This window comes from Myxococcus sp. AB036A, assembly GCF_006547355.1.
Classification (GTDB): domain Bacteria; phylum Myxococcota; class Myxococcia; order Myxococcales; family Myxococcaceae; genus Myxococcus; species Myxococcus virescens.
The window spans coordinates 1-43,434 of record NZ_VHLC01000076.1 but is presented as its reverse complement, the minus strand read 5'-3'; the positions used below and the strand labels follow the sequence as shown (position 1 = coordinate 43,434).

General features: G+C 69.0%; 40 protein-coding genes and 1 other RNA gene. 23 read left to right on the top strand and 18 right to left on the bottom strand.

All coding sequences use genetic code 11. From position 1 onward, the window contains the following. From FL344_RS26770 to FL344_RS26700, 15 genes are all read left to right on the top strand, one after another. Positions 1–1,160, top strand: a 1,160-nt coding sequence (locus FL344_RS26770) for a phage major capsid protein (RefSeq protein ID WP_141620515.1), incomplete at its 5' end; no start/stop codon positions are given. Positions 1,161–1,224: 64 nt separating this feature from the next. After that, on the top strand, positions 1,225–1,659 hold the full coding sequence (locus FL344_RS26765; RefSeq protein WP_141620514.1) for a hypothetical protein: 435 nt from the start codon (positions 1,225–1,227) through the stop codon (positions 1,657–1,659). An 11-nt stretch (positions 1,660–1,670) separates the two neighbouring features. Next, complete coding sequence (locus tag FL344_RS26760) at positions 1,671–2,321, top strand: hypothetical protein (RefSeq protein ID WP_141620513.1); 651 nt, start codon at positions 1,671–1,673, stop codon at positions 2,319–2,321. After that, a complete protein-coding gene (locus FL344_RS26755) occupies positions 2,321–2,644 on the top strand; it encodes a hypothetical protein (protein WP_141620512.1) in 324 nt (107 codons plus the stop codon). The genes FL344_RS26760 and FL344_RS26755 overlap by 1 nt, the downstream gene beginning before the upstream one ends. Then, the gene (locus FL344_RS26750; protein WP_141620511.1) at positions 2,641–3,045 is read left to right on the top strand and encodes a hypothetical protein; all 405 of its coding nucleotides are present in this window, start codon (positions 2,641–2,643) and stop codon (positions 3,043–3,045) included. The genes FL344_RS26755 and FL344_RS26750 overlap by 4 nt, the downstream gene beginning before the upstream one ends. 83 nt (positions 3,046–3,128) lie before the next feature. Then, positions 3,129–3,521: a hypothetical protein gene (locus tag FL344_RS26745; RefSeq protein WP_228565393.1), complete on the top strand. Its 393-nt coding sequence runs from the start codon at positions 3,129–3,131 to the stop codon at positions 3,519–3,521. A 12-nt stretch (positions 3,522–3,533) separates the two neighbouring features. Further along, positions 3,534–3,962 carry a phage tail tube protein gene (locus FL344_RS26740; protein ID WP_141620509.1) on the top strand — a complete coding sequence of 143 codons (429 nt, stop codon included), beginning with the start codon at positions 3,534–3,536 and terminating at the stop codon, positions 3,960–3,962. A 38-nt stretch (positions 3,963–4,000) separates the two neighbouring features. Then, complete coding sequence (locus FL344_RS26735) at positions 4,001–4,384, top strand: phage tail protein (RefSeq protein ID WP_141620508.1); 384 nt, start codon at positions 4,001–4,003, stop codon at positions 4,382–4,384. Positions 4,385–4,392: 8 nt separating this feature from the next. Then, positions 4,393–4,605 carry a hypothetical protein gene (locus FL344_RS26730; protein ID WP_141620507.1) on the top strand — a complete coding sequence of 71 codons (213 nt, stop codon included), beginning with the start codon at positions 4,393–4,395 and terminating at the stop codon, positions 4,603–4,605. Positions 4,606–4,609: 4 nt separating this feature from the next. Continuing rightward, entirely contained in the window at positions 4,610–7,378 is a 2,769-nt protein-coding gene (locus tag FL344_RS26725) for a hypothetical protein (RefSeq protein WP_141620506.1), read from the top strand. Positions 7,379–7,385: 7 nt separating this feature from the next. Then, complete coding sequence (locus FL344_RS26720; protein WP_194863265.1) at positions 7,386–8,702, top strand: hypothetical protein; 1,317 nt, start codon at positions 7,386–7,388, stop codon at positions 8,700–8,702. Next, positions 8,699–11,125: a phage tail protein gene (locus tag FL344_RS26715; RefSeq protein ID WP_228565392.1), complete on the top strand. Its 2,427-nt coding sequence runs from the start codon at positions 8,699–8,701 to the stop codon at positions 11,123–11,125. The genes FL344_RS26720 and FL344_RS26715 overlap by 4 nt, the downstream gene beginning before the upstream one ends. A 121-nt stretch (positions 11,126–11,246) precedes the next feature. After that, positions 11,247–12,440 (top strand): hypothetical protein, encoded by a 1,194-nt coding sequence (locus FL344_RS26710; protein WP_141620505.1) that lies wholly within the window; start codon positions 11,247–11,249, stop codon positions 12,438–12,440. Between the two features lie 185 nt (positions 12,441–12,625). Continuing rightward, the gene (locus FL344_RS26705; protein WP_141620504.1) at positions 12,626–13,507 is read left to right on the top strand and encodes a hypothetical protein; all 882 of its coding nucleotides are present in this window, start codon (positions 12,626–12,628) and stop codon (positions 13,505–13,507) included. Positions 13,508–14,139: 632 nt separating this feature from the next. Beyond that, positions 14,140–14,370, top strand: coding sequence for a helix-turn-helix domain-containing protein (locus FL344_RS26700; RefSeq protein WP_141620503.1), 231 nt, complete (start codon positions 14,140–14,142; stop codon positions 14,368–14,370). Positions 14,371–14,572: 202 nt separating this feature from the next. On the opposite strand, the gene FL344_RS26695 is transcribed toward FL344_RS26700, so the two are convergent. Both FL344_RS26695 and ssrA read right to left on the bottom strand, forming a co-directional pair. Then, positions 14,573–14,776, bottom strand: coding sequence for a hypothetical protein (locus FL344_RS26695; RefSeq protein ID WP_141620502.1), 204 nt, complete (start codon positions 14,774–14,776; stop codon positions 14,573–14,575). A gap of 839 nt (positions 14,777–15,615) precedes the next feature. Continuing rightward, positions 15,616–15,981: a transfer-messenger RNA gene (ssrA, locus tag FL344_RS26690) on the bottom strand. A gap of 219 nt (positions 15,982–16,200) precedes the next feature. On the opposite strand from ssrA, the gene FL344_RS26685 reads away from it, so the two are divergent. The 3 genes from FL344_RS26685 to FL344_RS26675 all read left to right on the top strand — a co-directional run bounded on the left by FL344_RS26685 (position 16,201) and on the right by FL344_RS26675 (position 21,174). Continuing rightward, complete coding sequence (locus FL344_RS26685) at positions 16,201–17,562, top strand: pitrilysin family protein (RefSeq protein WP_141620501.1); 1,362 nt, start codon at positions 16,201–16,203, stop codon at positions 17,560–17,562. Continuing rightward, a complete protein-coding gene (locus tag FL344_RS26680; protein WP_141620500.1) occupies positions 17,562–19,175 on the top strand; it encodes a pitrilysin family protein in 1,614 nt (537 codons plus the stop codon). Before FL344_RS26685 ends, FL344_RS26680 begins: the two co-directional genes overlap by 1 nt. A 79-nt stretch (positions 19,176–19,254) precedes the next feature. Beyond that, positions 19,255–21,174: an OmpA family protein gene (locus tag FL344_RS26675; protein WP_141620499.1), complete on the top strand. Its 1,920-nt coding sequence runs from the start codon at positions 19,255–19,257 to the stop codon at positions 21,172–21,174. A gap of 44 nt (positions 21,175–21,218) precedes the next feature. Here the strand turns inward: FL344_RS26675 and FL344_RS26670 are convergent, their stop codons facing one another. From FL344_RS26670 to FL344_RS26660, 3 genes are read right to left on the bottom strand one after another with little or no spacing between them, the layout of a single operon-like run. Next, the gene (locus FL344_RS26670; RefSeq protein ID WP_141620498.1) at positions 21,219–22,088 is read right to left on the bottom strand and encodes a tetratricopeptide repeat protein; all 870 of its coding nucleotides are present in this window, start codon (positions 22,086–22,088) and stop codon (positions 21,219–21,221) included. A gap of 25 nt (positions 22,089–22,113) precedes the next feature. Next, on the bottom strand, positions 22,114–22,692 hold the full coding sequence (locus FL344_RS26665) for a TlpA disulfide reductase family protein (protein ID WP_141593258.1): 579 nt from the start codon (positions 22,690–22,692) through the stop codon (positions 22,114–22,116). Continuing rightward, entirely contained in the window at positions 22,689–23,765 is a 1,077-nt protein-coding gene (locus tag FL344_RS26660; RefSeq protein ID WP_090492027.1) for a CFI-box-CTERM domain-containing protein, read from the bottom strand. The genes FL344_RS26665 and FL344_RS26660 overlap by 4 nt, the downstream gene beginning before the upstream one ends. A 95-nt stretch (positions 23,766–23,860) precedes the next feature. Between FL344_RS26660 and FL344_RS26655 the strand changes: the two genes are divergently transcribed. The 3 genes from FL344_RS26655 to FL344_RS26645 all read left to right on the top strand — a co-directional run bounded on the left by FL344_RS26655 (position 23,861) and on the right by FL344_RS26645 (position 25,911). Beyond that, positions 23,861–24,148, top strand: coding sequence for a hypothetical protein (locus tag FL344_RS26655; RefSeq protein WP_141593257.1), 288 nt, complete (start codon positions 23,861–23,863; stop codon positions 24,146–24,148). A gap of 82 nt (positions 24,149–24,230) precedes the next feature. After that, on the top strand, positions 24,231–25,490 hold the full coding sequence (locus FL344_RS26650; RefSeq protein ID WP_141620497.1) for a S1C family serine protease: 1,260 nt from the start codon (positions 24,231–24,233) through the stop codon (positions 25,488–25,490). A gap of 154 nt (positions 25,491–25,644) precedes the next feature. Continuing rightward, positions 25,645–25,911: a vegetative protein gene (locus FL344_RS26645; RefSeq protein WP_090492024.1), complete on the top strand. Its 267-nt coding sequence runs from the start codon at positions 25,645–25,647 to the stop codon at positions 25,909–25,911. Positions 25,912–25,948: 37 nt separating this feature from the next. Here the strand turns inward: FL344_RS26645 and FL344_RS26640 are convergent, their stop codons facing one another. Further along, the gene (locus FL344_RS26640) at positions 25,949–26,680 is read right to left on the bottom strand and encodes an RNA methyltransferase (RefSeq protein ID WP_141620496.1); all 732 of its coding nucleotides are present in this window, start codon (positions 26,678–26,680) and stop codon (positions 25,949–25,951) included. 51 nt (positions 26,681–26,731) lie between these two features. Here FL344_RS26640 and FL344_RS26635 point away from each other — a divergent pair, with 51 nt between their 5' ends. Together FL344_RS26635 and FL344_RS26630 are read left to right on the top strand one after the other, a co-directional pair. Beyond that, a complete protein-coding gene (locus FL344_RS26635; RefSeq protein WP_043613242.1) occupies positions 26,732–27,319 on the top strand; it encodes a hypothetical protein in 588 nt (195 codons plus the stop codon). A gap of 71 nt (positions 27,320–27,390) precedes the next feature. Beyond that, positions 27,391–28,350 carry a phosphoribosylaminoimidazolesuccinocarboxamide synthase gene (locus FL344_RS26630; protein ID WP_141620495.1) on the top strand — a complete coding sequence of 320 codons (960 nt, stop codon included), beginning with the start codon at positions 27,391–27,393 and terminating at the stop codon, positions 28,348–28,350. A 27-nt stretch (positions 28,351–28,377) separates the two neighbouring features. Here FL344_RS26630 and purB read toward each other — a convergent pair whose 3' ends face one another. From purB to infB, 12 genes are all read right to left on the bottom strand, one after another. Then, positions 28,378–29,691 (bottom strand): adenylosuccinate lyase, encoded by a 1,314-nt coding sequence (gene purB, locus FL344_RS26625; RefSeq protein WP_141620494.1) that lies wholly within the window; start codon positions 29,689–29,691, stop codon positions 28,378–28,380. After that, entirely contained in the window at positions 29,688–30,632 is a 945-nt protein-coding gene (locus tag FL344_RS26620) for an ABC transporter substrate-binding protein (RefSeq protein WP_186818009.1), read from the bottom strand. Before FL344_RS26620 ends, purB begins: the two co-directional genes overlap by 4 nt. Beyond that, positions 30,629–33,154, bottom strand: coding sequence for a bifunctional serine/threonine-protein kinase/formylglycine-generating enzyme family protein (locus tag FL344_RS26615; RefSeq protein ID WP_141620492.1), 2,526 nt, complete (start codon positions 33,152–33,154; stop codon positions 30,629–30,631). The genes FL344_RS26620 and FL344_RS26615 overlap by 4 nt, the downstream gene beginning before the upstream one ends. A gap of 109 nt (positions 33,155–33,263) precedes the next feature. Continuing rightward, positions 33,264–33,719: a dUTP diphosphatase gene (gene dut, locus FL344_RS26610; protein WP_090492018.1), complete on the bottom strand. Its 456-nt coding sequence runs from the start codon at positions 33,717–33,719 to the stop codon at positions 33,264–33,266. A gap of 68 nt (positions 33,720–33,787) precedes the next feature. Further along, the gene (locus FL344_RS26605) at positions 33,788–34,798 is read right to left on the bottom strand and encodes a M23 family metallopeptidase (RefSeq protein WP_194863264.1); all 1,011 of its coding nucleotides are present in this window, start codon (positions 34,796–34,798) and stop codon (positions 33,788–33,790) included. A 6-nt stretch (positions 34,799–34,804) separates the two neighbouring features. Further along, on the bottom strand, positions 34,805–35,602 hold the full coding sequence (locus FL344_RS26600) for a hypothetical protein (RefSeq protein WP_141593250.1): 798 nt from the start codon (positions 35,600–35,602) through the stop codon (positions 34,805–34,807). A gap of 163 nt (positions 35,603–35,765) precedes the next feature. Next, the gene (gene pnp, locus FL344_RS26595) at positions 35,766–37,934 is read right to left on the bottom strand and encodes a polyribonucleotide nucleotidyltransferase (protein WP_141620490.1); all 2,169 of its coding nucleotides are present in this window, start codon (positions 37,932–37,934) and stop codon (positions 35,766–35,768) included. Between the two features lie 384 nt (positions 37,935–38,318). Continuing rightward, positions 38,319–38,588, bottom strand: a complete 270-nt coding sequence (gene rpsO / locus FL344_RS26590) for a 30S ribosomal protein S15 (protein WP_011552156.1) — start codon at positions 38,586–38,588, stop codon at positions 38,319–38,321. 209 nt (positions 38,589–38,797) lie between these two features. Then, positions 38,798–39,667: a tRNA pseudouridine(55) synthase TruB gene (gene truB / locus FL344_RS26585; protein ID WP_141256319.1), complete on the bottom strand. Its 870-nt coding sequence runs from the start codon at positions 39,665–39,667 to the stop codon at positions 38,798–38,800. A 32-nt stretch (positions 39,668–39,699) separates the two neighbouring features. Continuing rightward, positions 39,700–40,059, bottom strand: a complete 360-nt coding sequence (rbfA, locus tag FL344_RS26580; protein ID WP_011552154.1) for a 30S ribosome-binding factor RbfA — start codon at positions 40,057–40,059, stop codon at positions 39,700–39,702. Further along, a complete protein-coding gene (locus FL344_RS26575; RefSeq protein WP_141620489.1) occupies positions 40,056–40,664 on the bottom strand; it encodes a DUF503 domain-containing protein in 609 nt (202 codons plus the stop codon). The genes rbfA and FL344_RS26575 overlap by 4 nt, the downstream gene beginning before the upstream one ends. 117 nt (positions 40,665–40,781) lie before the next feature. Next, positions 40,782–43,434, bottom strand: a 2,653-nt coding sequence (gene infB / locus FL344_RS26570; protein ID WP_141620488.1) for a translation initiation factor IF-2, incomplete at its 5' end; no start/stop codon positions are given.

Below are 43,434 nucleotides of genomic sequence, written 5' to 3'. Positions count from 1 at the left end.
CCCCCGCGCCGTCCCCCCTTCCGCCGGTGATGGAGAAGGCCATCAACCAGGCCGTCACCATTGAGGTCGCTTCGCAGTTGGCGGCCCGTCCGACGCCCAGCCAGGGGCACACGCCCATCACTGGCAAGGACATGCAGTTCGACCTGTCCGGCCCCACCCGCCAGAAGATGATGTACGCCCGGCTGGGACTGCGGATGAAGAAGGAGTACCTCGCCCGCGCGAAGGCCGTGCACGCCCATACCTCCCCCAGCTTCCAGGGACTGGACTCGTTCCTGGAGCGCACGAAGTCCATCGGGCACTTCGCGAGTGTCTTTGACCAGGGCGGCGTATTCACCGCGGAGACGGTCTCCACGGAGCTGGTCGAGCTGACCCGCCCGAACAGCATCCTGCTGCGAGCTGGCGTCCGGACCATCAGTGGGTACGGCGCCCGTCTCCGGATGGGAACGCTGGATGAAGGCGTCACCGTCTACTGGGTGGCCGAAGGTGAGCCGCCTCCCATGAGCGGCATGAAGACGGGTGCCCTCGTCCTGACGGCGCACAAGCTGATGGGCCTTGCCAAAATCAGCAACGACCTGCTGCGACTCGGGACGGTCGACGCGGCGGCCATCATCGGCCAGGACATGGCGGCGGCGCTCGCCCTGGAAATCGATACGACGGGCCTGAAGGGAGTGGGCCCGAAACGCCCCAACGGTGTGCGGTCGCAGATGGCCGACAGCCAGCGGACGCCGACGGCGGGGACCACCACGACGCAGAAGATCGACGACGTCGATGGGCTCATGCAGGCCGTGGAAAAGGCCCACATTCCCGGTGGGCTCACCGCGAACAACGGCTTCTACTACTCCTCGACGGACACGTACTACTCACTCCGTCGCCTGCGGGACAGCGCCGGATGGTTGTTCCCGGAGATGCGCGACGCGCAGAACCCCACGCTCAATGGATTCCCCTTCCTGCGCACGGAAGCGCTGGCGGGCGATGAAGTCTTCGGGTTCGGCCTCGCGTCCCAGTTCATCTTCGGCGAGGCCCTCCCCCTGGAGTTGGCCATGGGCGAAGCGGGCAACGACTTCAACGCCGACATGGTGACCATGCGCGGCATCACCGAGGTCGACTGGCTGCTGCGTTACTCCAAGGCGTTCGCCGAGAAGACGGACGTCAAGTACTGAGCCCCGGGCCGGCCCCTACAGGAGCCGGCCTGCTCCATCCCACTCTCACCATCGGAGCAGTCACATGCACCCTATCAACACGCACGTCGGCCACCTCTACAACGCCGCGAACCAGGCGCTGGCTCCTGCCAGCCAGGTCGAGGGCATCCGCGAAGGGGCCGCAATCGACGTCAGCAAATACCAGTCGGGCACGCTCGTGGCCAACGTGGGCTCCATCAGCGGGGGCCCCACTGCCACCGTCATCACCTACTCCCTCCAGTCGAGCGCGACCGGCACCGATGGGTGGACCGCGCTCAGGGACCTTGATGACACCGAGGCGGAGTTGACCATCACCAGCGCGAACACCTGCTCCGAGCTCGACTTCGCGCTCCAGCACGTCCCGCAGGACCACCGGTTCCTCCGCGTCGTGGAGATGGTCGAGTTCACGGATGGCACCACGCCGGCGGTTGTGGCCGGCGCGACGCTCGTCCTCGGCGGCGGCCAGCGCCTGCCCCTGTGAGGTGAACGCCCGTGCCCGCACCTCAAGACCTCGTGACGCCCGAGCTGCTTCCCCCCACCGCGCGCACCGCGGTGGAGTCGGCGCGGCTCGGGCTCTTCGTGACCGCCGTCTCCGATGCGCTCGCGGCCTACGTGGGCTATCCCCTGCACCAGCGGCTGGGGGTGGTGGAGACGGTGGCGGGCACGGGCGCGGCCCACCTCTGGCTGCGCGGCGGTGCCGTGCGCCGGGTGGTGCGCGTGGAGGTGCGCGGCGTGGAGCTGGAGCCGGATGCCTACGCGCTCGAGTCGGCCCTGATGGGGCGGCTGGTGGCGCGCAGGCACCGCTGGCCTTTCACCGGCACCTGGTCCCCGGGCGTTTCGTCCACGCCGATCGAGGCCCAGGACACGGGCGAGGTGGTGGTGACCTACGACGCGGGCTGGGTGACGCCGGGCCAGCGCGCGTTGAACCCCAGCCTGGAGGTGGACCTGCCCGCCGCCATCCAGTTCGCGGCCTTGGAGGCCGTGACCGCGGCCGTCTCCCGCGACGGCAAGCCTGGGGACGTCGCCTCCGAATCCATCGGCGGAACGTCGATGAGCTACTTCGCCGGCCCGGACGGCGGGCGCACGGCCATCCCCACCACGGCGCTCCAGATGCTGGCGCCCTACCGCAAGGGGAAGCGCTGATGGCACTCATGGGCCATGCCTTCCGGCAGGTGTTCCACTTGGCGCGGCTGGTGCGCACCACCGCCCGGGGCGAGCACGAGTACTCCGAGCCCGAGCCGTACCCCTGCCGCTACGAAGGGACGATGAAACGCGTCGTCACCACCGACGGCGACGAGCGCCTGTCCGAGGGGCTCATGCGCTGCTCCGTGGAGGTGCGCCCCGAGGACAGGGTGTTCCCCCCGGGCGTGAGCCCGGACGACGAGGACGGCGCCAAGCAGCCCCTCCACATCGCGCCGCAACTCAACCTCATGGGCACCGTCGACCATTACGAGGTGTACCTATGACCCCCCGGGACGTTGAGCTCGAGCTGGCCGCGTTTCTGGAGGCGGCGGGGCTGGACCTGTCCACCACCAGCAACCCGCCCACCCTGTACCCCGGGCCCTTCCCCACCAGCGCACCGCAGCGGTTCGTTTGCGTGCGCCACACGGGCGGAGAGACAGGCCTCTACCTGGGCACTAGGCGTGGCGTGCTGTCGGCGGAGGTCCAGTTGGTGGTGCGCGGGCCCAAGGCCAGCTACACGACCACGCGTGAGTTGGCGGCGCGGTGCTGGACGGCGCTGCACCTGGCGCGCGTGCCCGGCTACGTGGACGTGCGCTGCGAGGGCGCGGGCCCCCACTACATGGGCCCGGACGGCGAGGGATCCCCCCGCTTCGTCTTCAACCTCGCCGCGCGATACAGCGCGTAGCGGCGCCCCTTCTACGGGGCATGCCCGTTCGCGTTCGGCTTGATGCCAACCGCATAGCAGCCCTACGGCGTAACGCCCGCCACGTGCTGCGCAAGCTGGACGCGCCCCTCCATGCGGCGGCGCGGCAGACGCTCGACTTCTCCTCGTTCCTCGTGCCGCGCAGTCCTCTCTGGGAGCGCGTGATGGAGGAAGAGGCTGCGCGGGACGCGGGCAAGGAGTTGCCGCCGCCGCTCGCCGAGACCGGCTTCGTTTCGGGCCCTGAATACAACCTCGGCCACTGGCTCTCCACGTCGTGGACGGCGGGCTACGAACACCCCTCCGCGGGCCCCATTCATGAGGGCTTCCATTGGGGCAGGGACATCGTCAACCCGCCGCCCCATTTCTTGAAGAAAGCCTTCCGCCGCTCGCGAAGCGTCGCCCGCAAGGGCGTCGCGCAGACGCTGGCGGCCTACCTCAAGCAGCACTTCCCCCGATGAAAGGAGCACCCCGTGCCCGAACCCTCTGCCGCCTACGTTGATGCCCTCCACCTCGCGGCCACCGCCGACGCGGTGCCCTCCGAAGCGAACAAACTGGATGGCATCAACGAAGCCACCGTCTCCTTCAGCGCCGACCAGGTAGACACCAACTACTTCGGGAGCGACGGCTTCAAGCGCCGCAAAAAGACGCTGAAGGACTTCACCATTCCCCTGTCCGGACACCTGCACAAGGGGAGCGCGCCGCACGTGCTGCTGCGCACCTCTTTCATGACGGACACCGTCGTCTACCTCCTCGTCATCGAGGACGAGACCGCCACCGAGGGCAGCCGCGGCTGGCGCTACCCGGTGACGGTGGACTCCTACGAGGAAGGCAAGAGCGTGGCCGACCTCATCACCCTCTCCGTCACCCTCAACGGTGCCGGCGCCCCCGTCGCGTACTGACGCAATCCCTCTCACCCACCCCACAGGAGACACCCGCAATGACTGCCACCCCTACGTACCGCAAGCCCATCGGCATGCCGCGCAAGGAGCACAAGCGCATCCGCCTGGGCGACGACGAGTACGCCATCTGTGAGCCCACCCAGGGCGATAAAATCTCCATGCTCGACAAGGCCCAGAAGGCCGGCGAGGTGAACGAGAAGGGCCAGCCAGTGGACGGCCTCGCCGCGTATGGGTTCATCGCCCGCGTCGCCGTCACCTGCCTCTACTTCCCCGGCGGCGCGCGCCGCGTCTTCACCGACGAGGACCTGGAGGCCGTGCGTCTTGAGGGGTGGCTCCAGGAGTACCAGGCCGACTTCATCCAGGCCTTCGGTGGCCCCTCCGTGGAGGAGGCCAAGGGAAACTCCGAAACCACCCCCACTTAAACGCCCTCATGGCGGTGGTGAAGTTGACGGGGCAATCCCCGGATGAGGTGCGCAGGTGGGCGGCGAGTGACGTCGTCCACCTGCTGGCCCATGCGGCGCTCGAGGCCGACGAGGTGAGAGGGGCGGCGCGGGGAGGTCCGCGCGGTGCCGGGGCCCCCGCCCGCGGAAGCAGTGAAGCAAAGACTCTCACCTACCGCGTGCGCCAGCGCGCGAAGGAGTAGCACCGTGTCCAGCGCAGCCGGAGGCGGACTCAAGGTCGGCGACCTCTACGTCATCGTCACCGCCTCCATTGGCCAGGCCCTCAAGTCCATGGGGCAACTGGTCAAGGCGACGGAGGAGATGGCAAAGCAGGTGAAGGAGGCAGCCGAACCAATCGGCAACCTCGGCGCCGTCGTCGCGGCAGGCATCGGCGCGGCCGTCGCGGCGGCGGCCGCCTCCAACTACGAGCTCCGGAGGGAGCTGAAGCACCTGACGGACCTGCTCTACACGCTCGCCGCGGAAATCGGAGACCTCTTCGGGCCCACGGTGAAGAGGTTGACGGCCTTCATCGACAAGCTGGTGGCCACCTACCAGCGATTGAGCCCCACGCAGAAGCGTGCGGCGGCGGACATGGCCGTATGGGTCGCGGGTGGCGGGCTTGCCATCGGCACCGTGGGCAAGCTCGCAGGCGTCGTCGAAGGCCTCGCGAAGTCCAGCGGCATCCTCATCGGCATGTTGGGGAAGCTGGACAAGTCCGTAGGGCTCGCGGGCATCACCGCTGGCGTCAACAAGCTGAGCGGCTCCATGCGCACTGCGCTGAACGGCAACAAGGCCGCTGCCGTTGCGGCTGGTGCCGCCGCTGCAAAGGCCGGGAAGGAGGCTGCGAAGGCTGCGACGGACGCCGCCGCAGCCACCAAGGGCGTTGGAGAAGCTGCCGGGAAGACCGGTAAGGAGGTCGCGAAGGCCTCGAAGGAGGCTGGTGCTGCCGCGGCCAAGGCAGGGAAGGACGCTGCCGCCGCCACGGGCTCCATCGGCCCCTTTATCCGCAGCCTGGGCGGGCTGATGCTGCCCCTCATCGCCCTCGCGGCGGCGATTGCGGGCATCGTGCTCGCGGCCGGCGCCATCTACGGCTACTGGAAAGTGGCCGGAGACGGAATCAAGGAGTCCGTCGCCAAAATTCTCGGCTCCATCGGCAGCTTCGCTAGCAAGGTATGGGACACCATCACCACGGGTGTCCAAGCCGTCGCCGCTGGCATTGAGTTCGTCGTCCGCAGCTCGCTCTCCACGCTCGCATGGATGATTCGCGAAGGGGCGAAACTGCTAAGCCCGATGGTGAAGGCCCTCCCGAAGAACCTGCAAATGGGCCGTCTCAACGCCGCGCTCGACGTCGCACAGACAGTCACCGGGGATGACTTGGTGAAAGCTGTCAGCGGCGAAGTCGCGAAGGCGAAGGCCGTTGCTGAAGCGACTGCGGGCGTCGCCAAAGCAGCCGTCGCGTCGATGGTCACCGGCGCCGCGGAGATGGGCAAGGAGGTCGCGGCGGCCGCGACCTTCGGCGTCATGGACTCGCTGAAGAACGCCAAGGAGTTCGCCGAAGTGCTGGGGCTGAACTCGCTGGTGGAAGCCCTCTCGAAGCTCATGGAGTCGCCACTCTCCAACGAGAAGGCCAAGGTCCGCATGGCCGATGACGACGAGCGGATGATTGCCGCCATGGGCCTCGACAAGGTGGCGGCCCCCGTCATTGAGGCCAACGAGCAGCTGGCCGCATCCATCAAGGACTTGGCCAAGCACGGGGGCACGGGTGCGCGGGCTTACTTCAAGGCCATCGACGACAAAGCCCGCCGACTCTCCGCAGAGTTGGTACAGGCGATTGAAGACGCGCGCGCCTCCATCGTCTCGAAGGTGCGCGGCGCCTTCGGGCGCGTCAATGACCTGGTCAACAGCTTCGCGGAGGGCTTCCTCGCGGGCGGGATGAATCCCCTCGCTGGCGTCGGCGCCGTCATCGGAGACCTGCTCGCGCAGTCCGAGGGCTTCCAGGTGCTGATGGAAATGGTGAGCAACGTCATCCAGCACGTTGCGGATGCGCTCGGCGCCGTGCTCGTGCCCCTCCAGCCGCTCATCGGGGCCATCTTCTTGGTCATCGACGCGGTGGTGGGTGCGCTCACGCCCGTCTTCGAGACGCTGGGCCACGTCCTCGACCCGCTGGTGCCGCCGCTGGTGCTGGTGGGCGCCATCTTCGAGACGCTCGCGCCCATCCTCACCGCGGTGGCGCAGGCTGTCCTCATGGTGATGACGCCGCTCCAGCTCATCGCGGGGCCTGTCCTCGAAGCGCTCTTCAAGGTACTCAAGGTCATCGCCACGGTCATCCTCACCGTGGCGCAGGGACTCGCCCATGTGTGGAACGGCATCGTCGGCGCCGTTCAGGCCGTCATCAGGGGCATCAGCAAGGCGGTGGAGTGGCTCGGAATCGACTCGTTGAAGAAGTTCGCGAACAGCCTGGACCGCGTCAGGGTGGACACGAACGCCATGGGCGAGTCCCTCCAGGCGTTGAACGACCTCACCTGGGAGACGGCGGAGGCGAAGGCCCGCGAGACGGCCGAGGTGCTGCGCAACACGGAGGCGCTCCAGAAGGCCACTGACGCCCTCTCCAACGTGCCGAACGCGTGGAAGGTCGCGCTGCGCCGCTACCAGTCCCAGGACACGCAGGACGGCCCCAGCCGCGAGCCCACGCCACAGCCGCCGCCCGCACCGTCCGGAGGTGGCGCGCGCCCACCGCAGCCCGCCGGCGACGGCATCCTGCGCAACCGCGGAGGGGAGGAGCTGCCGGACTGGAAGCAACCCAACGACCCGCGCAACCGCTACTCAAAGACGGGAGCCGCAATGGCAGACGCACCCGCCATCGTCGTGAACAACTACATCACTGGCTACGACATCGACGAGGCGCTGGAGGAGGGTGCGCGCAGCGTGCAGCGCGCCCTTGAGCGCCTCTCCCAGCGCTTCTCCTTCCGCATCTGAGCCTCGCATGCCCTTGCCCTACCTCGCCCTCTCCGGCATCCCCGTGCCCGTCTCGAAGTCCAGCGGCTTGCGCTACTCACCGGTGCTGCTGGGCGAGAAGGTGCGCACCTTCAACGGCTTCCCGCGCAGCAGCGTGCGGCGCAAGCTCATGACTTACGAGGGAGGCACCGGGCCGCTGCCCCTCGCCGACGCCGCGGCGCTGCGCGCGCTCATCGACGGAGAGGGGGACTCCTGGTCCTTCGCCGGCGACATGCTGTCGAGCCGCGGCCTGTGGCCCACCGCCGTCGGGACGCCGTGGGTACAGCCGGGACTCGGGCGGTACGAGGCTGGTGCGTTGACGGTGGCCGCCGGCGACTCCATCACCTGGGCCACGCAACTCGGCGAGGACTGGACGGTGGGCTACTGGGCCCGCGTCTGGGGCGTGGACGGAGTGCAGTGGCACCACTACGTGCAACGCTCGGATGGCACGGTGTGCGTGGATGCGGCGGCGCCTGGGCCACAACTGGGCCACACCTGGTCTTTCGACTCCGACTTCGAGTCCAACTGGGGCCTTCAGCCGAGCGATGTGGACGCGAGTGTCGGCGAGCCCGGACGGTACGGCAATTGCGCGACGTTCGGCGAGTGGACCTCCGCGACATGGCCGACGCAACTCGGCACCCAGTGGACGGTGGCGTATTGGGCGCGGCTCTCCACAGACAGCACCTGGCACCTCTACTGCCACCGGGCAGGCTTGCCCCTGAGTCGTGACGGTGTGGTGGGCAGCAATGCCCCGTCCGCTGGTGCCCTCATCGCGACCAATGGCAACTACACGCAGTTGCCCGGTGGCGCTGTGTATCTGCTCAACCGCCGTGGAACCACAGGGCCCGGCATCCCCAACGTGAGCGGAGTCCCGCTCCTCATCGACGACCTGGTCGTCCTGCCCTACACGGTGCCCGACTCATGGGTGGCGCCGTGGTTCGCAGCCACCGCGCCGTTTCGGCTGCCCGGCACCACGGGCCTGGCCGAGGTGGACGACAACGGCGCGCTCACCGTGCGCCACCGTGCCGGCGTGGCCGGTGGCGTCATCAACCCCTTCAACGACTCCCTGTTGGTGAGCGACCTGGTGTCACTGCCCTACCGCGTCCCCGACGCGTGGCTGGCGCAGTGGCGTGACTCCGGCGCCCCTTTTGGCCCTCTGCCGTACCACCGCGCCACTGGCGCCGGCCTGCACCGGCCCGCCCTCGTGCAGGGCGACGCCGGCCAGGGCGAGGCCATGGAGTGGTGGGAGGGCGCCCAGCGCGTGCAGGGCGAGGACTTCGCCTTCACGCTTCAGGAGGCACCTTGAGGACATTGACGAACCAGGAGCGGGCCACGCTGCTCGCTGGCAACTACGGCACCCACCTGCGCGTGGTGGTGGTGCGCCCTGACAACTCCGAGGTGGACCTGAGCACCCTGCTCGGCCGCGACTGGGTGATGGGCGCGCAGTGGTCGGAGACGCAGGACGCGACGGTGTGCGTGGCCACGGTGTCCGTGCGCCGCAGCGGTGCCAGGGGCGTCGTCAGCCTGTCTCCCATGGTGGACTCGAGCGTGGCCAACCGCGGGCCCGGTGGACTCCTCATGCCGCTGTTGAAGGAGGGCCGGCGCTTCCGGATTGAGGTGCAGACGACGAGCTCTGGACGCGCCAAGCCGGACGCCTGGCGGCAGGTGTTCTTCGGCCGCATCGACGAGGTGGACGCCGGGCCGGAGGAGCTCTCCTTCAACGGCCGGGACTTCGCCGGCGTGTTTCAAGACTGGTTCATCGAGACGGAGCGCGACTACGGCAACGACACCGTGGGCGTGGCCGTCCAGGAGGTAATGGCCCAAATCATCGGGCACAACGTGCCCACCGGCACCGGGCCGGGCCTGTATGTGCCCGTGGACCCAATGTGGCAGCTCGGCAAGTACACGCAGCAGCGCGAGCCCGTCTGGGACGCAGTGCGCGCCCTGGCTGAACAGCTCGGCTGGGAGGTGCGCCTGCGCTGGCGCGAGGGCCACGGCTGGGCCTTCACCCTCCAGTGTCCGGAGCGCCTGGCGGGCGAGCCCGTCTGGACGTTCGGCCCCGAGAACTACGATGCCCTCAAGCAGGCCAAGAGGCAGCTGCGCGACATCCGCAACGTCGTGGAGGTCCTCTACACCGACAAGGACGACCGGGACGCGCTGGGCAATGAGAAGCGCAAGACGGTGACGGCCACCAACCTCGCCAGCATCGCTGAGCACGGGCGCCGGTACATGCAGGTGGCGGAGGCCTCGGCCTCCAACATCAACACGCAGGCCGAGGCCCAGAGGCTGGCCGACGCGGCAATTGCCGACCTGTCCGACTCGTCGCTCACGCTCGAATTCGAGGTGCCCTACTTCTGGGCGCTGGAGGTCAACGACCTGGTGCGCGTCCTCCCGGACGGCGTCACCCTGGGCGCCCCCGTGGAACTGGCTGTCGTCAACCTCGACCACTCCTTCGCGGGCGGCATCGCCAAGACGAAGCTGCAACTGCGCGGCCGGCCCGCTACCTCCGTGCTGGAGTGGCGCGCGCGAGACGCGGCGCCGCTGGCCACGCACAACGCGGCGATGAAGAGCATCGACGTCACCACGAAGCTCAAGGGCCCCGACGCGCCCATGGAGCTGGAGCCCACGCCTACCGTCAACGGCTTCGCGTTGTCCTTCCGGCCCGCCACCTCCGGCCCGGCGTGGGACACCTACGAGCTGCACGTCAGCACCTCGGCCGGTTTCACACCCAGCTCCGCGACGCTCAAGGCCGCGGCGAGCGCCACGCGCTTCGAGGTGGCCGACCTCCAGCCCGGCACGACGCACTATGCGGTGGTCCGCGGCAGGGATGCGCACGGAAACGTCGGGCCTTCGTCCGCGCAGGTGGCGCTGTCGCCGCGGTACGTGGCACCGAACGACTTGGCTCCGCTCGTCATCTTCTCCAGCCTGACCCCGAACCCCTCCTTCGAGGCGTGGACGCGAGGCGGGAGCGAGCCACCGGACGGCTGGCAGATGGCGTCTGGTACGTTTGGCGTCGATGCAGTCCGAACGACGGAAGCGGACACAGCCACCTATGCAGTGTCGTTTCCGGCGACGACGGCGGGCTCAAAGCTGCTCGTGTCCCAATATTTCGCCGTTATGCCTGGGCAGACGTATGTGGCGCGGCTTCGCTACCTGAAGCCGACAGGGACACCAGGGACGGGCGGAGCGCGACTGGAGTTGAGGTGGTACGACGCAACGTTCACCGAAATCACCACGGGAGCCGCGTTGAGCCAAGGCACCTCTGTTGGTTCGTGGACCCCCCTGGTGAACCATGCGGTTGCCCCGGCTAGGGCTCGGTACGCCCGGCTATTTGCAGGCAGGGCGAGCGACACGGTAGCGGTGAACATCGACAATGCTTCCGTCGATCCCTACACCACACCTCAACAGGCCCCCAGGTCGGTCGTAGTCTTCGCAAATGGATGGGGCCCATACGCGGCCAATGGCCGCGCGGCGCCAACGTTCTTCCGTGACAGCACGGGCCGCGTGCGACTTCAGGGCGCGATGGCCGGCACCACTGTCAACACCGTTGCGTTTACCCTTCCCGAGCAATACCGCCCGCTGTCGGTCGTGGACCATCCAGTGGTGTGCGGCAGCGGAGTGGTAGCGGTGGGGGCGCTCGTCATCGGAACGGACGGGACTGTGACGTTAACCGCAGGAAGCGTGTCGTTCGTGAGCCTCGACGGTGTGTCGTTCAGGGGCGTCGAGTGAGGGGCACCGGGAGCCCTAGCGGGGCAACGGGGGTCGAGCCAAACCCGCCCATAGGGAGGGACTGCCCCATTGTTCTTCGCGATTCTCCGATGTACGTCCCCGTCATCAAAGGGGGACGTACATGACGATGCAGTCGAGCGGTCAGTCACAGCAGAACTCGCTTGGGCCCAAGAAGAAGACCAGCATGGGCGTCCAAGTTCTCGCGTATCTCATCGGCTCATGCTTCGGCCTCGGCATCATCACGGCCATTGGAATGACCGGCACTCCCGGAATCATCCTGGGGGTGCTGGCAGTCGCAGGCAGCATCATCGCCATTGTCAAAGTGCCGCGCCTGCGCGTGCTCGCGAGCTTTGGCGCCATCGGGGGAGTAGTGCTTACGCTGCTCGGTCTCGGCGCAGTCGGCGCAGAAGAGGCCGCCCAATCGCGCGCCCAAACCAACATGGACGAGGCGAAGAAGAGGCGTCTTGAGGCTGAAGCCAGGGCGACTGAACTCGCATCGAAGTTCGAGGACCTTGCCGCCAGCAGCAAGAGTGAAGACGTGCTGGCGTTGTGCGAGCAAGCAGTGTCAGTGGGTGGAATTCCAGCCAACCACAAGGAGCGCTGCGGAACCCTGCTCTATGCTCAAGGGCAAGCGCGGCTCAGCAAGGAGCGTAGTGAGGGACTCAGGTACTTGGCGCTCGCCGGGCAGATTGAATCGTCGAAACGCGCCGACGCAGTGGCGCTTGCAGCCAAGACCGAAAGGGATGCACTGCGTGACGACACAAACGCAGCGATAAAGGATGCCCAGGCCAAACTGGCCGCCAAGGACATAACGAGCGCCCGCGCAACCCTAAATGCAGCCCACAAGCGCATCGCCACTGCGCTTCAATCCGAGCCCAATGACAAGCCACTGGCTGCACTACGGCAACGGCTTGAAGACCTCAGTCAAAAGGTCGAGAAGGAAGAGGAGAATCAGGCTAGCGCCAAACGGCGTGCGGACTACATCAAGGAGTCTTGCGCGCAGGTCTCAAGAACATTTGGACCTAGCTCGAAGCTCTCGGACATCCAGAAAGACGAACTCTGGAAGTCATACAAAGGCAAAGGGTTTGCCTGGAACCTGGAGGTCGTAGAGGTGAGCGAAGGCATGTTGGGCGGGTACACAGTCCAATTCAAGTGCGGCCGCAACTCCCCATCGCTCATCCAGGACATCCAGATGTCCTTCTCGAAGCACGCCCGAGCCACCGTAATGGAGCTTCAGAAGGGAGCAGTCTACGAAGTGGAAGGGAAGCTCACCAGCACGAGCACCCTCTTTGGACTCGGTGCGGAACCACTGTAGACCCCCGCGAATCCCGAGCGCGCCCGGAAGGGTCCACAGGCGGCGTGGCCCCTTCGATGCGGCTCTGCCCTCCTCGGTACCGCGAGGGCCGGACCGCAAAGTAGCGCACGCGAGCTGGCGAGGCCGTAACATCCTGGCCCGGTGCTGGGATGCCCTCCGGGCGACCGAGCGGGAGCGAACGGAACGTGAGAGAGGCCGAGAATATCTGGCGCGGTGGCACGTCGGACAGGGCGCGCGCAGTGACGCGCAGCAACGCCAGGAGGCTCCGCCAGCAGCTGGACATCATCATCCGCAGGTACAGGGGCTCCCTGCTGGGGCGCCTGTACCAGGTGCGGCACGCAACGTCAGGTGAGCCGTCCCTGGACCTGGAGCTGACCGAGAGGCAGCAGCAGTTCCACCCGGACGTCGGGCTGGAGCTATACATCAGCGCCCACCCGGCTTCGACGTTGGCGCCACCGCGCTTCAGCCTGCGAGTCCATGCCCCTGACGGCGCCTCCGACGCGGACGTAGCGCGCAACCTGGAGGGCACCTTGGCGCTGACGAAGGCGATGGTACAGACGGCATGCGCGCGCAGCTCGCTCGCGGACACCATGGCGCACCTGCGGGCGCCGCCTCGGCGACGTGGCCCCGTGCTGCGCTCGCGCCGCTGGCTGCGCCGGGTGCGTCGCGCAGCTCGCCGGACGTGGCGCAGCGCAGGCTCGGCCACCACCGTCGCCCTCGCGCTCGTCGCTGCGGCCCTGGTGGGCGTCTACATGGTGCCGCCGCCCCCATCTCCGCCCCCCCAGCCCGAGCGCAGCGACTGGAGCGGAGGGAAGCCCCCTGGCTGGATGGTGCCCGTCGCCACCCTGGACACGCTTGCCCTGGCGCGTGACCTCCCGCCCCGGCCCTTCGAGGGCCAAAAGACGAAGGATTGCGACAAGGAAGTGGCAGAAGTCTTCATCAACGGAGGCTGCTGGGTCGAAACGTCGAAGAAGGCCCCCTGCGGCGACAAGATGTACGACCACAAGGGTAAGTGCTACCGCCCGGTCGGAAAGCCAGACGAGCCCCTGCGGTCGATTTCGCGGTAAGGGGCTTGCGCTCCCACCCACGGAGTGCTACCCATTTCCACAGTTTTCGCAGTTGAAGTCCCCAACGACTCGCTGAAGCAGTGACCTTAACCAGCGCGTCGCACCCCACAGAGAGAGCTTTGGTCCAATCGCTATGGCGAAAGGACCACCAGAAAAGGCCTGTGCACCCAGGTAGCGCTGGGACACGCGCCCTCCGGCGCTCCGTCGGCGTTTGTTAAGGTCCGCCGACGGAGCGCCTCTACCCTTCTGGGGGCCTCGTGGAGACCACTTCGTCGAGCCAGCGCAACTCCCAAGCCTTTACGGTGCGTGCGTTCGGTCCGCGAGACACCGCATCCACCGCATGGCACGCCCCTAGTCCGCACCGAGAGCCGACGCCTCGCGTGGGCGCCACGGCACACACCTTGCTCTACATCCAAGCGGCCGCTGCTTGCGCCAGCCAGCAGCGGCCTCGGGCAGCCGGGTGACTCAATACGCAGTCACCACGTGTCGCACCTAGGGAGTTGTTCACCTTGTCCGAGTGGGGGAAGTCGAAGATGGATGCAGCGACTCTGGCAGCCTTTGAAGGAGTGGTCCGGCGAGTCATTCGCGAGGAGATAGGCGCGAGCGCGAGCGTGCCCGGCAGAGATGTGGACATGCTCACGCTGGTAGAGGCCGCGGCCGTCGCGCGCACCAGCAGCGCCGCCATCCAGGCGTGGCTCAAGAGCGGGCAGCTCACACGGTACGGCACGGTGCGGCGGATTCTCGTGAGCCGCCGGCAGTTGCTGGAGGTGCTGCGCCACCAGCCCCCAGCGCTGGCTGACGACGCCGAAGTGCCCGACGACGCCATCGAGGCCCGTGCCGCGCAGTACGCGAGGGGTGGGTGATGGGCACCGTCTACCTGCGCGGAGACTCGAAGTTCTACTGGATTGGCTGGACGGGCCTGGACGGCAAGCAGAAGTGCAAGTCCGCCAAGACGACGCACAAGGCGAGCGCCGAGAAACTGCTGGCGTCCATCGAGCGGAAGGTGGCGGCCGAGCGGGAGAGCGGGCTCGCCGCGCCGGACCTCGGCCCTATCACCGTTGGGCGCTACACCCAGCACTGGCTGAAGGAGCGGCGGGCACGCGGCATCGCCTCCATCAACGATGACGAGGTGCGCATCAGCCACGCCATGCCGTACCTGAAGGACCTGGTGCTGGCCGACGTGCGGCCGCGCCACATCCTCGCCGCCGTCCGCGCGCTCCAGGCGCTGAAGGACGAGGGTGGCGGGGTGTACTTCGCGCCGCGCTCCATCCTACACATCTACGGGGTGCTGCGCGTCATGTTCGCGGACGCGCTGCGGGAGGAGTTGGTGAGCGCGACGCCGTGCGTCCTCACCGCTCGCCGCGGCGAGTTGCCCAAGAAGCGGGACAAGGACTTGGCCTGGCGCCACACCGCCATTTTCACCCGCGAGGAGGCTGTGCAGCTCATCACCACCCGGCACATCCCGGAAAACCGCAGGGTGCTCTACGCCCTCCTCTTCCTGGGGGGCATGCGCATCAACGAGGCGACACCCCGGCGCTTCAGCCACCACCAGCCCCGCCTGCTACCCCTGGGCAAGCTGCTCATCGCGAGCAGCTATGACGTCAAGAAGAAGCTCCTGAAGTCGGCCACGAAGACGGGGGTGGTGCGCGAGGTGCCCGTCCACCCGGTGCTCGCGCGCATCCTCCAGGACTGGCAGGCGGAGGGCTGGGCGCAGTGTTACGGCCGCCAGCCGACGCCGGAGGACTTCATCGTGCCGGCGGCGGACACCGGCATCCTCAATTCGACCTCGGCCTACAAGCGGCTCCTTGAGGACCTGGAGCAGCTCGGCCTGCGCCCCCGGCGTCAGCACGACGCCCGGCGCACCTTCATCACCTGCGCGTTGGAAGACGGGGCCCGGAAGGAGCTGCTGCGCTGGGTGACTCACGGCCCCGAAGGAGACATCGTGGACACCTACACTTCGCCGTCCTGGCCAGTACTCTGCGAGCAGGTGGCCCTGCTCAAGCTGCCCTTCCCCGAAGCCCCTCCGTCCACTGGCGAGGGCTCCGAAAAGGGCGAGTCACTACGGGGTTACTACACCCCCAGCAACCCGTCGGGATTGCTGGGGATTTCAGTGGAGGCGGCGGGAATCGAACCCGCGTCCGAAAGCCGTCCGTTCTTCGACCCTACGTGCGTAGTCCGCGATTTGCTACGTCCCTGAGGCTCCCACGGACGGGATACTCAGAGCCGGTCCTGGAAAGGTCTCGCCACCTCGGGTCCAGGCACCCTCGGCAGCCAGCCTGCATTATGACGGTCTGTCCCAACCCCACAGGCCGAGGGCGGGGGGACCGCGCACTATGGGCTGTTTTTAGGCAGCCAGCGCGAGCTCAACGTTGTCGTTGGCTTTTGTGTCTTTGCCGGGTTGAATTTACGAGCTACCTGACAAGCTCGGCACGCGTCTCGAACTTCAATGCCCCCGTCGAAACCAGGTCGCCCCCGGTAGGTTCACTGCACGTCACGCGGCCACTCACTGCGCCGCGTCTTCCTCAGATTAACCGCTGACGGGGGCGCGTCAATCCTCCTGAATGGCCGCGGGCACATCTGGGCGCACGGCCTTTGACACTCCGCGCACAAGCCCCTCCCCCACCGAGCCAGCCGTCGTAGGGTCGCCTACCCGCCGGGTCCCGCTTCTTCCGCCCCGGCCACGAGGCACCTGAATGAGACGACTGCTCCCCCTCCTTCTGCTCCTGCTGGGCACCGCCCTGCCGGCCGCCGCCGCGCCCACCCCGGCGTCGGACGCGTTCCCGTACACCCTCCACACGGACACCCTGCCCAACGGCCTCACCGTGGTCCGCGTGCCCTACCCGTCGCGCGGCATCATCGCCTACGTCACCGTGGTCCGCGTGGGCTCGCGCAACGAGGTGGAACCCGGCCGCACCGGCTTCGCCCACTTCTTCGAGCACATGATGTTCAAGGGCACGAAGACGCACCCGGAAGGCGACCGCGAGCGCATCCTCGGGAACTTCGGCTACGACGACAACGCCTTCACCACCGACGACATCACCCTCTACTACTCCTACGGCCCCACCGCCGGCCTGCCCCAGCTCATCGAAATCGAGGCGGACCGCTTCCGGAACCTGGAGTACAGCCAGCCGTCCTTCCAGACGGAGGCGCTCGCCGTGCTCGGCGAGTACCACAAGAACGCCGCCGCCCCCTTCCTCAAGATGGAGGAGGAGCTCAACGCCGCGGCCTTCACCCGCCACACGTACCAACACACCACCATGGGCTTCTACAAGGACATCCAGGCGATGCCCCAGGCCTATGACTACAGCCGCACCTTCTTCGAGCGCTGGTACACGCCCGACAACACCCTGCTCTTCATCATCGGCGACTTCGACGACGCCAAGGTCATGGAGCTCGTGCGCCAGCACTACGGCCCCTGGGACCGCAAGGCCGCCCAGGTCTCCGTCCCCGCCGAGCCGCCCCAGAAGGGCCCTCGCACCGCCCACATCGACTGGCCTCAGCCCACGCAGCCCCGGCAGGTGATTGCGTGGCGCACGCCCGGCGCCGGCACCAGCCCGACCGACGCCGCCATCCAGACGCTCCTCGTGGACTACCTCGCCGGCCCCACCAGCCCCGCCTACAAGACGCTGGTCCTGGACAAGCAGCTCGTGGAGTCCATTGGCAGCGACTACTCCGAGCACCGCGCCCCGCACCTCTTCACCCTCACCGCCACCCTCAAGGACGAGCGCCACCGCGACACCGTCCGCAAGACGCTGCTCCAGGAGGTCAGCCGGCTCGCCGCTGGCCGCGTGGACGCCGCGCGGCTCAAGGCCATCCAGGACCACGCCCGCTACGGCGCGCTCATGGCCCTGGAGACTCCGCGAGACGTGGGCATCCAGCTCGGCTGGTACGCCGGCGTCACGGGCTCGCCCGACGGCTTCCAGCGCCACCTGCAGAGCCTGCCCAAGGTGACGCCCGCGCAGCTCTCCGACTTCACCAAGCGCTACCTCACCGCCAACAAGCTCATCCTGCTCAGCCTCACGCCCAAGACGGACGCCCAGGGAGGGACGAAGTGATGAAGACCCGAGCACTCCTGTCCCTCACCGCCCTCCTGGGGCTCGCCGGCTGCACCACCACGCCGAAGCCGCCTCCCGACGAGAACGCGCCGCCTCCCGCGGTGCCCACCCAGGCGGCGGCGCCCGAGCCCGCTCCGCAGCCCGCACGCCCGGAGACCGTGCCCGCGACGCCGCTGCGCCAGCCCAAGCCCATGGAGCTGGTCGTCCTGGCGCGTCCGGACTCGCCCATCGTCTCCTTCCGGCTCGTGTTCCACACCGGCTCCGTGGACGACCCGAAGGGCAAGGAGGGCCTCACCGCCCTCACCGCGCAGCTCATGGCCGAGGGCGGCACGCAGAAGCTCACCGCCTCGCAACTGCTGGAGGCCCTGTACCCCATGGCCGCGGAGCTGGACGTCTTCGTGGACAAGGAGTTCACGACGCTCTCCGGCCGCGTCCACAAGGACTTCCTGACGCGCTTCCAGGACATCTTCACCGACGTGCTCCTGGCCCCGCGCCTGGACGCCGCCGAGTTGGAGCGCCTGCGCGCCAACGCCATCAGCGACGTGGAGAACGGCCTGCGCAGCGCCAATGACGAGGCGCTGGGCAAGGTCGCGCTGGACGCCCTGCTCTACCAGGGCCACCCCTACGCGCACTTCACGGGTGGCACCGTGCAGGGGTTGAAGGCGATTACGCTGGACGACGTGAAGGCCCACGCCCAGCGCGTCTTCACGCAGGACCGGCTCGTCATCGGCCTGGCGGGCGCGGTGGATGACGCGCTCGCACAGGCGCTCAGCTCGCGCCTGTCCGCGCTGCCCGCGCAGGGCGCTCCGCGCGTGGAGCTGCCCGCCGTGCCGACGACGGCCGGCCGCACCGTCATCATTCAGAAGCCCACGCTCTCCACCGCCGTCAGCATGGGCTTTGTCAGCACCATCCGCCGCGGCGACCCGGACTTCTTCCCGGTGGCCTTCGCCATGTCCAACCTGGGCGAGCACCGCCAGTCCATTGGCGTGCTCTTCACCGAGCTGCGCGAGAAGCGCGGCCTCAACTACGGCGACTACGCCTATGCCGAGCACTTCATCGAGTCGCCCGGCACCACGTACAACCGCACCAACATCGCGCGCACGCAGCAGGACCTGTCCCTGTGGATTCGGCCCGTGGTGCCCACCAACGGCGTGTTCGCCACGCGCGGCGCGGTGTTCTTCCTGGACCAGATGGTGAAGGAGGGCATCCCCCAGGAGCGCTTCGAGCTGATGCGCGGCTTCCTCCAGGGCTACATCCGCCTGTGGGAACAGACGGACCAGCGCCGGCTGGGCTACGCCATTGACGGACGCTTCTACGGCACGCCCGACTTCCTGGAGCAGTACCGCCAGGCCATGGCGAAGATGACGCCGCAGTCCGTCCAGGAGGCGCTCCGCCGCCGCGTGCAGCCCGAGGCCCTCAACTTCGTCTTCGTCACCGAGGACGCGGAGGGGCTCGCCCAGGCGCTGCGCTCCGGTGCGCCGTCGCCCATCACCTACGCGTCACCCAAGTCAGAGGAGCTGCTGACGCAGGACCAGGCCATCTCCTCGTCCAAGCTGCCCCTGCGCCCGGAGGCCATCCAGGTCATCCCCGCGCAGCAGTTCATGGAGAAATAACACACGGCTGTAATCAGCAGTGCCGGGGGGTGGGTCATTTCCTTCCACCCCCCGGAGTCGGGTGCTATGAGCTTGAAACATGCAAGGCTTCAGCTTGCGTGGTTCAGCCACCCGACTCGCCGTCCTGGGCCTGCTTCTGGCCTCGGTGGCTGCGCACGCCGACCACGACCCGTTCGCTCGCGGATTCGACGCCGTTCCCGTCAAGGCCACCGCGGCTCAGCACAGCGGTATCGCGCTGGAAGGCACGAGCAACGCGCTGCCCGCTGGGAGCTTCCGCGCGGCGCTCTTGTTCGACTTCAACTGGCGCATCCTCGCCCTGAAGCTGGGCGACGAGAAGCTGGGCGACCTCTTGCCCTACCGGCTCGATGCGCACCTGCTGTTCGCCTATCAGCTCCATGAGCGCTTGGAGCTGGCGGTGGACCTGCCCGTCACGCTGCTTCAGGGTGACAACTTCCAGTTGCTGCGCGACGCGCTGAACGCGCCCAACTTCCCGGGCGCCGCGGGCGTGGGCCGCACCACGCTGGGCGACATCCGCCTGCTGCCGCGCGTCCACCTGCTGGACCGCGAGACGTTCCCAGTGGGCGTGTCGCTCGTCGCCGAGGTCCGGCTGCCCACCGGCAGCGCCTCCAGCTTCACCGGCGAGCGCGGCGTGCTCTGGGCGCCTCGCATCGCGCTGGAGCAGCGATTCACCGCCCTCCCTGTGCCCATCCGCGTGCTCGGCAACGTGGGCGTGCGGCTGCGGCCCCACGCGCAGTACCTCAACCTGCTCGTGGATGACGAGCTGACGCTGGGGGCGGGCGCCATCGCGGAGCTGCCCAACATGGGCCGCTTCACGGACGTGGAGGCCGTGGCGGAAATGCACCTGGGCACCCCGCTGGTGCGCCCCTTCAACTTCGACCAGGCCGACACGCTCAAGACGCCGTGGGAGGCGCTGGTGGGCGCCCGCGCCAAGGTCTGGGGCAACTGGGGCATGGAGCTCAACGTCGGCCGCGGCATCAACCTGTCCAGCGGCTACGGCCGTGAGGCCCTGCGGGTGATGTTCGCGGTGCGCTACGACGAGACATTCATCGACTCGGACGGCGACGGCGTGCCCGACATCCGCGACCGCTGCCCCAACGAGCCCGAGGACATCGACGGCTTCCAGGACGGCGACGGCTGCCCCGACCCGGACAACGACGGTGACGGCATCCCCGACGGCGAGGATGGCTGCGCCAACGAGAAGGGCCCCAAGCACACCAAGGGCTGCCCGGACCCGAACTACGACACGGACGGCGACGGCGTCGTCGACGGCGAGGACGCCTGCGTCGACAAGCCGGGCCCCAAGTCCAACAAGGGCTGCCCCGAGGACGAGAACGACGCGGACGGCGACGGCATCCCCGACAAGCTCGACAAGTGCCCGGACAAGCCCGGCCCGAAGGACTACGACGGCTGCCCGGACACCGACGGTGACGAGGTGCCCGACAACGAGGACGACTGCCCCGAGCAGTTCGGTCCGCCGGAGAACAACGGCTGCCCGTACGACTCGCCGCCGTATGTCGTCGTCGAGTCCGACCGCATCCGCATCAAGGGCAACGTGCTCTTCGAGACGGGTTCCGCCGTCATCCAGAAGCAGTCGTACCCGCTGCTGGACGAGGTGGCGACGGTGCTGCGGAAGAACCCGACGCTGGGTCCGGTCCTCATCGAAGGCCACACCGACAATCGCGGCTCGCGGGCCCTCAACATGGGCCTGTCCGACCGCCGCGCGAAGTCCGTGCTCGAGTACCTGGTGGCCAAGGGCATCGCGCGCAAGCGCCTCAGCTCCAAGGGCTTCGGCTTCGACAACCCGATTGCCACCAACGACACGGCGCTGGGCCGCGCGAAGAACCGGCGCGTCGACTTCCGGCTCGTGCGCGCCGAGCTGGAGACGGAGAAGAAGGAGACCGTTGTCCCTGCGGGCCAGCCGCCGCCGCCGGGAACGACGCCGGCCAACGCGGCCCCGGGCAAGGACGGCAAGCCGTAGTCCACGCGAGCAGGGGCGGAGCGCCCGTGAGGCGCCCGCCCCACTCAGCGGACGGGCGCCACCCACACCTCGCCGACCCAGACCTGCTTGGGTGAGAAGCGGGCGCCTTTACACGCGACGGCGACGCGGCCCTCGCAAGGGTTCACGTAGACGAACTTGCAGTTGCCTTCGTTCTTCAGCCACGGCTCCCGCTGCGCCTCGCAGACGTGTTCCTTGTAGTGGCACTCGTCGAGCAACTCGTTGCTCTCCCAGTAGAGGCAGTGCCGCCCCGCCGGGGAGCCCCCATCCGCCGGCGAAGGCGCGTTGGGGCAGTACCCTGCCTCTCCACGCCGCGTGGGGACGGACGCGTCCTCCCGCGCTCCGGCCCCGTTGACGTGCATGTTGAAGCCCGTCTCCGCGTAGAACATCGGTGGTGTCTCCGCGTAGACGGCCTCGACGGGCGCCACCCATTCGCTGAGGCACGCCTGCAGCACGGTGCCGCAGCTCGGCTCCGAGGAGGGCAGGTCCGCGCACGGCCCGGCGCCGCGGATGGCCAGGTAGTGGCCCCGGGGCGTCGGCTGGTGCTCCAGCGTCAGGGCTTCAGGCGTCACGTCATGGAACGCGGCGAGGTTGAAGTAGACGTTGGCGCGCGTCTTGGCGTCCGCGCCGCTCGCCTTGAGCGCGCGCAGGTAGACGGCCAGGGCCTGCTCTTTCCGGCCCTGCTTCTGGAGGCACAGCCCCAGGTCCGCCAGCGTTGGGCCGTGCTCCGGCGCGAGCTTCGCGGCGCGCTCGAACAAGGGGCAGGCCTCGCCGAGCTTCTTCGCCCGGTAGAGCTTCGTGGCGCGCAGACGCAGCGATTCGGCGTCCTCCGCCTTCTTCGCGGCGCCGCCCTCCGGCGTGGCCGCGAGCAGGGACAGCGCCAGGAACCAGGACATGTGAAATCCCCCCCGTGCTCAGGCGTCAGGGCTGCTTCAGCGCGCGCTCGATGCGGCGGCGGATGCCGTCCTCGGACAGCGCGCCGCGCTGCGCGTCGATCACCTTGCCGTCGCGGTCCAGGAAGTAGAGTGTCGGCAGCGCGCTGACCTGGAAGGCCCGCGCTACGTTGTCGTCCGCGTACACCACGTACGGCGCCAGTTCCGGCAGGTGGTTGCGCATGAAGGCCTCCACCAGCTTGGGCGCGCGGTCGCCGTCATCCCGGCTGGCCGCCACGAAGACGAGCCCCTGCGGCTCGTACTCCTTGGCCAGCTTCACCAGCGCCGGCATCTCCTCCCGGCACGGCGGGCACCAGGTGGCCCAGAAGTCCAGCATCACCACCTGGCCCTTCAGGTCCTCCAGCTTCATCGTGCCGCCGCCATGGCGCGCCATCTCCATGGCCGGCGCGGTCGTCCCATCCGGCACCAGCCGGGCCCGCTGCGCCTCCAGAACGCCCAGGAACACCACGCCGCCCACGCCGAGCGCCCCCAGCAGTCCCAGTACCAGCTTCGTTCCGCCGCCCACCCTCTTCGGGGCCGGAGGCGGAGCTCCGATGCTATCCGTCACTCGAATCCACTCCTGGTCAGGCGGCCATGCACCCGCCGCAGCACCCACCGCACCCCCTCACGCGCCGCCGGGCGTCTCGACACCCACGCCGCCACGTCAGGGCCCCACCGATAGTAGCCCCGGATGAACACCCGACCCGGCGCGCTCTTCCGCAGTACGTCATCGCGGTAGGCGCGGAAGGCCACGAGCTCCGGCGCGCCCTCGCCGAAGGCCACCGTGGCCACGAAGCACGAGGACGCCGGGCTCACCCACATGAGCCGCTGGTTGGTGAGGTTCACCACCGCCTTCAGCTCGCGCGCCTCCGTGTAGACGAACGCCAGCAAGTCGCGCCGCGCGGAGGGGAACTCCTGGCCGCTGGCCTCCTCGAACTCGATGCGCGTGCTGCCCGTGGTGCCGACCTCGTCCACCGTGAAGAAGTACCGCTTGGAGCTGCGGCCGACCTCCACCTCCAGTCCGCGCAGCTCGCCGAAGTACGCCAGGAAGGGCGTGCGGCAGACCGGACAGATGAAGCGGTTGTAGGCGTGGCTGGTGAGGAACGCGTAGTCCCCCACCCGCTTGCAGCCCATGTTCGGGCACACCAGCTTCACGCTCGCCTGAGGCGCGGGCCGCGGGTCATAGCGCGACACACGCGAGCCCTTGTCGAACACCGGCGGCGGGCGCGGCGGCGACGTCACCAGGTGGCGCGTCGGGTGCGCGGCGCGCTCCAGCTCCTGCGCCCGGCGCCAGGCCGTCTCCGCAGCCTCCAGGCGTCCGGCCGCGGTGTGGCAGAGCGCCTCGCCATGGGCCAGCAGTGCGGCCACCAGCTTCTCCAACGGGGCCACCGCCGAGGCATCCCGCCCCGCGGCCAGCGCCTCCGCCAGCACCCGCTCGACTTCGGGGAGCAGGGCCTGGGCCGCCTTGCGGGAAGGGTCCTCCGCGCGGCGATACACCGGCGGTTCGGGGATACGGACGAAGAGGGCCGAAGCCGCCGCGCGCACCCGCTCCACCGCCGCGTCGCCACGCCCTACGTCCAACTGCGCCGCCCGCTCACGGGCCGCCTGAAAGAGTTCTTCGGGTTGCAAGCGCGCGGACATTAAAGGTCCCACCCCGCGCTGTCAGCGCATTGGACACCGCGGCGGTCGGAAACTGGCCACGCCCTCTCCTTTGGTGTACGAAGAGGTAGGAGGCTGTGAGCGTGAACGCATTGAAGTTCATCGTCTGGACGTGCTGTGCGGTGGGGCTCGGCGTCTTCCTGGCTTCGGGCAAGGTGGATGGGCGCACGCCCTTGAACCACATGGAGCGAGCGTGGAGCCGCTCGGTGAACGCTTCCACGGTTGATCGGCTCAAGGACGGGCTGGAGGACGCGTACGAGGACGCCAAGGACGCCGTCGCCGGCAACAAGGATTCGTCGCCTCGTGAGCGCATCAGCGCCGAGGACCGTGAAGCGGTGAACCGCATCATCGCGCAGAAGAAGTAGTTCGCCTCCGGGCCCGCTTCCCCTGGCCTCCCCTCCTCCTTAGGTTGCACGGGAGGCGGCTGGTCGGGGTGGAGGCGGGGCCATGGGCAGGGCGCGAGGCAAGAGTGTCATCCTGTTCGCCGCGCTGGTGTGCGCGCTGGTGCTGCCAGCGCAAGCCACCGGCCGCGAGCGAAATCGGTTGTGGGTGGAGTCACAGAACCGCGCCCTCCAGAAGCAACGCTCCACGCTGAGCGACATCGCCCGGCGCGCCATGCCCTCCGTGGTGTCCATCACCACACAGCAGGCCGCCGACATGCAGGCCGTCGCCGCTGGAGAAGAATCGCAGAAGGGCATCGGCTCCGGCTTCATCATCCATCCGGACGGCTACATCCTCACCAGCGCGCACGTGGTGGAGGGCGCGGCCGAGGTCATCGTCTCCGTCCTGCACCCGCGCGGCTACGTGGAGGAGTTCGAGGCCGTCGTGGTGGGTGAGGACGCCCGCACCGACTGCGCGCTGCTGAAAATCGCCGCGCCCCGCAAGCTGCCCGTGCTGAAACTGGCCTCCGCGTCGCACGTGCGCGCGGCGGACTGGATTGTCGTCATCGGCAACCCGTTCGGGCTGGCCCACTCGGTGACGGTGGGCGTGGTCAGCTACATGGGCCGCACGGACGTGACGCCCAACGGGCGCGACGGCGACTTCGACTACATCCAGATGGACGCCTCCATCAACCCGGGCAACTCCGGCGGCCCGGTGTTGGACCTGCACGGTGACGTGGTGGCGGTGGCCAACGCGGTCAACGTCGCGGGCCAGGGCATCGGCTTCGCCATCCCCATCGACATCGCGAAGACGGTGATTCCGCACCTCAAGTCCCACGGCCGCGTGCGCCGCGGATGGCTGGGCATGAGCGTGCAGGACTTCTCTCCGGAGGTGGCCGAGGCCTTCAACCTGCGGCGAGGCCGCGGGGTGGTGGTGACGGACATCGTCGAAGGCGGCCCGGCCGAGCGCGCGGGCCTGCAGGTGGGCGACGTCATCGTCCGCGTGGACCAGCGGCGTGTGCGCCGGGCGCATGCCCTGCGCTGGCAGGTGGCCGCCCGGGGCGTGGGCCGCGACGTGAAGTTCCAGGTCCACCGGCTGGGGCGCCCGATGAAGCTGACCCTGAAGCTGGACGAGATGCCCTCCGAGGAGACGCCCCTGCCCACCGTGGCCAGCACCGCGCCCGGGCGGCACGCGGGGGCCCCTCAGCCGGTGGTGGACGACCTGCTGTCCCCGGTGCCTCGCTCGAAGGGCCGCCGGGCGGCTCCGCCCTCCGGGGAAGCAGCCCCTGGGACGGGGGGTTCTGGACAAGACGCCCCCGCGCCGTGAAGTCCGGATGTGTCCGCACTGAACCCTGGTTTCCCGGGCTCCTTGCGTTCGGGTGTCATGGGCGCTAGACAGTGCGCCTTTTTCCGTACCCTTGCGGCGGGTCCACCTCGGTGTGGCGCCGCGACTTCGCATCGTTTCGCAGGAGAGTTTCGCAATGGCCGAGGCCCAGACGACCCAGAAGCGCACCAGTTGGCCGCGTTTCGCCAAGAGCAATGGCAAGAAGGCGTGCACCGTGGAGGGCTGCAAGCGCCCGTACCGCGCCAAGAACTACTGCTACTTCCACTACAAGCAGTGGCGCCAGGGCGACCTGCCGCACAGCCGTTACCGCACCTGCTCCAAGCCGGATTGCCGCGTGAAGACGTTCAAGGGCGGCCTGTGCGAGAAGCACCACGGCGAGGCCTTCAAGAAGGACGCGGCGTAGACCGCGACTCGCCGTCGGCGCCGGGGCGGCCTCTTCCTCAGGTAGAGGCGCCCCGCGTCACCGCGCGCTCCAGGTGCTTGAAGGCCGTGAGCCACAGCTCCGCCTCGCGCTGGGTCAGCCGCGCACGCATCAACGTCTGCTCCAGCTCGTTCAGCACATGCTGCGGCGCCTGCGGGTTGAGGAACTCCGCGCGCAGCATGACGTCCCGCATCCGCTTCGCCAGCGCGCCCAGCGTGCCCAGCTTCGCGCCCGGCGCCGCCTCCACCGCGGCCGTGGGCGTCAGCCCCTGACGGTGACAGAGGTACAGCAGCACCGCTGACGACTGCGCCAGGTTCATGGACGGCTGCACCGCCGACGTGGGAATCGCGAGCACGTCCGTGCACCGCGCCAGGTCCTCGTCGGACATGCCGCGCTGCTCGCCGCCGAAGACGAGCGCCACGCGTCCGCGCACGCTCTCCTCCGCCAGCCGCTGCATGGCCTCCTCCGGCGTCAGCACGGTGCGTCCCTTGAGCTGGGTACGAGAAGTCGTGCCCACCGCGTACACGCAGTCCTTCAGCGCTTCGCCCAGGTCGGACGTCACCTCCATGCCTCGGAGGACGAAGTCACTCTTGACCGCGAGACGCTCCGCGCCCTCGATCGACTTCAGCACCGGCTCGGACAAAATCAGCCGTGAGTACCCGAAGTTGGCCATGATTCTGGCCACAGCCCCGAGGTTGTCGGTTGAACGCGTCTGATGAAGGACAACGGTAAGCTGCTCCCCTGGCCGCATGCGCTGAGTTTAGCTGGTTGATCCCGAAGCAGATCGGTATATTCCCGGTTGATGCGTCGCTGGCTCCCTGGGTTGCTCCTCTCTCTCGTGACGGTCCTCACCGCGTGTGGTGAGGCGGGTGCACCTGTCCGTGCCACGATGAGCGCGCGGCAGGCCCTCACCAACCCGCCGGAGTTCCTTGAGTTCGAGGCTCCCTCGACGCGGCTGGAGCTCTTCCGCGAGGTGGCCCGGCAGTCCGTCATCGAGGCCGGGCAGGCAGCCCAGGCCCTGGTCCTCTTCCCGGTCAGCCATCAGGGAGAGCTGCTCGCCGCGCCGGGCTTCGATCCGAAGATGGACTTGTTCCAGGCCCCCGACGCGGGTGCGCCCCTGGAGCTGGTGTTCGAGTCCGGCGGAGAGCGTTGGCCGGATGACCGCCGCGAGGGCCTCCAGGGCCTCTCCGAGCGTGAAGCCGCCGAGCTGGTGGCCCGCACGCTGCTCGCCCACTGGGGCATTGCGCCGAACAGCGCGGTCCAGGTGGACCGGGCGTCGGGCGCGCCTTACGCGGTCGCTTACGTGGACGGAATCCTGCGCATCAACCCAGCTTTCCTCTACCTGGCAGCAGCGTACGGTCCTTCTTCCCTGCCCGCTTCGCTCCAGTAGAGTCGCGCGCCTCAAGTCAGGCCCCGTTTCCTCTCGCCCTTCCCGCGAGAGAGAGGGGCCGCGAGGCGACAGTGAATACCTCCGCACTTCACGCGCAGCTTCCCCTCACCCTCCAGCAGACGGACCTGCCCGCGCTCGGCCAGCACTACCGTGGCAAGGTTCGCGAGACCTACCGTCAGGATGACCGGCTCATCCTGGTGACGACGGACCGGCTGTCCGCGTTCGACCACATCCTCACCACCATCCCCTTCAAGGGCGAGGTGCTCAACCGGCTGGCCGCGTTCTGGTTCGAGCGCACGAAGTACATCGTCCCCAATCACGTGCTGGACGTGCCCGACGCCAACGTCACCGTGGCGCGTGCCTGTCAGCCCTTCGCCGTGGAAGTGGTGGTGCGCGGCTACCTCACCGGCAGCCTGTGGCGCGACTACCAGAAGGGCACGCACACCGCCTACGGGCTGCCCTTCCCGGACGGCCTGCGCAAGGACGAGGCCTTCCCCTCCCCCCTCATCACCCCGTCCACCAAGGCGGAGTACGGCCTGCACGACGAGCCCATCTCGGAGAAGGAGCTTCTGGCGCGGGGCCTGGCCACGCCTCGTGACTGGGCGCGCATCGCCGAGGCCGCGCTGGGCCTCTTCGCGGAGGGCCAGAAGTGGGCGCGCTCACGCGGCCTCATCCTCGTGGATACCAAGTACGAGTTCGGTAAGGTGGGCGACACGCTCTACGTCATCGACGAGATGCACACCCCGGACTCCAGCCGCTACTGGGTGGCCGACGAGTACGAGGCGCGCTTCGCGAAGGGCGAGGACCAGCGCATGCTGGACAAGGAGAACATCCGCCAGTGGCTCATCCGCGAGCGGAACTTCTCGGGCCAGGGCACGCCGCCGCCCATCCCTGACGACGTGCGCGTGGACCTGGCCACGAAGTACGTGGCGGCCTACGAGCACATCACCGGCACCACGCTGACGCTGGAGCCGGGTGACGTGAACACCCGCATCGAGCGCAATCTGCGTGAGAAGGGCTACCTGAAGTAGCCCTCCTCCATCGCCGGCACGGGGCGCCTACGCGCTCCGGCCGAACACGCGCAGGAAGACGTCGTCCATGTGGCGCGTGTGGTAGCCCGGGGAGAAGCAGTCGGAAATCTCCTCGGGCGTCATCATCTTCCGCAGGTCCTCGTCCGCGAGCAGGGCCTGCCGGAAGTCGAGTCCTTCCTCGTACAGCTTCATCGCGTTGCGCTGGACGATGACGTACGCGGCCTGCCGGTCCATGCCCTTGCGCGCCAGCTCCAACAGGAGGCGCTGCGAGTTCACCACGCCGCCCAGCAGGTCCAGGTTCTTCTTCATCTGCTCCGGGTAGACGCGCAGGTCCTCCATCAGCCGCGCGAAGCGGATGAGCATGAAGTCCGCGAGGATGGTGGCGTCCGGGCCGATGACGCGCTCCACGGAGGAGTGGGAGATGTCCCGCTCATGCCACAGCGCCACGTCCTCCATGGCGCTCACCGCGTAGCCGCGCAGCAGGCGCGCGAGGCCGGTGAGGTTCTCCGACAGAATCGGGTTGCGCTTGTGCGGCATGGCGCTGGAGCCCTTCTGTCCCGCGGTGAAGGGCTCCTCCGCCTCACGCACCTCGGTGCGCTGGAGGTGGCGAATCTCCACGGCGAACTTCTCGATGCTCGAGCCCAGCAGCGCCAGCGCGGTGAAGAACTCCGCGTGCCTGTCTCGCTGCACCACCTGGCTGGAGGCCGGCGCGGGCTTGAGGCCCAGCTTGCGGCAGACGTGCTCCTCCACCGCGGGCGGCAGGTGCGCGAAGGTGCCCACCGCGCCGGAAATCTTCCCCACGGCGATGACGTCCCGCGCGTGCTCCAGGCGCGTCCGGGCACGGCGCAGCTCGTCGTACCAGATGGCCAGCTTGTGGCCGAAGGTGATGGGCTCCGCGTGGATGCCGTGGCTGCGGCCCATCTGCAGCGTGTGCTTGTGCTCGAAGGCGCGCTTCTCCACCGCGGCCATGACGCGGTCCACATCCTTCAGGATGAGGTCCAGCGCGTCACGCAGCGTGAGCGCCAGCGACGTGTCCAGTACGTCCGACGACGTCATGCCCAGGTGCAGCCAGCGCGCGCTGGGCCCCACCCGCTCTTCCATGAAGGTGAGGAACGCGATGACGTCGTGCTTGGTGGTGCGCTCAATCTCCTCGATTTTCGCCGCGTCCTCGGGCGTGAAGTCTCCGGCGCGGGCCAGGCAGTCCTGCAGCGCCTCGCGGGGCGCCAGCCCGGTCTCCACCATGCCCTCCAGGGCGGCGAGCTCCACGTCGCGCCAACGGCTGTAACGGGCCTCGTCGGACCAGAGGGAGGACATCTCCTGACGGCTGTATCGCGGAATCACTCGTAGACCTTCACGGCAAAGTCCCGCCGCGCCGCGAGCCGGAGGAGTTCCAGCACGGCGTCGGAGGACGGACCCAACTTCCTGGCGGCGGTGAGATTGAGAGACAAGTCCAACCCCTCAGGCTGAACCACCGCCAGCGCTCCTGGATTCACCTTCTCGTGGATGATGCGGTTGGCCAGCCGCCCGGCCTGCTGGCCGATGGCCGTGGGACTGGGCGAGAGCGCCAACGTGGCCCCTTCCTTCACCTGGCTGGGCGTTAGAGCGGCCAACGGCACGCGGTGCACCGCCGCGAAGGCGATGAGCGCCTGGACGACCGCCGCGTTGCCCACCGTCTTGTCCGCCACCATCAGCAGCGCGTCCACCTTGCCCACCGCGCCGTCCAACGCCTTCTCCGCCCGGCCCCCCGCCTCCAATTCCAGCGGGAGGATGGACATGCCCCTCGAGGCCGCCGCCGCGCGGGCCTGCGTCACCGTCCCCGCGGAGAACCGCGGGTCATGCAGGATGCCCACGCGCTTCACCTTCGGCGAAACGGCCTTCAGCGCCTCCAGCTCCGGCCCCATGTCGCTGGTGAGGGAGATGCCGGTGACGTTGGCGCCATCCAGGCCGTACTTCTCATAGTAGGGCACCATGGCGAAGAGGACGGGCACGTCCTCGCCCAGCGAGCGCCGTGCGGCGTTGGCGGCCAGGGGCCCCAAGGCCAGCACCAGCGCGGGCTTCTGCGCCGCCAGCTTCTTGAAGAGCCGCGCGGCCGCGCCCGCGCTTTCGTCCAGCATGACCTCCTGCACCTCGGCCCGGGCCTCCGCCGCGAAGCCGGCGATGACGGAGGCGTACGGCGCCAGGTGGGCGGACTTCACCGCCACCACGCGGGGACGGGCTGGCTGCTGCGCCACGACCGCCGCCGGCAGCAGCGCGACGAGGAGCGCGGCGACGCAGCCCTTCATTGCCGCACGCTCGCGCAGCAGCGGAAGCCCACCGCGTTCGAGCGCACCGTGGGCACGCCGTTGCTCCGCGCCGAGCAACGTGACGCCGGGTCCGGCTGGTCGAAGGCGCCGCCCTTCAGCGCGTAGGCCTGGGCGCCGACGCGGGTGGCCGTCCACTCCGCCGCGTTGCCCGCCAGGTCCATCACCGCGTAGCCCGACTTGCAGCGCTCGAAGCGCCCGGAGGCCGCCAGTCCACCCGGGCTCGCCGCGGTGTTGCACGCGCCCACGGCCTGCTCCTCGCCGAAGGGGAACCGCGAGTTGCCGGGGCCCTTGCATGCCTTCTCCCATTCCTCTTCCGTGCAGAGCCGCTTGCCCTCGCGCTCGCACGTTCCCCGCGCCTCTTCCCAGGCCACGGCCACGTTCGGCATCGCGCCTGCCCGGTTGGGGAATTCGTACTCATCCACGCAGAACGAAGACACCTGGATGCTCGCGACGGGACGCTCGTCCGGGCTGGCCAGTGCGTCATCGTCGCTCCGGCCCATCTTGAAGGCTCCGCCACTCACCAGCCGCATGCCCGCGGGACAGCCGCCCACGGGCGCCGCCAGCGCTGCCGCGCCGCCGGACCCGGCAACAGGCGCCGTCCCCTGCCCTCTGGACTTCTGCAGCGCCTTGATGGCCAGGAAGCCCCCGCCCGCGCCCAACGCCAGGCAGCCGAGGACGAGCAACACCAACCTCAACATGGAACGCTGGGGCTTCGCCGCGCGCGTGGCGGACCTGGTGAGCACCGCTCCGCGAGGCGCGGCGCGAGAACTGGAGCCTTCCGACGGCTCACTCCGCTTCGCCGCGGAACGAGCGCCCGGCTCTGGCACCTCCGAACCCCGGCGGCGGGTGCGAACACCTGAGTCCTCGGAGGCACGGCCGCGAGCTCGGCTGCCGGTGTCCTCGGCGCCGCCTTCTCGCGAACGAGACGACGCCTCGTCCTGCGCGCCGTCGCGAGCACGCGACCGGGAGCGGCCCACCGCGGGCGCGGCGTCCAGCGTAGGCGCGGCGGGACGCCCCGCGGGCACTGCTGGCGCCTCGTCCAGGGTCATCGCAGTGGAGCGGCCATCCGTCACCGCGGGGGCATCCACCTGCGTGGGCGCGGTGGAGCGGCTCAGCGCAGCCTCGGACGCGGCGCCACGCTCACTGGCGTCCTCGGAGTCCTTCCGCGCTGGCGCGGCGCGCGAGGGCACGGGCGGAGATGACACGGGCCGCGAAGCACTGCCCTGCGCCGGGGGTGCCGCCTTCGCGGCGACGACGGGTGGCGCGATGAAGGGCAGCGCCTGCTCCGTCAGGTGCTGCGGCGCGGGCGAGGCCGCGGGCCGGCCCCGTCCCATGATGGCGGCCAGCGACGCCGCGTCCAGCGGCTGCGTGGCATCCACCGGCGGCGGCAGGTCCGGAATGGGCGCGGGCGGCTTGGGCGCGGCGACACCGGGCGGCGGAGGCAGGTCCTCCTCCTGCACGGCCGGGAGCATGCCCGTGGGCACCGGGGGCGGAGGCCTCGCCGCCTGCCTCGCGGTGTTCGCGGCCGACGAGCCCGGAGGCGCCGGGAGGCTCCGCGTGCGCGACACCACCGCGGCCGGCGTGCGCGCCAGAATGTTGGAGAACTCGGTGAGGAACTCACCCGCCGTCTTCGGACGGGCCAGCGGGTTGAAGTTGAGCGCGCGCCGGTACAGCGCCTCGATGGAGGTCGGCAGGTCCGGGTGGTGCATCGTCAGACCGGGGATGACGCCGTCCTCGGGCACGAGCCCGGTGAGCATCTCCCCCACGATGGCCGCGAGCGAGTACACGTCCATGCGCGTGTCCAGTTCGCCCCCGCCCACGTACTCCGGCGCGATATAGACGTCCGCGCGCTGCCCCTTCTGTGCCTGCACGAAGGGCAGGTGCGGCACGGCCAGGCCCAGGCCGTAGTCCGTCACCTTGAGCAGGTCCGGCAGGACGATGACGTTCTCCGGCTTGACGTCGGAGTGCGGTCCGAAGCGGTGCGCCGCGTCCAGGGCCGCCGCCATCTGCGACAGCAGCGGCTCCACCTCCTTCAGCGAGAAGAGCTGCCCCCGCGCGGTGCGCTGCTCCATCATCCGGCGCAGCGTCATGCCCTCCAGCAGCTGCATGGTGATGAAGGGCCGGTCCCCATCCACGCCCTCCTCGTACACGCGCAGGAGGTTCGGATGATTGAGCTTCTTGGCCACGCGCATGGACAGCGCGAACTGCATGCGCTCCTCGGGCTGCTGCACCAGGCGCGGGTGCACCGCCTTGAGCGCCACTTCGACGTCAATCTCCTCGTCCTGGGCTCGGAAGACGAAGCCCATGGGCCCGGAGCCCACCACTTCCCGGATGGCGTAGCGGCCAGCGACGACGTCCCCTGGCTTGTAGGGTGCGCCGTCCGCGCCGCGCCGGCGAGCCGCCCCGGCGGGAGGACGCGCCGAGGCATCGTGCTTCAGCCCACAGGTGGGGCAGGTGTCTTGGGAGGCAGGAACGAGGCTGCCGCAGCGGTAGCAAAGCAAAGCTGGCGTACTCCAGGAGGCAGTCGGGGGGCCACCTCGGGGGAAGGCCCAGCCTCTTATTCTGCACGCTCCCCTGTCATCAAGGAACGCCGAGCGAGGAAGTCAGCAACTAGCGTCCCGTGGACCCGAAGCCATTTCCACCCCGGGAGGTTTCCTCCAGTAGCTCCACCTCCTGGAGGGAGACCGGCGGCACGGCGGCCACCACCAGCTGGGCCACACGGTCGCCCCGGCGCAGGGTGAAGGGCTCATGGGAGAGGTTGATGAGGATGACCTGCACCTCCCCCCGGTAGTCCGCGTCCACCGTCCCCGGCGAGTTGAGGAGCGTGACGCCATGCCGCAGCGCCAGGCCCGAGCGCGGGCGCACCTGCCCTTCGTACCCAGGGGGTAGCGCGAGCGCGAGCCCAGTGGGCACCGCCAGCCGCTCCAGGGGCCCCAGCACCCGCTCCCCGTCGATGTCCGCGCGCAGGTCCAGGCCCGCGGCCTGTGCCGTTTCGTAGCGGGGAAGTGGCAGGGGCTCCGCATGGGTGCGCACGCGGCGCACCTTCACCGTGAGGGGGGAAGACATGCGCTGGGACTAACACAGCTGCCGCCGCTTCGTGCCACGGCGGCGTGACAACCTCGCGCGTCGGCCCCTCAGGGCGCGGGGTCCTTCGCCACGGGCCGCAAGGCGGTGCGGAACTTCAGCGGGTCCATGGGCCGCGCCGCCAGTTCCAACTGGTAGTGCAGGTGGGGACCGGTGGAGCGCCCCGTGTTGCCCGAGTGCGCCACCCGTTCTCCCCGGCTCACGCGCTGTCCCACCTTCACCAGCAGCTCCGAGTTGTGACAGTACGCCGTCGTGACGCCCCGCCCGTGGTCCACCACGAGCACGCGGCCATTCACGGCGTCCTCGCTGGCACGCCGGACGACGCCATCCGCCACCGCCACCACGTGCGTCCCCACCGGCACGCCCAGGTCCACACCGGTGTGCATCTTCCGGCGCCCCAGCACCGGGTGGAAGCGCTCGCCGAAGGGACTCGTTACACGCGCGCTCTCATGCACGGGCCACGCGAGCCCGAAGGCGGTGGCCAGCGCCAGGGCCTGCGCGGCGCCCACGGACGCGTCCTCGAAGCCCGGCGGGAGCTGACCCGACAGGCGCTCCAGCGTGGGCGCCCCACCCTCCGCCTCCACCCGCTCCAGCGCATAGCGCGCGGGGACGCGGCCCGCGAAGAGCGCCGTGAGCCGGGCCTCCTCTCCTGGAAAGTCCTTGGACAGCGCGGTGTGCAGGGTGCGCGCGGCCGCCGGCCCCGTCTGCGGATCCAACAGCGACGCTGCGGGGACGCCCAGTTCCGCGGCCAGCTCCAGCGCGGGCTGGCGGGCTCGCACCTGGGCGCCCTTGAGCGCCAGGTGGGTTCCCCAGGCCAGGGCCTCCGCGTCCGTGAGGGCCCGGGACAGAGGCACGTCGGGAGCCATCAATGGCGGTGACAGCGAGGTGCCACTGACGCCGTCGTAGTACGCGAGCAAGGGCCGCGCGCTGCTGCGCGTCCCCGTGGCCCATGCCGTGGCCTTGCGCACCAGCGCGCCCGCCGGCGTGTGGTGGTACGCCGCCCACAAGCACAGCGTCGCCATGAAGAAGTCCAGCAGTCCTTTCGCCTGGCGCGGGAACATGGGCACCTATCGGAAGAAGGACAGCACGGGCGTCGCATCCACCACCGCCGCCACGGCCAGCGGCACCACCACCGCGCAACCCAGCAGTCCGCGCCGCAAGGCCGCTCTGCCTCCGGCTTCCTCACACACCGCGTCCGCGTGTTGCAGGTTGCGCAGCACCGCGCGCCACCCGAGCGAAACCAGGACGCCCACCAGCGAGGCCACCGCCAGTGCCCGCGCCGCCACGTCCGCGGCACCGTCCCCGAAGAGCTCACGCCAGGAGAGGTACACCGAGCCCTGGATGAGCCTGGCCACCGCGCACGCGCCCGCCAGCACCACGGCCGCCGTCGCCAGAGGCCGCAGCCACCGCATGGGCGTGGGCTTGCGCAGGCACCGCGACCACAGCTGACGCCACGTCGGACGCGCGGCCTTCTGGGGCTCCAGCACCACGCGCCATGCCTCTGCCGGAACCGGTGCGGCGGACTCCCGGTAGCCCAGCGCGGGCAGCGCCAGCACCACGTCCGCGGCCAGCTCCCATGCGAGCGCGAGGAAGCGCGCAATCCGGGTGCGCTGCTCCAGCGACACCCACTCCACCAGGGGCGCCGTCAGCTCATATCGGCCCACGAGCGCGTCGAAACCCGCGTCCACCCGGTCCACCAGCGCCAGCAACCGTTCATCCAGCGTGTCCGCCGCCGAGTGCACCCCCACGGCCACCAGCGCGACCAGGCCCAGCGGCATGAACGCCCAGCGGAAGGCCCCCAGGAAACGGGAGACGTCCGCCAGGAAGGGCGTGGACGACGACGCAGGCGGTGGTCGAGGTGGCAAACAGCCTCCGTGCGGATGGGGCTCGCACCTCAACGCACGGCCCGCCCGGAAGTGTCTAAGCCACCCCGGCCCGAAACGAAAACACCCCCTCCCGCGCGGTGGCGGAAGGGGGCGTCATGAGCGCCGGGCTCTCAATGAAGGAGCCCGGGCTTTCGGGCGCGAATCAGGCCTTGGCGTCAGGCTGCGTGGGCGCGGGCGCCGGCTGCGCGGCGGCCTCACCGACGGCGGCGCCCTGCTGCGCGGCGCGCTCCGCCATGGCCTCCTTGCGCGACAGGCGAATCTTGCCCGTCTTGTCGATGCTGACGACCTTCACCAACACCTCGTCGCCCTCGTTCAGCACGTCGGAGACGCTCTTGACGCGCTTGTCGGACAGCTCGGAGATGTGGATGAGGCCGTCGGTGCCCGGGAACAGCTCCACGAAGGCGCCGAACTCGGCAATCTTGCGGACCGTGCCCGTGTAGATCTTCCCGATCTCCGCCTCGCGGGTCAGCGCCTGAATCATCGCGATGGCGGCCTTCACGGCCTCGCCGTTCGCGCTGGCGATGTCCACGCGGCCCGAGTCCTCGATGTTAATCGCGGCACCCGTGCGGGCGATGATGTCCTTGATGACCTTGCCGCCCGGCCCGATGACGTTCTTGATGAACTCGGGACGAATCTGGATGGTGGTGATACGCGGCGCGTACTGGCTGATCTCCTTGCGGGACTCGGCCAGCGTCTTGAGCATCTCACCCAGGATGTGGAGGCGGCCCTGACGCGCCTGCTCCAGCGCGCGGCTCATGATCTCCGTCGTGAGGCCGGTGATCTTGATGTCCATCTGGATGGACGTGATGCCCTTCGAGGTGCCGCACACCTTGAAGTCCATGTCGCCCAGGTGGTCCTCGTCACCGAGGATGTCGGAGAGGATGGCAATCTTGTCGCCCTCCTTCACCAGACCCATGGCGATACCCGCCACCGGGGCCTTGAGCGGAACACCCGCGTCCATCAGCGCCAGCGTGCCGCCGCAGACGGAGGCCATGGACGAGGAGCCGTTGGACTCCAGGATGTCCGACACCAGGCGCACCGTGTACGGGAAGGACTCGCTCTTCGGCACCATGTTGCGCAGCGCGCGCTCCGCCAGCGCGCCGTGGCCGACTTCACGGCGGCCCGGGCCACGCAGCGGCTTCGTCTCGTTCACGCTGAACGGCGGGAAGTTGTAGTGCAGCATGAAGCGCTTGAAGGCCATGCCGCCCAGCATCTCCAGGCGCTGCTCGTCATCGCTGGTGCCCAGCGTGGTGACCACGAGCGCCTGCGTCTCGCCGCGCGTGAAGACGGCGCTGCCGTGGGTGCGCGGGAGCACGCCCACCTCGCACGTAATCGGACGGACCACGTCGTGGCCACGGTCGCCGATGCGGCCACCGTTGACCGTCATCTCGCGCATGTGCTCGTACTTCAGGTCCTCCACCACCGACTTGGCGTGCTTCTCCACCAGGGAGGTGTAGCCGTCGCCCAGCTGCTCCTTGAGCTTGGCGAGCGTCTCCTTCTTCGTCTTGCCGAGCGCCTCGTAACGCGCGCCCTTCTCCTTGATGCCGTAGCCCGCCTTGATGCCGTCCATGGCCAGCTCGCGCACCTTGGCGCGCAGGCCCTCGTCCACGGCGGCGGGCTTCTCGAAGGAGCGAACCTGCTTGTTCAGCTCGCGCCGCAGCTCGTCCTGCAGGTCCAGCGCGGGCTGCGCCGTCTTGAAGCCGAAGTCGAGCGCCGCGACCATGTCGGCCTCGGAGACCTCCTCCGCGCCACCTTCCACCATGACGATGGCCTTGCGGCTCACCGCCATGACCAGGTCCAGGTCGCTCTGCTCGCGCTGCTTCGCGGTGGGGTTGGCCACCAGCTGACCGCCGACGCGGCCCACGCGGATGCCGGCGATGGGGCCGTCGAACGGGATGTCCGACACCCACAGCGCCGCGGAGGCGCCGGTGATGCCGTGGATGTCACCCTCGTTCTCCGGGTCGGAGGAGATGACGCTGGCGATGATCTGCGTCTCGTACGCGTAGCCCTCCGGGAACAGCGGGCGGCAGGAGCGGTCGACCAGGCGGCTGGCCAGCGTCTCCTTCTCCGTGAGGCGGCCCTCGCGCTTGAAGTAGCTGCCGGGGATGCGGCCGGCCGAATACAGCTTCTCCTGGTACTCCACCGTCAGGGGGAGGAAGTCGACGTCCTTCTTCTCCCGGGCGCTCACCGCCGTCACCAGCAGCATGGTGTCGCCATAGCGGACCACCACGGAACCGTCGGCCTGCTTCGCCAGACGGCCCACTTCGATGCTCAGCTCGCTCTCGCCAATCTTGACGCTCTTCTTCAACATGTCCGTGCCTCTGGATCCTTCAGGGGCGAAGACCCCACCGCGCGCACCCGGTCCGAGAAATGGACCCGGCACCCCGGGAGGGCCCTCGGGGTGTTTGAGCGGTCACCAGGGCCTGGAACAGGCGCCAGTTGAGGCAACCGCCAGCATGTACTGCGGAGGGCGCTTGCGGAGCGCCGGAGGGATGTCTCGGAACTTTTGATCCCTGGTCGCAGGGGCCGACCGCGGTCAGCCCATCCGAACGGAAACCAAAACCTCCGCAGCCACCACTCCCTTGCCCGCCTCCACCCACCGCGCTTCGACTGCTTCACGTCACTGCATTACGGCCTATGTCCTAAACGCGCGGGGCGCTGGATTCCGCCAGCGCCCCGGGTCCTGCTCAACTGCCTACTTGCGGATGCCGAGGCCGTCGATGAGCTTCTTGTACCGCGCGACGTCCTTGGACTTCAGGTAGTCCAGCAGGCGGCGGCGCTGACCGACCAGCTTCAGCAGACCGCGGCGGGAGTGGTGGTCCTTCTTGTGCGTCTTGAAGTGCTCGGTGAGCATGGTGATGCGCTCGGACAGCAGCGCCACCTGGACCTCGGGGGAACCCGTGTCCGACTCGTGGGTCCGGAACTTCGACACCAGCTCCGACTTACGCTCCTGGTGCAGCGACATGAGACTCTTCCTTGCCCGCTCCGGTGGAGGTTGCTGCTCGCGTCACCACGGTCCGCGGAGGGGTACAGACCGGGTGCATCCTTCTGACGAGCGGGGGGCTTATAAGCTTCACCCCCCGTGGGGTCAACCTTCGACGCCTGCCCGCCAGCCCCGGAAAGTCCGGGACCGCGAGAAGAGGTACAGCCACAACCCCACGAAAAATCCCGGCGTTACACCAGGACGCGCAGATAGCGCAGGCGGCCACCGGCCACTTCGGCCACCGCCAGCAGCGCGTCGTCCGGGCCCATGACGCGCACCCGTCCCACCTTCCCGGCGGGAACCTCCACCGGGACACCGTGGGAGACGCGCTTGGCATCGGCGGCGCCCACCCGGACCTCCGGCAGCTCCACCAGCGCATGCGACATGGTCATCAGCCGGCTGGCCAGCGCGCCCTCCTTCAGCAGCTCCGGCACGTCCGCCAGCGGCAGCGCCTGCGCCAGGGTGAAGGGGCCGCTGGCGGTGCGCCGCAGTGCCTCCAGGTGGGCACCACACCCCAGCGCCCGGCCCACGTCCTGGGCCAGGGTGCGCACGAAGAAGCCCTTGGAGCAGCGCACCGACAGTTGCAGGCGCTCGGCGGAGAAGTCCCGCAGCACCAGTTCGTACACCGTCACCTGGCGGGCGGCGCGCTCCACTTCCTCGCCCGCACGGGCCAGCTCGTAGAGCCGCTTCCCGCCCACCTTGACGGCCGAATACATGGGGGGGACCTGGTCGAAAGTGCCCCGGAAGCGCGCCAACGCTGATTCAATCAGCGCGGGCGTCAGGGCGGGTACGGGCGCCTGCGCCGTCACCTGCCCTTCCGCGTCCAGGGTGTCCGTCTCCGAGCCCAGGCGCACCGTGGCGTCGTAGGCCTTGTCGCCCTCGGTGATGAAGCCCGCGACCTTGGTGGCTTCCCCCAGGCAGAGCGGCAGCACTCCAGTGGCCAGCGGGTCCAGCGTCCCCGTGTGGCCCACCTTCTTCAGGCGAAGCAGCGAACGCACCTGGCGGACCACGTCGAACGACGTGGGACCGGTGGGCTTGTCAATGACGAGGACGCCGTCCATGGCTCGCCAATCGTGGAGGCCCGGAGCTGGACCTACCAGCCTTCCTTGTTGCGGACTTCGCGCAGCAGCCGGTCAATCTTGTCACCTTCGCCCACCGATTCGTCGAAGGAGAAGAAGATTTCCGGCGACACGCGCAGGTTGACGGCGGACGTCACCTCGCGGCGCACGAAGCCCTTGGCGGCTTCCAGGCCCTTCTGCGTGTCCGCTCGCTCCTGCTCGTTGCCCATCATCGAATAGAAGACACGGGCCACACGAAGGTCCGGGGAGACCTTCACGCCTGTAATCGTGATGTAGCCGATGCGCGGATCCCTCAGCATGCCCCGGGTGAGCAAGTCACCGATGGCCGCCTGGATTTCCTGCCCCACGCGCTCCGGTCGGGAATGCGTCGTCATTTCTTCTCCCAGTCTCGCGGGTTGCGCAGGGAACGGGCCCGAGCCCGCGCCTCGTCGAACGTCATCCGTCCACCGCTCGACGGAGACGGGCGGCCTGTGCCGCCATCCATGCCACCTTCATGGCGGCTTTCCCACTCTCCCAACCCCTCCGCCTCCGCGAGCGAGCCGCGCTCGCCGCGCAGGAAGCGGGCAATGGCGGCCTCCGAATGCGCCGCCGCCTGCTCCGGGGAAAGGTCCAAATCCTCCGCGTCCTCATCCACGGCCTGCGCCGAGAAAGAACCTCGCGAGGCCGCTTGGCCACTCGCGAAGAGCTGGTCCCCGAAGCCGAGGATTTCCGTCTCCCGCGACAACAGCGGGGCGACGTACATCTCCTCGACGGAGTGGATGATTTTCTCCAGTTGCTCGTCCACGTGGCGTCGCTCGTTACCCACCACGGCGAGCGCCAGTGACGCCTTCTGCCAGAGATCCTGGTCCTCGACCTCGGCCACCGCCACGTTGAAGCGGGCCTTGAGCCGGTCCGTCACCCGGCGGAGCACCTGCCGCTTGGACTTCAGCGAGCCACTGTCCGGAATCTGCAGGGTGAGGCGTGCGACACCTACGAACATGAATGTCCCCCTTGCCACGGGTGGCCACGCCCGAAGGCGGTGGCAACCCGGGCATCAGCACCCTGGGAAGATGGGGTCTTCCCAGGGTTTCAGGGAGGCGCCGGGGCTCTCCTGCAACTAGGTGAGGCTCTGCCGAGTCTCTTCGATCTCGTACGCCTCGATGATGTCACCGGGCTTGAGGTCGTTGAAGCTCTCGATGCCGATACCGCACTCGAAGCCCTGAGCGACTTCCTTGACGTCGTCCTTGAAGCGCCGCAGCGACGCCATCTTCCCGGAGAACAGCTGCTTGTTCTCGCGCATGAGGCGGACGAAGGCGCCGCGCTTCATGACGCCATCCAGCACCGCCGCACCGGCGATGGTGCCCAGACGCGGCACGTTGAAGGTGTTGCGCACCTCCGCACGGCCCAGCTTGCGCTCGGTGCGGATGGGCTCCAGCAGGCCCTCCATCTCCGTACGAACCCCGTCGATGAGCTCGTAGATGATGGAGTAGCTCTTGAGCACCACTTCCTGGGCCTTGGCCGCGGCCTCCGCCCCGGACTCCGGGTTGACGTTGAAGCCCAGCACGACGCCCTTGGAGGCCGCCGCCCGCATCACGTCGCCCTCGGTGATGGCACCCACACCGGAGTGGACCACCTCCACCTTGACCTTGTGGGTGGAGAGCTTCTGGACCGCCTGCTTGACGGCCTCGGCCGAGCCCTGCACGTCCGCCTTGATGACGACGCGCAGCTCCTTGGGACCACCGCCCGCCTTCGTCTTGGCGAACAGCTGCTCCAGGGACTCGCGGCTGACCTTGGACAGCTCGGTCTGCCGCTCCTTCATGTTGCGGTGCTCGGCGATCTGCTTGGCAGCCTTCTCGTCCGCCACCACGTTGATGGCGTCACCCGCGCCCGGCACGCCGGACAGACCGACGACCTCGGCGCAGTAGCCCGGCTTCACTTCCTTCACCTGCTCGCCGCGGCTGTTCGTCATCGCGCGGACGCGGCCGTAGTGCGAGCCGGTGACGACGGCGTCACCCAACTTCAGCGTGCCTTCCTGCACCAGCACCGTGGCGACGGGGCCACGGCCGCGGTCCAGCTTGGCCTCGATGATGGCGCCCACCGACGGACGGCTCGGGTTGGAGGTCAGCTCGAGCACCTCGGCCTGGAGGGCCAAGTTCTCCAGCAGGAGCTCCAGGTTCTCCTTCGTCTTCGCGGAGACGGGCACCATGATGGTCTCCCCGCCCCACTCTTCCGGCACGAGCTCGTGGGTGGCCAGGTCCTTCTTCACGCGGTCCAGGTTCGCGGTCGGCAGGTCCATCTTGTTGATGGCGACGACGATGGGCACCTCCGCCGCCTTCGCGTGCTTGATGGCCTCCACCGTCTGGGGCATCACGCCGTCGTCCGAGGCCACCACCAGCACCACGATGTCCGTCACGTCGGCGCCGCGGGCGCGCATGGACGTGAAGGCCTCGTGGCCCGGCGTGTCGAGGAACGTCACGTCACCGCGCGCGGTGGTGATGCTGTACGCGCCGATGTGCTGGGTGATGCCACCCGCCTCGCCCTGCGCGACGCTGGCCTTCCGGATGGCGTCCAGGAGGCTCGTCTTGCCGTGGTCGACGTGGCCCATGATGGCGACGACCGGCGGACGGGGACGCTCGTCCTCGGGACGGGCCTCCACCTCGGGCAGGTAGTCCTCCACCTCGAAGCCCACGCGGTCGATCTTCCAGCCGTAGTCGCCGGCGATCATCTCCGCCGTGTCCGCGTCCACCAGCTGGTTCGCGGTGGCCATCTTCCCCAGGCCCATCAGCTTCTTGATGAGCTCGGCGCTGCGCACACCCATGCGCTGGCCCAGGTCGGACACGGAGATGCCCTCCTGCAGCTTGATGACCTTCTTCTCCTCGGCCATCTGGGTGATCTGCGTCTTGGCGCCCTTCTTCGTGGGCTTGCGCTTCTTGCCACGGATGGGGATGGTGACGCGGCCCCAGACCATGTCCGTCAGTTCCTGCTTGGACACGCTCTGCGTATCACCGCTGGTGCGCTTGCGCTGGCCACGCTCCTTGTTCTTGGAGACGTCCACCAGTTCGCGGCCACGGCCCAGATGGTCCGGGACCACCTTGTACTCACGCCGCTCGGGGATGCCCGTGCGGCCCGGCGCCATGGGGTACTGCTTGGCCTGACCGGCCGTGGGCGTCACGCGGCGCACCTGGATGAGCGGGCGCGAGATGACGACGGCCTGGGTCGCCGTGGGACGGGCTGAGCCCGTGGGCGACACCTGGGCGTGCGGCACGCCGCCGACCATGATGGTGGGGCCCTGCGGCGTCGGAGAGGCAGAGGCCGAGGCCTGCACACCCGTGCCGGGCGCCGAGGTCGGACGCACCGGTCCCTGACCGGGACGGCCGGCGCCCTGATACGAGCCCGGTCCCTGGTAGGACGGACGACCACCCGGACCACCGGGACGACCACCCGGGCCGCCCGGACCACCAGGACGACCACCGGGGCCACCCGGACCACCCGGACGACCACCCGGGCCGCCCGGACCACCGGGACGACCACCCGGGCCACCCGGACCACCGGGGCGACCACCACCGGGTCCACCACGCTGCTGGTAGCCAGGCGCAGGGCCCCGGGAGACGACGGTCGCGGACGAAGAAGTGCTCGAAGGCGTCCGGACTGCCGGCGGTACCGGTGAGCGTGGGGGGGGTTGGGGCAAGGTGGTGCTCTCCTGAACAGAGGGACGAGGCTGCGCGGCGGCGGGAGCCGGCACGGCAGCGCGGGGAGCCTCCACCGGGGCC

Excerpts from the sequence above, each read along its gene's own strand:
- FL344_RS26575 (WP_141620489.1), bottom strand. The coding sequence starts at position 40,664 with ATGTTCGTAGGTGTCGCACGCCTCACCCTGCAGATTCCGGACAGTGGC.
- FL344_RS26660 (WP_090492027.1), bottom strand. The coding sequence starts at position 23,765 with ATGTCCGCGCGCTTGCAACCCGAAGAACTCTTTCAGGCGGCCCGTGAG.
- FL344_RS26635 (WP_043613242.1), top strand. The coding sequence starts at position 26,732 with ATGCGTCGCTGGCTCCCTGGGTTGCTCCTCTCTCTCGTGACGGTCCTC.
- FL344_RS26675 (WP_141620499.1), top strand. The coding sequence starts at position 19,255 with ATGCAAGGCTTCAGCTTGCGTGGTTCAGCCACCCGACTCGCCGTCCTG.
- FL344_RS26605 (WP_194863264.1), bottom strand. The coding sequence starts at position 34,798 with ATGTTCCCGCGCCAGGCGAAAGGACTGCTGGACTTCTTCATGGCGACG.
- FL344_RS26620 (WP_186818009.1), bottom strand. The coding sequence starts at position 30,632 with ATGAAGGGCTGCGTCGCCGCGCTCCTCGTCGCGCTGCTGCCGGCGGCG.
- truB (WP_141256319.1), bottom strand. The coding sequence starts at position 39,667 with ATGGACGGCGTCCTCGTCATTGACAAGCCCACCGGTCCCACGTCGTTC.
- pnp (WP_141620490.1), bottom strand. The coding sequence starts at position 37,934 with ATGTTGAAGAAGAGCGTCAAGATTGGCGAGAGCGAGCTGAGCATCGAA.
- FL344_RS26735 (WP_141620508.1), top strand. The coding sequence starts at position 4,001 with ATGACTGCCACCCCTACGTACCGCAAGCCCATCGGCATGCCGCGCAAG.
- FL344_RS26700 (WP_141620503.1), top strand. The coding sequence starts at position 14,140 with ATGCTCACGCTGGTAGAGGCCGCGGCCGTCGCGCGCACCAGCAGCGCC.
- FL344_RS26650 (WP_141620497.1), top strand. The coding sequence starts at position 24,231 with ATGGGCAGGGCGCGAGGCAAGAGTGTCATCCTGTTCGCCGCGCTGGTG.
- FL344_RS26640 (WP_141620496.1), bottom strand. The coding sequence starts at position 26,680 with ATGCGGCCAGGGGAGCAGCTTACCGTTGTCCTTCATCAGACGCGTTCA.
- FL344_RS26670 (WP_141620498.1), bottom strand. The coding sequence starts at position 22,088 with ATGTCCTGGTTCCTGGCGCTGTCCCTGCTCGCGGCCACGCCGGAGGGC.
- FL344_RS26765 (WP_141620514.1), top strand. The coding sequence starts at position 1,225 with ATGCACCCTATCAACACGCACGTCGGCCACCTCTACAACGCCGCGAAC.
- FL344_RS26710 (WP_141620505.1), top strand. The coding sequence starts at position 11,247 with ATGACGATGCAGTCGAGCGGTCAGTCACAGCAGAACTCGCTTGGGCCC.
- FL344_RS26750 (WP_141620511.1), top strand. The coding sequence starts at position 2,641 with ATGACCCCCCGGGACGTTGAGCTCGAGCTGGCCGCGTTTCTGGAGGCG.
- FL344_RS26720 (WP_194863265.1), top strand. The coding sequence starts at position 7,386 with ATGCCCTTGCCCTACCTCGCCCTCTCCGGCATCCCCGTGCCCGTCTCG.
- FL344_RS26680 (WP_141620500.1), top strand. The coding sequence starts at position 17,562 with ATGAAGACCCGAGCACTCCTGTCCCTCACCGCCCTCCTGGGGCTCGCC.
- FL344_RS26755 (WP_141620512.1), top strand. The coding sequence starts at position 2,321 with ATGGCACTCATGGGCCATGCCTTCCGGCAGGTGTTCCACTTGGCGCGG.
- dut (WP_090492018.1), bottom strand. The coding sequence starts at position 33,719 with ATGTCTTCCCCCCTCACGGTGAAGGTGCGCCGCGTGCGCACCCATGCG.
- FL344_RS26730 (WP_141620507.1), top strand. The coding sequence starts at position 4,393 with ATGGCGGTGGTGAAGTTGACGGGGCAATCCCCGGATGAGGTGCGCAGG.
- FL344_RS26695 (WP_141620502.1), bottom strand. The coding sequence starts at position 14,776 with ATGGAGCGCGGCGCGAAGTACACCCCGCCACCCTCGTCCTTCAGCGCC.
- FL344_RS26645 (WP_090492024.1), top strand. The coding sequence starts at position 25,645 with ATGGCCGAGGCCCAGACGACCCAGAAGCGCACCAGTTGGCCGCGTTTC.
- rbfA (WP_011552154.1), bottom strand. The coding sequence starts at position 40,059 with ATGACGACGCATTCCCGACCGGAGCGCGTGGGGCAGGAAATCCAGGCG.
- rpsO (WP_011552156.1), bottom strand. The coding sequence starts at position 38,588 with ATGTCGCTGCACCAGGAGCGTAAGTCGGAGCTGGTGTCGAAGTTCCGG.
- FL344_RS26685 (WP_141620501.1), top strand. The coding sequence starts at position 16,201 with ATGAGACGACTGCTCCCCCTCCTTCTGCTCCTGCTGGGCACCGCCCTG.